We start from the raw sequence: 57671 nt of genomic DNA, 5'->3' as shown, positions 1-57671 counted from the left end.
CATCATTTGATTCCAAGCCCAAATATCTATCCCCAAGAAGAGAGGATCTTGTCTGGCATTTTTATCATTAATTGCATTCATGGCAGCTTGTAAATAATCAATTTGTTTGACACCAGAACTCTGTCCATTCACGGTTTCAAATTCGTGCACCGAGGCTGATGCGGGAACAGCAAATTGATATTTCACATTGTACGTTTGAGCATTTTTCATCATTTTTGTGACTTCAGCGTTGACGTACTTTGTGTAATTTTCAAGTGAATTAGCAACCCCACCGGCATTAGGGCCTAAGTCATATAATGAATCGATAACAAAACCATTCCCATATTTATTGAAAATTGTTGCAAGTGCACTGTTTACGTGACCTGCAGTCGTAAAGACAGAGAATGTACGACCTTGGGGATGTGCTGCGTTTACACAGTGATAAGGATCGGGTTGATCGGGTCCATTATGTTGGCCTGCGAAATTCTTGGCAATTTGCGCGAAGAAAAAAGCTTGCCCTGGTTTGCTAATATCAAATGGCTCCAGATCAAATGATACTCCTGAAACGTTGTCATCTGCACAATAGAGGCTGGCCACATTATCTGCATAAATACTCGCTTCAGCTTCTGTGAGGTTATTGAATGTCGTGAGGTAAGGGCCTCCAACCACCCCATCCAGGACAGGATACATCGACACGGGATTAGAAGTTTCATTTGCAGCATTGAAATAGGCTGTGGTGGTTTCTGGCGAATAAAATGCTTTCATATTGCTCGCCGTACAAGGTGTGCTGGAAGATGCCCCACCAGATCCCTTACAAAACATTTCCATGTCGCCACCGTAGCTAAATATCTGGGTAATTTTGTGGCCTGCACCTGCTATGTTGTTATATTGGTTTATATTTGCTGCAAATAACCCAGGTTTGCTGCCGGTTTTACGACCATTACTATCGTAGGTCGTATCATAAACCCAAGTTCCATTGCCATATTCACTGGATATTTGGCTTTGTGTATATACCACCGAAACTTGTGTGGTTGCCTCAGCTTTTACTTCTGCATTAATGGGGGCAGCTTGATAGCTGTTGGTCCCATTATTCACCGGAGAAGCAGTCACTGTGTATGGACCGGCAGCGAGGTCTGTCAATCGCCAGGATGTTCCCCAATTCACAGTTTGGTTATAGGTCTGTTCCATGCCAGTAACAGTGACTTTAGGATTATTCAATCCTGCTGCAGGCTGGCTTGGCATATTGATGGTTAGGTTGCCTGTCGTTTTGGATGGAACGACTGTATATTTCACCGTCGCTTCAGTGGTTTGTTGTGGAGAAATCGTCACATCAATAGGCGCAGCTTGATAGCTATGTGTTCCATTGTTAACAGTGGACGAAATAATGCTGTAAGTACCCGCAGCAAGATTGTTTAACTGCCACCGGGTACCCCAATTGACGCTTTGATTTAATGTTTGGCCCATACCCTTCACGGTGACTTGTGGGGTGCTTAATCCGGCCTCTGGGGCAGCAGGCATTATGGTTGTTAAATTTCCTGTATCACCTGGAGGCGTCACGCCTGCTGCCAAAAATACAAAGGGTCCTGTTGGGGCGGGAGCGTCCGGAGCGGCATTAAATTGTATGGTTAATGGATTGGCACAGTTAGGATCAGGCTTTAAGGAGTATGGTGCTCCGCCAAGCAGGGCAACTTTAGTCCCTTGTTGGCTGGCAACCCGCCAAGCAGCCCAAGGCTGTCCCCATATGTTGCTTGGCATAGGAATGGAATAATTAAAATTAAATTCAATGTCGTTTAACGGAATAGATTTGGATGAGTTGTTACAAATGGAAATTGTTTCCACCCAATACTGGTTAGATACATTGACTATTACAGGCACAGGGGTTCGTTCTACAACGGTTGTGATTACTGAATTTTGCTTCGAAAACGCGAATGAGGCATCGAAAAAACAGATTAAACTCAATACTAATAGCATCCATGGCTTTTTCATAAATCTCCCTAACTGTTGCAAATTTGTTAATAAATGAATACTGAACTGTGAAAACAAATTAATGCATTAAAACTCAGAATAGATTGCACTACTGAGTTTATTGTCACTCTGGAAAGTGAGTTTAAGATTTCTCTAGACCCCCCTACCAACTGGAGCTGAGAGAATGGCTTTTCAAATGGAGAATCAGATCTCGCTAGGAATAGTATTACTTGAATTGCATCAAATTAAAAGAACTTATTGGCATCCGGCTTGCCATAGTCACCTCTTTAGCATCAACCAGGAGGTCACTTAAGATGGAGCAATTCCCTTTCAATGCCTTGCAGGCTTAGACCAATCATGAGCCCAATGCTTTGTGAAAAAGGACAGGGAATTTTGGAAATGGGCATAGATGACCTGCTTCTTAGTTTGTCATTTCCGTACCAGCTGCAAAATTTTTTGCACGTCCTGTTCCTTGTTTAAATTATCGAAATCACCCCTTAAAATTTTTAGTGAATAGTTTTCCGAATCGATTTCCTCCTGGGTACGAACTTTTAATGCTCTTAGAATGGGCAGAGGAGGGCACCAACCTTGAACTGCATGTATTGCTAAAAGTGGCAATACAAGACCAGGAAGAATAAGCCAATAGGTGCTTACAAAAGCGCCTAGCAAAACACCTGTAAAAGCTAAAATAGAAGCATTTAGCTCCAATACTCTTTCCACATTATATTCTTTGCCAATGTCCTCAATCCTTTGGCTGAGTTTATCCGGACTTGCATTAGTATATGAATGAAGGGTTGATATGATTTCATTATCAATCGCTTGATTGGCCGAATCGGAAGAATTGGCCCTCACGTGGTCTTGTTTCATAATCCCCTCCTTAGGTTTACCAACTTGAAATAACCAGCTATTAATTCTCCGGGTTAGTAAGTCAATGGAGTTTCAGGTTACTCCACAGTGGCCGTCCCAGCAAAATTCCAGCTAACATGACCTGAGGCACTCCTTTTAATTTTAGACGGGTTAGAGCAAAAATAGGATTTTGAAGGGAGAAAACCCGGTTGTTGATCTGTGAACCGGGCTTCATTTGGCTAGGTCTGATTTCTTTTTAGAATTAAATATTGACGTAATGGATGTCTAAGACATCTGCCGCTTACTTGAAAGGGTAAGCCTACTGCTCTAATCCACTTTGGCTAAATGGGAGAGTTGATTTTCACGAACGTCAACACTAATCATGTCATCATCAATACGAACTGGATATATCCTCAAATGTTTAGGTTTACTGATTTTCCCCAATACGGTACCAACGGCTGGAGGCCAAGGGGTCCAGCATTCAGGCTTACCTGACTCAAGGTTAAAGGCACTTTTGTGAAAAGGACAAACAATGGTGTTTTCTTCCGTAACCACGGCTTTGGTTAAAGGCAATTTAAAATGCGGACATTGTGAGGCAACGGCATGGATGGAATTATTATTCCAGATAAATAGAATCTTATGGCCATCAATTGTTGCGCAATGACGCCCTTTTTTTTGGAGTTCGCTCAATGTAACTGCTGGTTTCCAGGAAGACATATTATTATTCCTTCAATTTAAAACATTCATACGGTATTTAAGTCTCTAAATACCACATCTATCACTAACGGTCATACGATAGTTTTTTAATGAATTGAATACAAGGGAAATTATTCAAGCCATACATGGCCAGTTTCAATTGTGGTTGGTCGATGGTTTGCCTTAGGGTGAATATCTTCAGGTTTTTGAGTTTGTACACAGGTTTGGTATTTCGTGACAAACACTTCATTAAAAGTAAAGATCTTATTTAGGTAAACTGATGAACCAATTTAAGTGTTTAGGGCTAATCGTCTGTTTTCAACAAGGGTTTGAAGTTGTCTTGCTGGCAATTGGATAACTTGAAAGGTCCCTAAACTCATTCTTATAAAGGAATACCCCGCCAATTACCGCTGCCGGTAAACAGATAATATTTAGAAAAGGGATAAAGCTTGCCAAGCTTATTCCCGCACCGAATCCCAGGGAAACCATGGTTTTTTGTTTTATTTTATTCCGCATGTTTTCAAAACTAACCAGATTGTTGTCCATTACAAAATCTTGATATTGAATGCTCAAAATCCATGAGTTAAATAAGAACCACAGAACTGGGAAAATAGGGTGGATAAACGGTATAAAAAATAAAACAATCATGCCCACAAACCGCGGGATGAAATAGCGTAAAAATAATCCCTGACGCTTGATGCTGCGAAGGGCGGTTTTAAAAAATGGCATAGAAGGTACATCGCTTTTATAAAATAAACGTTGGGTTTTTTCGGCTAATAAGCCATTGAAAGGAGAGGCCAACAGGTTAAAAATTACTGTAAAGGTTACAAGAAACAAAAAGAAAAAGCTGATGCAAAACAAGACAATCAAAGCCCAGTGTAAAAAACTTAGCCATGAGGGGAGAAAATTGATGTAATACTCGGAATATGAAACAAGGTAGTGATAACTCACATAAAATAAACCAATAAATAACAGTAGATTAAACAATATTGGTAATAATACAAATCGTTTAAGGCCTTTGGTCATTAAATGACGCAAACCTAGTAAAAAATAACTCATGCCGCGAATAAAATCGCTCAAATGAAACTCCGATTTACTTTCTTGCACCATTTAATATAATTCAGGTGCTTGTATGGCCTAAAAATATTCTTAAATAAAGTTCCCCAACTTTACAAGTATTTTTGCTGGTTTCAAATGAAGTATTTTCCATCGCGTAGACAGTTGATTTGAGGTAAACCATCGCAGCAATCCCATAAGGCACAGACTATTCACGGGCATTTTTTGTCTATAATTTACACATCAAACAACCAAGGAGGGTTTATGTACTCGTTTAAAGATGCTCAAATTAATGCTTATGTCACCCAGGCAAGAACGATTGCATTGATTAAAGGAAATTCCTCCATACTCTATCCTTTCTACACTTCCTCTGGCGAAAATAGTAAGAGCAAAGATACCTGGTTTCCCTATATGGGTTATCTGGATTACCCGGATGGGGATTCGAGTAAGGGTGAGGTGTTCATGGTAAAACCAGTCAATCGGACTGTTTCAACGGAATCAGCTGCAATCATAAAGAAATATCTTGCAGAGGAAGAGGCCAAGGCATTTATCAATAGTCCAGATCCAGACGAAGACACTGTCAAAACCATTGAAAAACTTGCCCCTGGCGCCGCCAAGATACTCTATAGTGGTCTGGATCCTGATGAAGAGTTAACTGCTATCATTAAACAACACTTTGAAGGTGTTGCCGAATCTTTTATCAATCGGATGGGTAATGATGAAGCCTTGGCCATTTCTTGTTCATTAGGTGGAGGCGTATGGGAAAAATACCCTGAAATGCGGGATGAAATCATGAGCGCAACTCCAACAGCGAAATTCATTAAGCCCATTGAAAAAATCACCTACACTGAGAGCCCTATCAGGAATATGTCTGCGGAAGAAAAAAAACAACTCGTGGACTTTGAAGGGACTGTTTGTAAGGGGAAAGTTAAAAAAAGTCATGCGGAGATGGCATCGCATATGGAATCGCTCATTCAGAAAGAATCACAACGCTTCGTCTCAAAATATTTTATTCCAGCAAAAAAAGACTTTCCCAGCACGCAGGAGGCCAATCAATTGCTTCAATTGACCCACGCGCAAGAGGTTAGGGATAGATATGCAAATTCTGTCACTCATCTGGTTCAGATGCATCGAAATAAAGAAAAAGCAGAAGAGAAAAAGGCCTCAGCGCCGGTAATCAATCAACCTGATGAAGGTGGTTTGAATCCCTAAATGCGAAGGAATTGTTCCTATTGCTAAACAATATAGGCGCAAATGGGTTAAAAGACGGCAGGGTGATAACCTGCCAGAACTTTATAATAAACACTTCTTCATGATGGAAAATCAACAATTTTGATTTGAAAGGATTGGAGAGATAGTCGGCAAATCGGCTATACAATATCTTTGCCTTCGGCTTTTTGCTGCTCTTTGTACATTTTCCACTCACTGTCATTGTCGAAAATGAACTTGCAGGACTGCTCAATAAAATAATCTTTAACGCTGATGCCTGCCCAGTGACAGTATGCCGCTATTTCCTTATAGATTGATTCGTTCATCCTAATTCTAAATTGAATCTTTTTTTCTGGGCCAGGCTCTCGCGTTATAAGCATTTTTAGATCTCCGGTGTAAATCTGAAAAAATTATAAATTAATAATGGGATTATTTCGATACTCAAACCCGAGATCATCTTTCATTTGAGAGCAAAGCTGTTTATTGATGGTAACTTCCAAAATTTTATGCTTTTTAATGTTATAAATAAATTTAACATCCAAATCATTTTTAATCAGCTGCTGGACGATCTCATCGTGGCATGCAGTTTCTTCAATGTTTCCTTTTTCAATCTCTTTGTACTGGCATGCCGTTTCAGTATCAATATTTTTAATCTCAAAACAGTAAGTTAAGCTGTGCTCCCCTAAAGAAATCCTTTGCAGTTCAGTATTTTCATCCACCATTACTGGCAAATCTTCATTTAGAGCTTCTTCGGAAGAGGCTATAGCTCCTGTAGCAGCCATCATGAGTAAGCTGATTTTTAAACAGTTTGTAATTGATGTCATATATCCCCCTTTTTTGTTGTATTCACATTGGGATTAAATACAGCGAATACTAATTAGATGTTGCTTGGAAGCGTTCTTGAAGCCGGTAGGCTTAATGGATAATTTTTTGATATAAAGGCAATTAACTTTTCACGCATTTCGCAACGCAAATTCCATGCGTCACTTGCTGTCCTTGCGCTGGCTACAACTCGCAATTGCATAGCTTTATCTTGCAAATCCGTTACCTGAATCCCTTGGATTTTCCGATCCCAAAGGGCGCTTTCCGTCAATATGCGCTTTAATTCGTCCCGTAGTTCATCAACAGGCAAGGTGAAATCTGCGTATAAGTACACACTACCAATCATATTATTGGACTGTTCGCGACTCCAGTTTTGAAATGGCTGCTCCAGAAAATACACGGTAGGGACTATCAAACGGCGCCAGTCCCATAATTTGACGACCACATTGCGAAAATTAATTTCTTCAATCACTCCAAATTCGTTATCAATCACCACCGAATCGCCAATTTTAATTGGTTGGGTCAAAGCGATTTCCAGGCCAGCGAATAAACCGGATAAAGTTTTTTGCGCTGTAAAAGTCACTATCAAACCAAAAACCCCTGCAGTGGTTAATACACTCGCGCCCAGAGCTTTTACATTATCAAATAGCATCAGACTCGAGCCTACTACTAAAATAGTCACGATGGCTAAAGCGATGCGCTTTAAAATTAGTACCTGCGTAAACATTTTACGTGCAGTGACATCGCAATTGACCTTCATTTGATAACGGTGCACTGTGAGTGTCTCACCGAGCGATATGACCTTGTAAAGAATCCATCCCATCGAAAAAATAATCAGCACACTGCTTATTTTTTCCAGTAAAAAAGAGAATTCTTCAGGGAGGCCCAAATGCTGGATGAAGGCTGTTGCAATGATAAGGAATGCTACAGCTTTGATGATACTGGAAATGGAAGGCAGTAACAGGTTAATTATAGGATGAGAAAGCGGTAAAGATCCTGATTGGATGTACCGTTTGATGCTGCTGATGACCCGAATGATGATCCAGAAAAAACATAAGCTTAAAGTCAAATAGTAAATAAATGATTCAACCAGGCTGGCCACAGTAGCAGAGTTGCTGTCCAAGTTACTTAAGATATAAAAATTATAAATAAAATTACCAGCGATTGCCGCAAGGGTTACCAATAACGGCATATATATAATTTGACGCAACTTTACCGTGAAGCTCTTTATACCCGGCTGTGAAACAGAAGAAAGCTTTGAGGTCTGAGTCATTGTGTTCTCCTCAGTTTAAGGCTTGGTGAGAAAGCCATCCTTGGCTTTTGAAATCCTTAGTAGTGAATGGTGTACAACACTTTTCCAGGCAAGCGTGTTTTTTCAAGACCTAAATCACTTTGTGAGTTATTGTCATCGTGCTTGCAAATTAAACCTGAGTTTTCGAGAGTAAAGCGAATCTTAACCTCTTTTGTTGGTAGACTGATTGTGTTCAAAATTAACTCTCCTTTCATAGGTATTTTTTCTGCACTGTTTGAGACAGTAAATACTTCTTCCGATTTGCTATTTATTTTTTGAATGCCGCCAGGTTGTAAGTCAGCTCCCTGAAGTTGAATCTTTCTTACGACGAGATCATCAGCCAGGTTATTTTTAACCTTAATTTCAAAGCTGTCGCATGGATTGCCTGCTTTTGCCAGACCAGCAGCCAATAAAAGAGAGCTCACACAAGCCAATTTGAATTTTTTCATATTGATTCTCCTTATTGTTGTTTTAAAAAATTTAATATCAGTTAGAAACCGTGTTTTGTTTTGAATTTATTAACTTCTTCTTCAGCTTCACTTCGGGTTAAACCATAATGTTGCTGCAGTTTTCCGTAAATTACATGCTGTGTCCCTTCAATTTCTTGCCACTCATTATCGGTTAGTTTTCCCCACTGTTTTTGCAGATGACCCTTAATTTCTTCCCACTTGCCTCTAAAAATTAAGCTGTTCATTGTTATTCTCCTTGTCATGTATCGTCACCGTTAACGTGACAATTACAGGTTATTTCAAATAAATTTCGATGTCAACAAAAAAATGCCATTAAATTTTTAATTGCATTGTTATTTGTAGTGACAATAATGTGATTGCAAATATCACATGCATATGGTTAATTCCAATTAACATATAAGAGGAGTTAATTATTTGTATGCTGTGACTTAAAGTTATTTTTTATGTTGACAATCACGTCACAAACATTTAGTTTGGAAATTGGTGATTGAGACAACAATCAGAATTTGGATCAAGTATTGGAGGAGATTTGCATGAATCAATTAAATTCTGCTCAAGTTCAACATCGAAAGTCCAAAGATGAATCTTATTTATCGTCTACTCAAATTTCTTATTTAAAATCAAAACTCCTCATTTGGAGGCAGTCTTTGCTAAACCAGATGAATCAAACGAAAGTGTTTTTGCAATCTGATAACCACAATCATGGAGATTTATTAGATAGGGCAAGTCAGGAGGAAGAGCTCTTTCTAACTCTCGGCAGGAGTCAACGTGAACGTAAATTGATTAAACGAATCGAGGAAATGATACATCGCGTTGATGATAAAAATTTTGGCTACTGCAAAACCTGTGGGTTTGAAATTGGATTTAGCCGACTAAAAGTACGTCCTATTGCAGAGGAATGCGTGGACTGTAAACAGTTTGCTGAAATTAAAGAAAGGCATCAGCGAAAATCTCAGTAACTTATCTGTAGGCCTGTTCCGGTGGTGCAGGCCACTAATTTGAATAGATTTATTATGAATAAATTATCATCCAAAGTTATATATATTTACTCACCATTGTTTGTAATTTTGTACAATTTGGCGGGAAATCTCGCGAATGATATTTACCTTCCTACTTTACCAGTGATAGGTGAGGAATTTCACGTATCCAATTTTTATGTGCAGTTTAGCATTACCATCTGGTTTTTAGGTGTTGCTATTCCCCAAATCTATTTTGGGCTGATTGCGGATCGTTTTGGTTCAAGGCCGTTGATGTTATGGGGTGGTGTTTTATTCTTATTATCGACGGTTTGCTGCTTACAATCCACCTCCATCTATATGCTGCTAAGTGGTCGATTTTTGCAGGGTGTTGCTGTTTCGAGCCTTAATATTGCCACTTTTGCTACCGTTCGCAGCCAGCATTATCAGCAGGCTGCGACTTTAAAATTTATTACATGCATCCACATCGTGGGCTCAATGGCTCCATTATTAGGCCCCATTTTAGGGAGCTATTTGTATGCAGTCTTTGGCTGGCGAAGCACATTTTTATTTGTTCTAATCTTAGGCTTTCTAGCCTTGGCCGGACTTTATTTCTTTTTGATCGAAAGTTCTGATCGTAAGAATCATGAAATCCGCTGGGGTTTGAGCTCTTCCTTGAATTATTATAAAGAAATTTTATCGAATAAAAGACTAATAATTGCTACCGGCATCTACACTTCGCTGCTTGCTGCACTCATTGCCTATCTAACCACGGCGCCTTTGGTCGTGTCGGAACAATTTTACATCCCTTCGGAGTATTTTGGTTTAACGCAAACCTTGCCTTCAATCTCCTTTATATTAGGAGGATTGGTGGTTAATCGAATGGTAAATAAATACTCGCTCAATACCATCATTCAAATTGGGTTAGTGATTGTTGCTGTGAGCAGCTTGCAATTATTAGTGGTTAGCCTGATTCATTCGCTATGTTCGGTCTTCAGCTATTTGCTGGCCATCTCCTGTTTTTTATTCGGCTTTGCCTTTGTAGGCAGTCCTTTAATGTCAGAGGCATTATCCAGTTCCCCCCATAAAGGCGGGGCCGCTGCAATCTTAGGCGTGGCAATGGCCATCATGGCAAGTCTTGGCAGTTTTGCCACGGCCATTTTCTATCACGGCCATATAAGGGTTATCACCATCATTATTACTGTTTTTGTTTCATTGGGAATAATTAGTTACCAAACGGGCAAAGGGGTTTTCCATCATGACAAACAATAAAATTTTTTATTTAACCATTTGTTCCTTTGGAATTGGTATGGCAAGTACCCTGCAAATCGCCAATTTAACAACCATTTTTCAATTTGCTGGGTTTAAGTCGCATGTGATTGGCTATTTGTGGCTCATCGCTCCCTTAGCGGGGCTATTTGGACAACCGGTTATTGGCATTTTGTCCGATAATTTCCAGTCAAAGTACGGACGAAGAAGACCACTGTTCCTACTATCCACGGTATTGGGTTTTGTAGGGCTCTTATTTCTGCCTTTTGTTCATGGTTTTTTCCTGCTCATTTTCATTATGACCCTCATTGATATTGGCTCAAATGGAAATGCACAATTGTCACGTGCTTTAGTGCTTGATCTGACTAGAGGCAATGATCGCGTTCGTGCATTAAGTTGTTCCACAGCCATGGCAGGATTAGGAGCAATGGCAGGGGGCCTTCTCCCTTGTATGATGATGTATTTATTTCAGGAATCGGGACCTAAAACGCAGACTCCTGCTTATCTTAAAACTACCTTTGTCATTGGTGCTTTTGTTTACTTGATAGTTTGTTTAATCACCTTTGCAAAAACCCGTGAAAAAAGGACGAATCATTTCATGAGGACCATTGCATTTAACCAGTCTTTTTCCTGGCAGGACATACTGGCTAAGGTGAAAAAACTTCCAGCGGGCTTTTGGAAACTGAGTTATACGTTGTTTTTTGCCTGGGTTGCGATATTTTCAATTTGGAATTACTTGAATATTGATATTGCGCAAACCATCCTCGGTATGCCTTCCTTTATGACGGACGATTTGGAGCAGGCAGGGGAGTACCTGGCAGAAGCGAATATTTTAACCTCCTTTTACTGCGTTATCTTGCAGCTAGCCAGTATGTTTTTTGCCTTTCTCATCCCGTTTTTTAATAAGTACTGGTCCATTAAGAAAATATTTACCATGGGGCTGACAGTGGGGGGCATCAGCATAATTTTGATGGCTTTTACAACCAATCGCTATCTTATGGTTTTTCTTATGATCTTCTATGGCATCTCCTGGGCAACGCTTACAACCTGTCCCTATGATATTTTTGCAAAATTAATCTCTAAGAAAAACCATGGTTTTTACATGGGAATTATAAATGTCGCAATTGTATTCCCGCAAATTGTAATCGGACTGTTGCTCGGTTTTCTCTATAAACATTGTTTTGCAAGCGAAGCTTACAATATTATTTTAATGGCCGGAATTTTTCTGATTATGAGTGGTTTTTTAAATTATAAATTGCAGTTCATGCGAAAGGAATCAATGCAATGAAGAGGTATTGAATGTTATCGATGCGGGCAGCCCGGCCAGCAGCAGGGCCGGCGCTTACCATTTTTAAGATCATTGCAGGCCCGCTCGATTCGACGCTCTCTGGTTTCCTGTTTTTTGGCAGACTCAATCCAGCAGATCCATTCATTGCGCGCAAGTATTGTTATATCTTCCCAGGAAGCCAAAGCTTTCGCATCAGAAGTTAATACTTGTTGAAAATCAATGGGAAGGTTATGCAGCCATTCATTTACCTTGCTGGTGCTTAAGCTGTGAGTGCGTAATTTATTGCTGTTAGTCATAATACCAGTCCTATTTCTCGCCTTATTCTAAACTAGAAGGGCGTGTTTGTGGATGTTTCGTCCTGGAATTCTTGTGACTAATGCTTTTCTATAGCATATGAATGTATGAGGTAGTCTGTGGCTTTAGGATAGAATAGATAAGTGAATAACGGAATTTTTATGATGGAAATTACAAATAAAAAATTTGGATTTAAGTGGCTAATTTTTTGTGAAACCTAAAATCTCAAGGCCGTTTTCAATATAATTGACGACTTTTGGTTGTGATAACAAGTACTGTCCTATATGTCTTGTTAGCTGATCTTGAGCTATCTCAAAAGCCTCCCTCCATTCGTTTTTTTTAAAATCTCCATGGCCTAAATACATTAAAGCGACCAAAGTTGCTTGTTGATCGGGTGGTAAGGTATTTATTTTATTTAGAACCCTTTGATACCAAGGATCAGATAAAATATAAGGTGTATCCTTTTCACAAGTCAATTTAGGATATTCATCTATTTTTTCCTGGAATCCTTTTATTTGCTTAAGAATACCTCTAATTATGTGGGGTTCTATATTTAGCATATTAATTTCTCGTTCCATAATAGTTAATTATAGCTTATTGGAGTAAGCCAGACTGGAGCGCAACAAGTATATAATCTGTTTATTTGTTTAGTACAATGCGGATATATATTCTTCAGAAACATGGATTTAAAATCTGGTTTATGCAAGTTTACATCTGGTGTTAAAAATGGAAGATTCTATGCTTCCCAAATTCTAGGTTATCGCTGCTGGAAATCTCATATATCACCTTAGCGAGCTTCTAAATAACCCTGATTTCTTAGACTATTATATAAGTGTATAGAATTCAGGAGTACATGATGAAGAAGACTCAGAAAAAAGGCAGTAAAAAAGTACCGCAAAAAGATTTAAAAAATGTCTCAGGTGGAACCGGTAATGAGCTGACGGGTCCACATGTCTTGAGACCTGCAGGCAAAAAATAATACTGCCTTTTTCAAGACAGACACAGAATTGGCCTCAACTCTATTGATTGATCAGTTCTCTGATCTTTTAATCTGAGGCAATCTCGTTTAGGACTAACTGCTCATCTATAACAGCAATGTGGTTTTGCAATTGTCTATCCTATAAGTATAAGTTTAGGGAGGATGGATTATGGAAAAACCAAAATTAATAGGTATTAACCATGTTGCTCTTGAGGTGGGTGATGTAGAAAAGGCATTGGAGTTTTATGCCAGTCTGTTCACTTTTAAACTCCGGGGCAAAGATCACAATCATGCGTTTATTGACTTAGGCGATCAATTTATTGCCATCATGAAAACAGATATTGCACACAAGGACAAAATACGTCATTTTGGACTGGTGGTGGATGACCGAGCTAAAATCAAAGAGCTATTGCAAACAATGCAAGTTGAGTTGATTAAGGATAAATTTTGTGACTTTCTTGATCCCTGGGGAAATTACATCCAAGTGGTTGAATATGCAGATGTTCAATTCACGAAGGCACCTGAGATACTAGCTGGAATGGACATCAAAGCTCATAAAAGTGCAGCAGCATTGCAGGAACTTCAAGCTAAAGGTATGGGACCTAAACTGTAGCATTGTTTCAAATGCAAACGAGTCTTTCCAAAAAATGAGAGTCTTTTAAACTTACCTTTTTCAGCATTCACTGCGCCTCTTTCAAGTATTTATATATTTCTTAGGTTCTTGCTTGTTGTCTCAATGAAATTAAAAATTAAACTGGAAATCGTGATAACCAAATGAGATACTCGTTCAATTAGAACTCAGATCACCCTCTAAAAAATTTAGAGTCAGCTCAGAATGAGTGTTTTATTGGATTAAATAATGAGTAATGCGCGTTTGCCTACTGTTATTACCAGCAGTTTCACACAAGAATTATATGATTTACCTGGTAAACACCATCAATATGAACTCAACCTACTATTGAACACCAAGACATTTGCAAAAAGCTTAAAAAAGAGTCGAGAAGATATTCAAGCCATCCAAAATCGTGGCTATAATTTTCTTTTTGCTCTTGAAGATCTTTTTAATATCATGCAGGGGGTAGAACCAGAATTTTTTAAACCCATTCTTAGGAAAGCGGTTCTGGTTATGCAAGCCCCTACAAAGATAAATCGTGATGAATTGGGTTTGGAATTCAATAGACTCAAAACGCAAGTTAATGAATATAAAAATTCCCACCCTTTTTCAACAGGTCTTGGTTATATACTAATAAATAGCCTAGCTCTCATTTTAGGAATTGCTTTAGTATTAGCAGCTGGTGTATTAGCAGCAGCTCCCTTAGCCCTACCGACAATGGCACTCGCTTTAGGTCTATCTTTAATGAGTTTAACAGGACTTGTTATCGCACTTACATCCTTTAACCAGTTATCGGACAATACAAGTAAGCAGTTTGGTTTTTTTAAAAATAAATATGTTGCATCATCAGAATTATTTTTTAATGATATTGCTTCCGATGACTATGAGACATATCTTGAGGATGCAAAACAGATTAATCCAGTTCCAATTTGAAGTAGAATATTAAAGTTTAAAGTGATATGGGTAAATTAATGAGTTTTTGTGTATTCTCTGACCATTATTTAAATTCAATCACTCTTTATAACAGGTTTTTTCACTACCAATTTACGATATTAACTAGTTGAATTTAAAAAAAAATTGTATATCGACTAAAATACTTTGATTATCTTTGTTTTTCTGAATTCTGATTGAGGAGTTGATACTATTTAACCATAACATAACAATATTTTAATAATTTAAAACATAGAAGAATGTTTTTGAGTTTCCCTTCTCCATATCTGCCCTCGAAAAAAATGACTGTTTTACTCAAGCATGAACTCCTGTTTAAATCATATTATTATGGTTTACAACTTTAAGCTTTTTAATTATCAATTCGTATTTACCATGTTTTCTCTAAGGAAAGGGAGATGGGTTTTATTCAGTTTATAGTTCCTCGGGGAATGCCATGATGAATGAGATCAATAAGGAAATTCAAATTGCACATTATACCCAAACATTATAGTGCCCTGGTGTTTTTGATATGGGTGAGCTTTTCCCAAGCTGCATTTTCAGCAGACTTTAATGCCATCGATTCGCAAATAGCCAAATACATCGACGATAGCTGGACTCTTTTGACTCGAGACAATTGGCTTAAGTGCAGTGTTGATCCCAAGTTGTCAGTGGATGAATTAATTGTTTATTTGCCTAGAACGGAAGCCATTGAGCAGATCAAAAATAAAAATCCCGAATGGGCCAGGCAGGTGAAGTTTGCCTATTTGCCAGAAGATGCCAGGAAAATAGAGAAACATGGTTTGTTGTATTTGCCTCATCCCTATGTTGTACCTGGAGGGCGGTTTAATGAACAATACGCTTGGGACAGTTATTTTATTGTACTGGGTTTACTCGAAAGCAACCGATTAACTCAAGCAAAACAAATGATTGATAATTTAATTTATGAACTAAGGCACTATGGAATTTTGTTGAATGCCAATCGCAGCTATTATTTAGGACGAACCCAGCCACCGCTTTTAACGGAAATGATACTGGCCTATTATCGCAGGGACCCAGACAAGGTTTGGTTAAACTCTACGTTACCAGCCATTAAAACACTCCATCATCATTGGACCACTCCTCCTCGTGCTATTCCTGCAATTGGTTTGTCCAGATATTATTCGGGTGGGGAAGGTCAAACCCCGGAGGAATCTCAGGAATATTATTCGAAAGTGCTGAGTTATTTTAAAACGCATCCAACAGAGGGAGAGGGGAGGGATAATTCCCTTTTTTACGATACAAATGGATTAACAGCGCTTTTTTATATTGCTGACAGGACTATCAGGGAATCTGGCTTTGACATCACCGCTAAATATGGGCCGTTTGGGATCGAAATCCTGGATTTTGCAGCAGTAGATCTGAACGTTTTGCTGTATCAAATGGAACTTGATGGCAAAGAAATCCATGAGATTTTAGGAAATAAAAAAGAAGCTTTGCAGTGGCAAGCTCGTGCCAATCATCGAGCTCACCAAATTAACCAATTTTTATGGGATGAATCTACAGGCTATTATCTCGATTACAACTTCAAACAAAAAAAACGGAAATACTATCCTTATGCAACTACCTTTTATCCTTTGTGGGCTGGAATTGCTTCTAAGAAGCAAGCGGAAGCTCTACTTAAACACATGCCTGAGTTCCTAAGAAATGGCGGTATTGTGACCAGCACCCATAACTCAGGTTTGCAATGGGATTATCCTTTCGGATGGGCACCCATGCAATATTTTGCCGTGTTTGGACTTGAAAGATATGGCTACCATCAATTGGCACTGGAGGTCGCTGCTAAATTCATGAATACTGTAAAAAAAGAATTTGAGAAAGATGGCGCCATTTTTGAAAAATACGACGTCATTTCAGTAAGCAGCCGCACGGAAGATAAAATTAAATACAGTTATTCCACGAATGAAGTTGGGTTTGGCTGGACAAACGGGGTGTATTTGGTTTTTTCTAACTTTTTAAAAACGCATTTGAACTAAATGGCACATTGATAATGCGGGATTCCTCAGGCTGCAAAGGTAGAGTTGCTTCTGTATTGAAAGAGCAAAAAATAAATAATTCATCAGTTTAATTATATCTTAATCTTTATTGTATAAAATAAAGCCAATTTATGGTTTAGGGTGAATTATGCGTAAGGAACAGATCAACTTATTAAGAGAATTTATTGAACGAATTCATGATTATGCCAGTGGTTACCTTAAAAAGGATAAGTACAAAGCTGAAGACAATTGGTCACAAGTTTATGAAGACATCACTCCCTATTTAGCCAAATTGCTGGTGCATTCCTGTAATATCATGTTGGCGGATTTAGACAATAATTCACCACAGCGAGCCTTGCAGGAAGTAGGGCAATTGCTCCAACTGTCCTACCAAGCTTTGGAGCATGGTCCTGAGATCATCGAAACGAATCCAGGGTTTTTACATAATTTTTATTACTCGACCTCTCCGTTGGCGCAATATTATGCAACGGATATGAAAAGTTCCATATTGGAATTGCTTGCTGAGTATAAAGACGTGAAGAACTATTTTTCAAAATTATCCACTTTCAAAACAGAGCCGGCCTACTGGGACAAATTATTGTTGGATATTGAGTTTAATCAATATAGACAAGAGAGCCTAATGATAAGTCCCTGGTTGGGAGGTAAAATTGACTTAAGCGAAATGGACATTGCAGAGTTGTTTTCTGCGATTGCACAGAATAAATTCATTAAGAAAATTGTAGTAAATATGACAAACAGGGATGCTACCGCTCAGATTTTAAAAGCGCTGGTGCAATGTCGAAATCTTAAAGAAGTGGAGTTGACCTCATTAAGTGAAACGTCTAAATCCCTTAATTTTGCGCAAAGCATTCAATGTTTGGCAAACAGTCATTTGACCCATGTTCATATTGATGACAACGAGCTTGATGATCAGTTTGTGAGGTTGCTAGCGGCTAATCCGAATTTAGTTGCTGTGAAATTAGCAGGTTCCAAGCTCTCTGAGCTAGCCTTAATTGCACTTTGCGGTAATCCTTCCATTAAAGAAATAGCACTTGAAGCGAGCCTAATCACCGATGCAGGGGTGATGCAGGCTGCAGAATTTATTAAAAAAAGCAATGTCTCTAAATTAGAGTTACAAAGCCATGCTATTACCGAAGGTGGGTTGAGAACATTAGCAGAGATTGACCAAATAGTTGAATTATCCATTGCCTCTGATCAAATCACCGATAAGGCCATCAATCTGTTTTCACAAAGTGCCGGAATGGCAGGGTTAAAGCTTTTTGGTCGGCAATTGAAATATCCCGGCGTCCAATTGTTCTCAATCTTAGATAATCACCCCAATCGAGCTCATGTAAAGCAGTATTTGTTAGCAATAGGAGATAAGGAATTTCTTCAGTACGCCCGCCGACCTGCTTTTGTGCAATTTGTGATAACTGATCCGGATTTAGCTAATAAGTTGGATTACTTGGCGGTGGATAATACAACACAAACCTATAGCCAATCCTGTGCTGCGCACTCCATGATGCTGCTGTTGAATAAATTCGGCTTGGTTGCTGATCATGAGGTTTCAAGGAGAAAAGAGTTAGAGATTTACTCAGAAATATGGCTCGAATCGGGTGCCAACGCCGATTTAAGTCTTATTCTGAATTATATGGCAAGAAATAACCTTAAATTTGATGTTATTGAAGATGTTGAGCGTACCTCAGCCTTAATGGGCAATCTCCAAATCAAAGAAGCTTACAGCAATGCATTTGCCAGCAAAATTAAACAGGCTGAAGTGAAGCAGGTTATTACCGCTGAATTGCTGCAAAAAATGAGTAACAGCAATCATTATTTTTTCCTGATAACAATTCCAGGAAATAATAATAAAGTAGAAGACATCGGTCACATAGTTCTTTTAGCTTATGAAAACAACCAGTATTGCCTTTTTGACCCAGGAAAAGGTCGAAACATCATCAAAAAATCCGTGGATGAGATACTAAAAGAGATGGATGCTTTAAGTTATGCTGGAATTGCCATTCAAGTGCATTCCCCTGCAGCGACTTTGCTCAAATCACCGGGTCGAGATGGCTTTTTTACAGCACCTCAAAGTGAACGGTTCAAAGAGAATAATGAAGTAAAATGCGTGGTTCAATAAAGGATTAATCCTGCTTTATGGTTGACTGGGAAAATAGCCATTTTATTTGAGGGACCGAGATACACGCTACCGTCTCTCCTGGGATGCAGCAAAGACGGTAGATGTCAGTTTGGGATTATTGCCTTAATAATGGTCCCATTCGACAATTCGCGTTGACTGGATTGTTAAAGGGATCATAGCTGCTGTAATTTGGGCCATAAAATCCTAAATAGCCCGGAACAGTTTTCGTGACCCAATCCGGTTTTGAATTGATGAGCAATTTGTCTTTGTCAAGCACTCGTACATCGTTAAAGACTCCACGTTCAACCATGACTTTTGTTAAATCAATACCGGTTTCGCTAAAGTTTAAAACGATCGGTGTGCTGTCTGCATAGACGTCATAGCCTAACCAATAACTGTTTGAGCCTTGTTTGCGCAAGGAACGACAAGAAGTTACTGGATCATCTTTCTTTTCAACCTGGATGAATGAATTGGTTATCTGACTTTGTGCAGGAACGTATATTTTATTTTCAGTGGCCGATTTAATGGGATCGATAGTCTGGCTATCCCCATTTAATACTCCTATTTTGGCTGAAAATGCATTGCTCGCATTCACTTGTTCGGCCAAGGCATAAGCCCAATTTTCAGCTTTGGCTGTTTCCTCAGTCAATACCAGTGGAGTTTGCGGTAATAAATAATCCTTGCCAGTGTTATCGATCAGACGAAGCTGAATTTTATCACCTGCAGACAACGTGTTGGCTAAAGTAGCCGTTCCAATAATTTTCCATGTGGAAGTCACCGCAGGCGAGTGCTTAAATTGTGTACTCGCACGACTTGTGGCTTCGCCTTGACTCACTTGAAGATTAACCGTTACGTTTTGCTGAGCATTGGTGTTGTTTACGACCAAATGAGCTTTGGCACTTTGGCTGTCTTTCAATTGATAAGGGGTTAAATCCTGAGCGCTGATTGACCAGCTATAGCTTAAACCATCCCCTTGCGATTGTGAGCCATCCAACTCCAACTCAGTTGTGCCAACCACTTCAGAGGGCAAAGGTTTGATTACAGCTTTGATGCTTGGAACCGGATTATCGTTTGAAAAAACCACATCAATGCATGAGTGAAAACGCTCATAAGTATAGCTATTCCGTCCCCATTCTCCATAAATTACGGCTCGGTTATTACGGGCGGGTACCGTACAGGTGGTGATAAACCGATTATTTGCTTTATCAGCGACCACATCGGGATTGCCAGTTGGGTTTTGATCGTTATATTTCAGCTTGCAAAAAGGTGTGGATTCAAAGTCCTCCCAACTTAATTCTTTATTGGGATCAAATTGGAAGTCGGGTTTGGTAATCCAATAGACAAACTCTTCAGTATCACCAAAGTGATTTCCCCAGGAAATATTCCAGGTGAATTTTTGTTGTCCTGAACTTAACAGACTGGTGGGCCAATTGTTGGCTCTATCCCATGGGGTTTTTCCACCGCCCCAGTTTTCAGAACCAAAGCCGCAAACATAGGCGGGCAATTGGTCTATAGGTTTATTAGACCTGCCAATAGTATGGGTTAAAACCGACATGAAGTTATAAACACTGTTATCCATGGAACCATCTGCTTTGGTCATAATTGGACGACATTCTTCATGGGTCATCTTATCTTTAAAAATTTCATCAGGTTTGCTTTCTACACCACAAAATTGTTCTCGGGAAGGTGGGCTTTCAATGACTCCATGTGAGAAAGCGACAGAGGCGGGTAGTAACATCAGCAAAAACCATAGTTTAATGCTGTTTTTTTTCACTTTCATTGTGCTGTTTACTCCTTTAATGGTTATGGGAATCTTTTTTTATATATTAATCTCCCAATATTTTCAAATACTTACTTTAAATTGTACTTCTAATTAAAAAAATCGGTCCTGCAACGCTCACAGTGCTTTTATTTCGTAAACATGACCAAGAATTCATGCATCCAATAAATTGCATCTCCAAGGATTCTCTCATAGAATCTGGCAACATTTATTAAAGGAAATATCATGTTAAGGAAAACATCCGTTGTTGCACTGGCCTGCTTCATTAATTCTCCATGCAATGCAGGCTTTTATCTTGGAGCTGGTGCGGGGCCTGAGGGAGCCGACTTTAGTCAAAAAGCTTATGTCACAAGGCCGGGTACGTTTAGCGTCGTGGATAAAAATCATTTTGCAGGAACAGGAATTTTTGGTTCTCTTTTTGCAGGATATGGCAAAGCATTCAACTCAATTTATCTGGCAGCGGAAGCGAATGCCAATCTCAGCTCAGTAAAATATCAACTGACCAATGATGAATATTTGCATTCTACTTTTTCTAAAACCACTTTCACAATCAAACACAGTGAAGGAATATCCCTATTACCGGGATATTTAATTTCCCCAAACACATTGCTTTATGGGCGGGTTGGTTACGTCAATGGCCAAGTAAAGGTCAGGGACTCCGATCCTACCATCAGAAACTTCAACAAAAACCGAAGTGGAATTCGCTATGGTTTAGGCATACGCCATAGCTTTTATCCGAATTGGTCATTGATGATGGAATACAGCCAAATTGATTACAAAAGCATAGAGGGTAGGGTTTTTGAGCCCTTTGGCGGAGTCACGAAAACCACTAAAATAACTCCACACACGGCTCAAGTGGGCTTTGGTTTGATTTACCACTTTGATGAACCTCGTGAATACATTAAATAAAGGGCTCAAGCCTAAGCGAATCCCTTTAGGTTCACTCATTCTTCAATCTTAAAGGGATTCACGATGGTCTTAGTAAATCGAACGTTTAGAAACAATGGTTCACTATCTGGGTTCATAGGAGTTGAGGGTGCTTTGCTTCTCGTCTGGTTTGAATTGTTCCAGTGAGTTGGCAAACAAAGTGATGAATTGTGCAAATAAATGCTGTCTTTTTCTTTGTTTCTCAACAACTCCATTCTCACTGATTCGCTCGTTCAAATGAGCTTTTTCAGCAGGGCTCAATAATTGGGGGGAAGAGTCTTTGATCATTTTAAGCAGATTGGCGGAATAAAGCAGGAAGTCAACTTTCATAATGCAGCTATCCGGGTTCTGTCGAAAATAGTTTTCCATTACATAGAATCCTAATGCAAAGGATTGTTCACCCCATCCGCAAGCACCTGCACCAATTAGGGGAAAGACTATGGACTCGCATCCTTCTTCGTCAGCCGCGGCCAAGGCATTCAGGTAGCACTCCATCAGTTGCAATTTAAGTTCTTTCTGATCGCCATTGCTTTGATAGGTGGGTGCCGCTGTAAGAACTGCTGCCTTATAATTTGTGAATGAATCAAGAGGAACGGTGAGAGCACCACCAATGGCTAGGCATTTTTTCGATCTATATGCTTCAATGTATTGTCGAAAACCAGCGCCAGCTTGTTTTTGCAATGCATCGAATACCGTTTCACTGGAAAAAAATGGCATCGAGAATTTTGGGCTTAATTTTGGATTAGTTGGAACCACCACCATATCAGCCCTGGAGTGCAGAATATTTCCCAGGGATATTTTGACGGAGACCTCTTTCCCTATAGTAAAGGCCGTTGATTCAATTTTTTGATTCATCAAATTTAAAACAAGATGGATATCACTCTCGATATTAGGATCCGATGGATAACATCCATCGTTTAATAGCTTGTAGAGATGACAAGAAAGATGATCCATGGAAGGGCATCCATAATTAAAATTACTTCGCGGATAAAGCCATGAACCTGCAAGTTTTTGATCCATAATCTTTGCAATTTCCCTAAGATCATCCATATCAAGGTAGCGGGTTAATTGTAAATAAGGAGCAACAATTGCTCGGGCTTTAGGATTAGAAATTTTATCCAGTTCGGTTCGGATAAATTCGTTTAACTCTTTATAGCTTTTCGGTTTTTCTTTTTTGATTAAAAAATCGAACATCATAATCACCACTACGGTTTATCTAAATTTAAAAATTCAATTCATCCACATCGAAATGGCAAATCGCTTAACTGCTAGCCATCCCATTTTCGTTTAAGATTATTGTTGCACATATCTTCTTCACTGTAGGGGATTTCTCCCATAGTAAAGGCATACAGTTTGTCGTACATGCCTGTAGGTGCTTGATAAGAGAAGGGTCCCTGAATGCTTTGTGCATCTTCGAGCAAAGAAACCCCATAAATATTGACCAGTTTTGATTTCAGATCTTGAAAAGAGATTTTATAAATAGGAAGAGGGCTGTTTTTTTCATTGGCATAATTCGGATCCCAAAGATAAACAAAATCGTCTTTCTCCGTTTTTTGTGCCCCTACAATAACCAGTGCATGGGAATCATCGTTATTATTACCCGCCTTTGTTTTGTCAATAAAAATTTGGTAGAACTCTTCATTTGTTTCCTGGTGGCATTGCTCACTCACTAAAGCCACAGCGGGCTGGCTGTATACCACTTGCGGTCCATTTTCCCTAATTATTGCAATAAGATGGCTTATATCCAGGTGAGGATCCCAAGGTGAAGATTCCAGTCCATAGGAGTTGGCTGCCAAATTGATCACCGTTTGATGCCAGAATGCCAGCATACATTCCGGATTGTCCCGGTTTAATTCAAGCATTTCTGCGTAATTACTTTTCGAGTTAATAACGGATTTTTTTGAACAAGTGATATGCCGCTCTAACAGTTGTTCGGGACTTAAACCAGTATATGGCTGTAAAAGCGTTATTGTATTCTTCGCAAGTTCGATGTGTCTAAGATAAATTTTCAGTTGAAGAAAGCTTTCGAAATCATCACCAAACTCATCGATATTGTTTAAAAATTCCTGGCAAAGAGCCAAAGCATTTTCTATTTCACGCCTAAGTTCGTTAGTCTGTGTTAATTGTTCCAAACTTTGGAGATGACCTTTTAAAATCTCTGTATAATCCTGTACTTCTTTGCTGGAGATGACCTGCGTTTTGGAAAGGGCCAGTGACTCAGTGATTTCCTCTAACAGCTCAGCATGTGTTTGGCGGCATCCAATGTCAATCTTATTAAACCCGCGGCAATAATTGGAAAAGGCTTTTTCAATAAAGCGATCTCGAGGATGCTCAATGTCGGCTTGACCGAATCGAAATCGTAATGGATTTAAAGCATACAAGGCACAGGTATTCCCCTTTTGCGCGGACTGGTTAAGGTGCTCCAAAGGTTTGCCTACGTATCGTTTTCCTCTTGCAAGTTTAATCAACACAAAGTCTTTGCTGTTTTTTAAGAATTTGGTCATTAAGTGGTCTTCATGTGCCATAGTTGGTCAATATTACCATGAATTTCTTAAGGAACGATTAAAGAGAGGCAACGTCCTCATTCCCAATTCATCTATGACATTTTTACAATCATTCTAAAGGTTTCAAGGTTTCCAAAGTTGTAGGAATTAATTCAGAAACGGTAGGGTGAATATGAACAGCGTCTCGAATTAATGTATAAGGCATGTCTGCGTACATGACATCAAGAATTGAATGAATGATTTCATCGCCATTCACCCCCAAAATGGCAGCACCAAGAATCTTTTTGCTTTCTGCATGGATAAGGATCTTGATGAATCCCGTTGGCTCCCCTTTAATAACCGCTCGTTTCACTTGCGTCATAGGGCGTTTGGCAACCAGTGCTTTAAAGCCTGCTTGTTTGATTTCAGCCTCAGTCAAACCACAACGGCCTAAGGACGGATCAATATACAATGCGTAGGCTGGAATTCGATCCGTTACTTTCCGATTCGTACTGCACAGTAAATTATCTGCCACTATCTGATAATCGTTATAAGCTGTATGCGTAAATGCCCCTCGACCATTGCATTCCCCTAACGCCCAAACGCTAGCCGCAGTCGTTTCAAGATAATCATTAACCACAATGATTCCTCGCTCATTGACTTTAATATCGGTGTTTTCCAAACCCAAATCTTGGGTGTTGGGTATGCGTCCTATAGCAATCAGCACATGGGTACCCGTTATGGTTGATTGTTCATCCTCACAGCCTAAATGGGCAGCAATTCCATCCTGGGAGGGTGAAAAGGACAGACAAGAAGTATTGAGACGAACATCGATACCGGATTGCTGCATAATTTCCAAAACGGTATCGCATACATCTGGGTCTTCTCGAGCGATAAGCCGAGAGGCTTTCTCAACCACCGTTACTTTTGAGCCAAACCGGCGAAACACTTGGGCAAATTCAAGACCGATATAACTGCCCCCAATGACTATTAAATGCTCAGGCACCCGGTCTAATTCCAGTATGGAAGAGTTAGTAAGGTAGTTAATTTGCTCAAGACCTTTAATTGGGGGAATAAACGCGCGAGCTCCTACATTGATAAAAATTTTATCAGCTTGTAATTGTTCTTTACCATCAACAGAAAGCGTGTTGTTATTTAAAAAAGAAGCATGGCCATGATAGACCCTGATATTGGTGGTGTTTTTCAACCATTGCTCGACTCCCTGACTGGCTTTATTGACAATCCTGTCTTTGCGAGCCTTTACTGCTGCCATATTGGTTTTAACTGTCCCCGTGATCTCAATACCAAAATCACGGGCATGTTGGGCGTGGTGGGCAATTTCGGCGCTGGCCACCAATGTTTTAGTCGGGATGCATCCGGTATTTACGCAGCTGCCGCCAAATTTATTTCTCTCAATAATGGCAACACTCATGCCAGTTTCGGCGAGACGAACCGCTAAAGAGGGCCCTGCTTGCCCTGTTCCAATAATGATTGCATCGTATTTTTTGGCCATATACGCTCCTTGTTTAATCCATTCTTCATCGCAGGGTAATCGTTAGAGGTTTGATTTAAGAAAAGCATAGTTTATTTATAAGGAATTTGCCGACATTATGGAGGAGCGAATCTGGGCAATTGAAGTAAAAGCAGGTATTTGGCACTAACCCGAGAGAGTTTAAAAATCCATCAGGTTAGTGATTGGCACTTCAAATCAAGAAATTACAAGATTTGAGTTAATTGAGAGAAAACATCTCTGCAACAGGCTTATGTTCAGTAATTAAATGGCTGCTGTCTTTTGTAGTCATATTCCCAATAAAGGTATGATCGGAGCCACTGAGCTTTGGCAGCTTTTCCGCGGCAATGATTTGCACCAGTTCTTTATTAAGGGCTTCTTCAGATTCAAGTAATTTCTGTTCTTCTTCATTGGCTGAAAAAGCCGGATCAACTCCGCGAATTTCTAATTCATTGCGCAATTCGCCATAATAATCCAGGCCCATGCCCACAATGAAAGCATCGGAGGGTATTTCAAACCCAACGTATTCAGGGCTGTAATTTGGGGTTCTTTGTTGTACTTTATCCACGAGAACGACTAAAGACACCTGTTTAGCACCCATGTTATTGAATAATTCTCTAATTTTTAAGTAAGTTTTACCGGTCTCGCAGACGTCATCCACCACAAAGACCGTTCGACCGCCCAAATGTACTTTTGGCATGGCCCCTATCTTTAATTCGCCAGAAACCGTGTGGTTTCCATAGCTGCTTGCTTGCATCGTGGTATAAGTATATTGGTAGCCACGCTCATTTAATGCATGTTGTAAGAGATTGGAAAAAGGAAGGGCACCGTCCATTAAGCTGATTAAAACGGGGTTGCTGTTGGGATGTTCTTTGATTAATTGCTCAGCCAAACGCTCGACTCGTGCTTTGATCACATCCTTTGTCAGCGCTTCACCTTTACCATTAAACTTGTCCTTATCAATTTCCCAGACTGGTAGTGAATGTTTCCAAATTCTCTTTGATATTTCACTCTTTAGTTGCTGGATTTTAAGCAATTGCTGAAGAATTAGTTCCTTTCTCACGTAGCACCTCATGTGTTGATTACAAATTGCAGGCGGATTGTCTTTTAGCTAAATTAAAAAAGCAAGCTCAGAATGCATAATTGGCAACAAACGGATTGGACCCATTCAAAGACTGATTCCTGGTCAAACCAAAGCTAATACTATCTTAATCTTTAATCTTTAAAATCAAACGATGTTCATTGAGAATAATTTATATCAATAATGTTGTTTATTTATACCAACGGCCATTATCAGATTTATCATAAAATCCCAAAAAAATTAAAACGGCAGCATCCTGGGTTGGAACTGCTATTTTCTATTCTCCAAAGCATGTCTGATTCACATCGAAGCCGTTATTATTTTAACTCTTGGCAAACCGCGCTTAAGGCTGCCTGGAATCAAGGTATTAAGAAAGATCTGATTGATTATTTTTGCTGTAAATACCATTTACGATATCACAAAAGTGATGCTGTTGAGGGGCGAGACAGGACACTTAGCCAATTTCTCCAACAGCATATTGGAGAACACTTGTGGGCTTCTAACCCGAGGAGCCATCCTGAGTTATTCGTCTCTCGAACCAATGTTCTCAATGACCGTTTATTAAAAAAAGCTAAAAAAGCACAAATATCGCAGTTTTTTCAATACGGTGAAGAGATTAGAAATCATCATGAGCTTTTACATGCTGTATATTGTCCTTTTATGGTTTATTTGTCCTCCCATAGCAATCTGGATGACAAATTTCAAGCTCTCCTGCAAATTCATAGTCACAACTCCGTGATGAATTGCGAGCAGTTTGTTGCCTATACTCTTTGTTCAGTTGGTTTGATAAAGGAAATTGAGTTAAAAATCATCTTTTCTGCCTGTGCCGTTGAACACGGCCTCGATATTTTATATAACGCTTTAGGTTTCGATAATCGACAAGCCATCTCTGCAGAAATCCACTTCGATTCGTTCACGGAAAGTCAAATTTTGTTTGAGTGCAACGCACAAATTACAGTCAGGCAAGAAGAAAATTCATCTTCGAAACGCGAAGTCAGTCATGTGCTGCTCTATGCTCATGCGGATAGATCTATATATGAGCTTTCTTTTGGTGATACGGAAGAGGAGTGGCGGGTTAAGAGAATGTCTGTGGCAGAGTACTGCTTGGACTTCAAAAAACGAAATAAGCAAGTGGCAGCTACGGCTTTATCTAAAATGAACCTTGCTGAAGCACTTGATTACGCGAATACGGTATTGGCTTGCGCCAAAATGGAGACGAGTGCTGAAGAAATGGATTTGGTCTGTGAAAATTATTTATTTTAATAGCTTGATTGCAGTTTAACTTGCAAGTTGTTTACCAGCATCAGCCCTGTAATAAAGCCATCCTGTTCTGTCAGCAAGCATTCGCTGCTCATCTGATAGGCTGCATAGGTCTGGGTGTCTGGGTTACATGCACCCAGACGTTAATGATGTTTAGACTTCGCTGCGGGTTCCTTAGGGCTCAAGGCTTCTTTTAACCACTGCAAAGTTTTTTGGGCTTCAGTCTGAACCCCTTCACGCCTGGCTGAGAAAAAGATATTACGATGTAAGCCCATCAGATCGGCTTTATTTCTGACGTTATAATCTTGCACTTGAGGAGAAGAAGGAATTTCTTCTTCCCAAGTTTCAATCATCTCGACGAGCTCTGCCGCGGTTGTGTTCGGCCTTGCATCTAAAATTCTATCTCTCAAATCGATGAGATGTTTAATTTTTTCTGAAGCATCCCTGAAATACCAATGAGTTTTTGAAAGTCTCGTAATTTCGGAATTTATTCGTTGAGCAACTTGATTTTTTAAAAGTGTTTCTGAAATTGCTGTTTCAATGGCTTGGTTTAATCGCTCGATTTTGTCCATGGGAGCAAACACACAAAAATAGGTTTGGGCCTGATCCTCAGCAACGGTGGCATCCACTTGGCGTAATTGAAAACCTTCAGCCGTTTGCAGTTCTCTTTGAATTACTTTGGCAGCAGCTGATTGTTTGGGAAAGCGAATGGCTAAGGCTTTGTTGTTGTAACTGTCTGAAGCCATGCGAACCACCAAATCATCGATAGCCATTTTTTCCTTAAGCGTGTTTTCATAATCAAATAAAGTTTCCTCGCCTATCAGAGGTGTGGTTTGATAATACTCATCTAAACACATCACCATCCGATATTCTGGCCAAAAATCCGTTTCTTGTTCACTGCGCTCATCGACAATGATATCTCCGCTATCAAAATCTAATGTTTGAGTTTCTAATTGATGGATTGTTCCAGACTCATTACGATAAAAACCGCCGTCTGGGTAATCGGTTATTTGCACGTCAGCTGAGAGCCCCATCATCTTTACAATAATGGGGGGTATAACGCCTGTCACAATGTTTCGCTTTTGATCATCAAGGGGAGCAAGGCGCGAGTTCGTATCGCCCATAATTACTGAAACATCGCTTGATGTTTGGGTGAGCAGCGTTCGATAACGGCGTTCCATATGTTGTGGAAAGGGACTAAAAAGGCCCCAAATATTATGGACATCAACAGTGAGCCCAGAATCATTGTCCTTAAAAGTAAAGGAACGAATTCGTTCACGATGATTCGTAGAGGTTTTCAATGCTGTTAATCGTTTTGTGTTATAGGCACTGATTACCCCATACTCATCTGTGACGATCTCCCAATGTTCACCTAAATAATCTTGCAAGTAAGGGACCATTGATTCATGCGCTTCCTGCAGCAAGATGACATCGACCTCATGTTTTTTCGTACTTTCAGTGAGTCCCTTTGCCATTTTTTGATAACGCATAGCAGTATGTTCAGGAGGAATTTCCATGCCTAAGGGGTCGCTGTCGCGAAATGATTTGCTTACAAAATAATCGATAAATCCTAATTTAACGCATTAACGCCTGGCTAAAATCAGAGTGAACCCATCCATCTCAATCATGCCAATTGCATGCTCATTTTTTCGATAATATTTGCATTATTTGCTGCAATATTATTCACTACATCAACTTTTGGACGTACCTCGCCTGCAAGACAACGAGTAAGCTGCCTTAAATTGAATCCAAATACAGCGGCGTAACCAGCGCTTTTAGTGGTTGCATCAGATTTCATGCGGCTTCTGCCCAATTGGCCGCCCTGTTTCGTGTGACCAATCAAAGGCTCAATACCAGCACGTCGATGATGCAATAACTGCCTGATTGTCCATGGCGTTGTTTCACGAGCCGCATTGAGCGTCCTATCAGGACGGGGTAATTGAATATCAAGGACGCCTTTTTCAATCAATAGTTGTTCGTTGTTCAATGAATAATATCCTTTATCTGTCGCAACCGATGCCAGCAACCCCTTTCCAAAAAGATACTCATGAGTATTGAGCATCATCGGTAAAGACTGGGCATCTGGCATATAAGTAGACGTGCATTCGCCAACAAAAAGAAAATTACCCCCAATACGTCCTAATTGATAAGCGCGACCAAACTGCACTCCTTTATTTAATTTACCTTTGTTAAAACAGCCGACTTCATAAGCATGCAATGAAGAAATCGATGTATTGATAATGCCTTCAAAAAGATAACCATGTACATTCTGTAATAACATAGTCCCGCGCCAGCTCAGCGTCTCGACAGAGCGGCGAAGCGACCAATATTTACCCGATGCCAACTGATTACCAAACAAATAGATATCATTTAAGATAGGCAGTACATCGGCATACGTTTCACGCCATAACCGCTGAAGCACCACGGATAATATACCCTCACCAACATCCTTACGTTTCAAATTAAAATAATACAGTGCGATTTGTTTTAAATTGCTTAGCCCAACATGGTAACGCTTTATGCCACCACAGCACAATTGATTCAGTCCTTTTCCAACCTTTGACGCAAGAACAGCAACCTTGACCAATAAATTGGCAATTGCGGGATAGGCTATATTAGCTTCTTGCACGGTAGAGTCAATATCAAGCACCTGGGGATTAGCGTAATTTAGTTTAACGGCTTGTTGTGTTATCAAATTGGCAAGTCGGCGCTGCGTTTCAGGGCTTAATCGAGAACGAAATGCCTCAATTTTGGTATGGTCTGGCGCATGCCATTTCTTGATGAGGCCATAACCACAAAACAATTGAAAGGCGGCATTATCTCGTACTTGTTGTTCTGTTGCACGGTCAGTGAGATTAAACATCTGTTGTAAAATATAAACACCAAGATGAATGCGTATGCGCAAGGGCCTACCCATCCACCAATGTTTTCTATCCGTACGTTGTAAATCGGGCAATACTAATTTCAGCATCTCCTCCCAGGGAAGTTTCTGGGCCAGCTTCATCAGGCGATGGTCATTGCTGATTGCAATGGTGACGCTGTCACCTGCGACCGGTTCATCGAAGCCATCTACATCTAAACTCATTGTTTACTTATATCCTCTTTATCGTGCCGTTCTTTGTTTAGCCACCAACTTGGCGCATCCGCCACTGAAAAACATCAAATTCCACCACCAAATGGATAAGTGCTTTTTGAGCATGCCTTTTCTTAGGCGATACGTCTGGTAATGACTTAAAATCCCAAGATAAGAGTTGATAGAACATAAAAAGGCCATTTGCTCCTCTTTCGTGGGTTTATGGTCTTTAGCTACTGCATTATGCTTTGTAATGGCGTCATAAAAGTTTCCTTTGATGCGACGACCGGCATAGATGCAGTGTGGTTTGAGAATCACCCCAAGAAAAGGAATGCCTTTGCAATAATGCTGCAGGTATCGCTTGCGCGGATGAAGCTCGAGTTCGAGCTCTTCTTGCAAAAACCGCTCCATTTGAGGTATGAGTGATTTTAAAAACATTTTATCTTCGTGCACCAGAAGAAAATCATCGACGTAACGGCCATAGAAACGCACACCCAAATCGTGTTTGATATAATGGTCAAAAGGATTTAAATAAAAATTGGCAAACACCTGGCTTGTGAGGTTTCCAATCGGCAGTCCGCAGTAGTGTCTGGCATAAAAAAGGCTCTTGTCTTTGGGGAAATCCTGCCAATCACGCCGTTTCCCCTTGATAAAACAGTGGCTTGTTGGCTCATTTTCAACGATTTTTCTGGCTACCTCCAGGATTAATTTCTTATCGGATTGGTTATAATGCCTCTCGATAAAGCAGCGAAGGCCTTCCCAGAGAATACGTCGATTAATGCGGATGAAAAAACTCATGATATCGAGTTTTAGCACGTAGCAGTCTCTTTGGTAATTTAAGGAGCATTTGCGGATAAATTGTGCGGCACGTGCAATCCCCAGATGCGCGCCTCGTCCTTTGCGGCTCGCATAGCTGTCATAAATAAAGGTTTTCTCAAACAGCGGATTCAATTGATTAATTAACCAGTGATGCACCACACGGTCACGAAAGTCTGCTGCAAAGATTTCGCGTTTCACCGGTTTATCAATCACAAAAGCAATGGAGCGTCCAGGATGCCAGGTGCCGGAATTGAGCTCCTCTCGCAAAGCGATGATATTGCTTTCATAATCCGTTTCAAAGCGGAGCGCATTCATGGTATTGCGTTTGTTCTTGCGGCAATCAAAATAGGCCTGGAACAAGGATTCCGGTGTCGCGCCGTGCTCCCTATGGTTATGCTCTTTTTCTCCCATAGCTTATCCCAATAAAGTGGTGTGGGCCTGTTAATGCCCACACCGATTGTGACTTTGCTTTGTTTAAAACCCCGGACACACCTAACCCGAAGATTGTTGTTCTTATTGTCGTCGTTCTGGTTGCCATTGTTGAAGTTCTGGTTCCAGGCGTTATTCGTAGGGTTGCCGGAAAACTCGGTAGAACTCCAGTAGTTGTCATTGGAAAAACCGCCCTAAACAATCAATAAAGGCGTTTTGGTCAGCACAAGGCTCCTTGTACTGACGCGAATCAACTGCCGAGGCAGTCCCTTTATCGCTTTTAAACAAAAGCATGCTCGCTCATGAATGCCATAACACCCATGATTCCGGCTTATCGACTGGCATTACGCCAGCCGGTCACCTGTTTGCCTATGCGTGTCAAGAGTTCACTTAACAGGGCTTGCCTTTTAAGTGATATCAGTTTCATCTCAACACAGAGGCGAATTTCCAGTTTCAATAACTCCAACTCATCTAAAAACGCCTCCAAATGCTCTACTCTGTTTTGATGCTTGTTGGCCCGGTAAATACAACGAAGCAAATGAAGGGCATCGCGCTTCATGTCCTGGCCCAGGGTGTATTTGTATTCCCTTGGGAAATTCTTTGTTTCTTCAAACACCTTTAACACCAGCTGGTAACTGTCCTTGTAAACCGGTAACTCCGTATAGAAAGCCATTCACAAAATCCAACTCATTCATCTTTTAAAAAATCATGAGGCAGCTAAGCTGCCTCAAAAGAAAAGGGATAAAGGGTTTAAGGGGTAAAAGCCCGGACACACCTAACCCGAAGATCGAAGAACTTAACGTCGTCGAGCTGGAAGCCACTGTCGAAGAACTGGTCCCAGGCGAAGAACGTAGGGTTGCCGGAAAACTCGGTAGAACTCCAGTAGCCGACATCGGAAAAACCGCCAATGGCATTTCTGTTAAACCACAAACAGTCTAGCTGGGATGTTGGGTTTGCCGGAATACCAGATACAGCCGGTGATGCTGGCAAAAACCAATCGTCATAGCAGGTGTTTCCTGCCTGACAAGGGGTATTGCCTTGAGAATCCACTTCAAAGTTACTGCAAATTCCCGCAGCGTAAGTGTTGGCATTAATATTCATTGGACAGCCTGCGCCACCTCCAGGCCCTGTTAAGCAGGCAACAATGGCTGCGGTATTACTGGCACCGTCGGTATTGCTTTGCGCCACAGCACCAACAGCCACACCAAATCCTCCCCATTGAATAGCTGTGCTGTTATCGGCAGTGGCGGCAATCAGATTGTTCAATCCCCCGTTCAGGCAAGCAATCGTGCCACCAAAAGCCGACTGTCCGACTGCGGTGGCCATATAAGTATAGCCATTAGCCAGTGTGGCACCACCCGCCGGCGTATTAATCACGACATCGACAGCTCCTGCAACATGGGCAGGCGTGACCCCGGTTACCGTCGTAGAGTCGACGACATTAACACTGGTTGCTGCTACTCCATCAAAGGTGACACTCGTGGCACCTGTTAAACCAGTCCCCGTTAAGGTAAAACCCGTTCCCCCTGATGCCGTTCCTGAGTTTGGGTTGATGGCGGTCAGCGTACTGCCTGATTGAATGGCAATGGCTGCTGCCAGTGCATTGGTATTGGTGCCCTGGATGGTGAAATTCGTTTGCGGTACCACCGTGTTGCCTGGCGTGTAAGTCAGTGTACAACTGCCTCCTGGCGGCACATTCGCACAGGTATTGCCTGTTTCGGTGACATTGCCATCCAACGCTGTCCCTGTGAAATTGGAGGTGATGTTGGTGGCTGCCACCTCAAGGGTCGTGTTGGTAATCGTGAGCTGCCCCATTGGACCATTTACCGTGAGTGTTAAAGGAGACCCTATGACGGTAATCACCGCATCCGTTATCGGTGGCGCCTGGGTGATGCGCAAAATATTGGCGCTACCTGGCCGATAACACTGATTGGGGTTTCCTTGCTGGCAAACCACGGGACCACCCGTAATGGGGCCATTTAACTGACTGCCATTTATCTGTAAAGACAGTACGCAGGAATTCTTGCCTCTGAGCACAAAAGGATTGCCGCACACATTGAGCCCTGTAGTGATTTGCGCAATGCCCCGAATGGGCTGCATGCTTAAGGTGTGTGGCTTGCTGGATTGATTGGTGACTCGATATTGCACCATGGCGGTACCATTGGCAGGCACTGCAATCGTGGTGGCTGTCAGTGGCTCAAAGGTCCACAATGGGGTCCCTGCATAAGCCGTTGTCATCATGAGTCCTAACCACAAGAAAGCCAGTATCCTATTCATTAAAGTATTTTTGATAGTTTTTTGCATGGTTTCTATCCTTAAGCCACATAAGTGAGGTTAAACAATACGCCATTAGTGTAGAGGTGATTGAGCGCTAATCCTGAATTCATGGTCTGCCCAAAAGCACGTCCCAGTTCGCTTTTACCCCAGTCGGCAAACTCATAACCAACCCCCAATTGCCAATGTTCGCTGATGGGTTTTTGCACGCCAGCACCCAGCGTGTAGGTGAAGGCTGTTTTCGTGTGGTCTTCAAAGTTATTATTAGGCAGCGCCTCAAAAATCAAAGGCGTATTCGTAAAATCATGGACACGGTTAAAGCCAACACCTAGGCTTGCGCTCACCCAGGGCATAACCCAATAGCCTTTATCAAGTAACAGCTTGCCTTTTACTGCCACGCGAGAGTTTCGGACTTTGTAAAGGTAGCTGTAATTATCAAATTGAGGGTCGGCATCATCCCATATCACACCCTGCAGTTTGGCATTGCCAGTAGCGGCGGCCGCCAATCCCAATTGCCCTAACCATTGAGAAGTCAATGATTTTTGTATGCCTACAAACAGCTCGCCCGAGGCAATAGCATTGGTGGATTTTCTAGCCGCATACGTCTTTTCAATTTCTGGGGCCAGAAAAAAAGTCTGCGTCTCACCGCCTCTTGCCCAAACGGGCCCCGCGCTCACAGAACCAACCCAGGTCCAGTCCCTGGAAGACATAACAGGCCCCATGGTGCCCGCAAAGGCTGTACTTCCCAACACACTGGCTGTTGCTATAGAAAGAAATAAACGATACTTCATAAGCGCTCCTTGCAAAGTAAAAACGATTTATTATGTGAAAATAGGAAGCAGTCAGCGGCAATCGATTGGCATAACATGGGAGTGAATGCACGAACGCGTAGCATAGGATAAAAACTGAGCAAAGAGATGAGACAAGTCCCTGGGTAAAGGAAAGAAACACAGTAAAATATAATGGAGCAAAATGAAAATAAGGGAAAATCTAGTGCTGATTGCTGATTGCTGATTGCTGATTGCTGGCAATGGTCCAGTCATTTGTAGTAGTTCCAACTTGATCTGACAGTTACCGGTTTTTAAGAAGTGTCTGTCAGGTCAAATTTAGTTTATAAATTTTTCCATCCAGATTTGTTTAGCCTCTATCAAAGTTTGCATTGGAGTACGTCCACAACACATTTTACCCTGATGAGTACGTTGATTATTATAGTAATCCATCCATTCGTCCAGATCTTTTTGCAATTCATCGATTGATTCGTAAATTTTCTTTCGGAATGTTACTTGATAAAACTCCTGTAAAATCGTTTTATGAAAACGTTCACAAATCCCATTTGTTTGGGGTGAATTTGCTTTTGTCTTTGTATGGTCAATGTTATTAATTGCCAAATAAAGCTGATAATCATGCTGTTCTACCTTGCCACAATATTCAGTACCCCTATCTGTTAAAATACGCAGTATAGGTAAATCGTGTTGTTCGAAGAAGGGTAAAACCTTATCGTTCAGTAAATCTGCTGAAGTAATTGGCGTTTTAGTCGTATAAAGCTTGGCAAATGCCACTTTACTATAGGTATCAACAAAAGTTTGCTGATAAATGCGACCGACTCCTTTAAGCGTACCCACATAAAAAGTATCTTGCGAGCCGAGGTAACCAGGATGTGCTGTTTCGATTTCACCACATGCCTCATCATCAAATTTCTTTTTCTCCAAAGCTACGACCTGCGCTTCCGTCAATATAATTCCTTCAGAAGCTACTTTAGCCTCTAATGCTTTTAAGCGGTCTTTAAAATTGGCAAGCTCATATCGCAGCCAAATGCTACGAACTCCACTTGGAGAAACAAAAATACCCCGTTTACGAAGCTCATTGCTCGTACGAAGCTGACCATGGGCTGGAAATGCGATCGCATACTCCCTTACCGAGAGTTCAATTGCTTCTTCTACTCTATTTTTTAGATTAGGTTTTCTTCGGCTTTGATCGAATAAAGCATCAACTCCTCCCGATTCTACTGCCGACTTATAGCGATAAAATGTATCTCTGGATAAGCCCATTACTTTACATGCCTTAGATACATTCCCTAATTCTTCAGCAAGGTTTAATAAGCCAACTTTATGTTTAATAATTTTAACTGTATTATCTATCATGAGAGTTTTCCTTTTGGTTTTGTTTCAAGTTCGCACTTCTATCAAAACCGGAAACTCTCTCTTTTTCAAGTACTTGTGTCAGATTAAGTCGAAACTAATTCAAGTCATTGGACGTTATGAGCAAGTCTTGTTTGATAGCTAACAAATAGTTCATTCCCTGCACCAGCATCCTTTATGTTATTTAATATTGAAAAACCATTTCAAATTATGATACTTTGTTAATGATTGAAAATCAAAAAATTCAGTCGATTTTTATCCATCAAACGCACCCCAAACATTTAGCGACACCGACTAAGGGATGAACGCCTGAGCACCCCTCTCCTCCTAAGATGTTTAATGAGACAATATTTAACGCGCTCTTGCCAGTCAGGGGCACTTGAGTAAGAACAGGTAGATGATCAGAACGAGCCAAATCAGGATTCTTCCTAACTTCTTCATAACTGGGAAAGAGTAAATGTTTTCTAGGCATGGAGGTTCCAACTGATCAATATAGGCATATTATAACTAAGTGGTGATATTGCTGTCTATAAAATGTACATATTGTCTTGAAATATCTTTAAAGGCTGAGTATCAAAACAGGATAAAGTACTTAGGCTGTTGGTCCTAAATCCATAATGCTTAAGCCCCTTGTCAATGACATTACTGAGCTTAAGCATGGACACTTAACTGCGTTGAGCGGTGATGGAGCAATTAGCCATCAATTCAAAAAATACAGTTCCATGAAAGAATCTTCACCGTAATGAATCTTATTGCGTCCATAGTAGGGCGGAACAGCCATGTGTGGGGTAATGAATCCTTCTTGCATGCTCACTGGCACCTGATCGGTGCGGCTGGCAATTTCAAGCAGCAACCGTTCTCCTTGTTTAAATTGAGAAGCCATTGGCGTCAAGCTAAAACGAAGGGTCACTGCTTCATGCGGCTTGAGTGGATTAATGTCAGAGGTGTTGATGGCCACCTCACATTTCGTACTGCTGGATTCATTAATTGTTCGGGTTGCCGGGCGCAAATGCCCCATGGAGAGAGGATGATAATTCCCTTGTTGGTCAATTCGGCCAACGCGCGCCACAATGTAGGAATCTATTTGGTTGCAGCTGTAACGAAGTTGAAGGGTGATTGGGCCTGCGATGGTGGTTTCCTTATCAAAAGGCAGTTCATAACTGAGTTTTTGTGTCTCAAACTGTTCTATGCCTGGCAATGTTTCCATTCCTAAAGGAATTGAAATCCAGGAGTTCTCAGCAAGCATAGGTTGTTCAAACTGCAAATGATGTTTATCCATGTCCCGTGTTTGACCTTTTAAGTAAAGTTTTTCTTTTTTGGCTTCAGGAACAGGAAAATCCGTTGCTGAGTGAAAACGATTTTCTCCTTCAACCCAATATCTGACCCTGGGAAGGTTTTGATAACCGTTATCAACTCCTTTGAGGACATGATCAAAGAAAGCAAGCGCCTCGAGCTGCCAGGAATAGACCGGTAATTCGTATTCAGCAGGTCCAAGAATGAGCCATTTTTTATCCTTGGGAGTACTGGCATGTTCAAATAAGTCATAGCATCCAAATTGATGCAATGAGATATTGCCTAGATTCTGGACAACAACAAAAGGTATATCAATGTTTTGCAAGCGACGAAACGGTCCTTCGCTGATTTTGGTATCTTCTCTTGAGGGGCTGTCGACCATGAGATGGAGGTACCAGCGTAAAGCTTCGGGAGTGGGCTGTAATTGCTTTAACTTAGTAATAATTTTATTTAAATTAGGTTTAACCAGTCGTTTCCAGAGCCATGGATAATTAATGAGATAACTCATGAGTGCTCGTTTCCATGGGGCAATATAACGTTTAACTGTCGCGGGGGGAAAATTGGCGCCCACCCATAAATTCATGAAATCTGCATTGAATATCCCACCGTAATAAAATACGTGACGATAAAAATCGGTGCATATTTCATTGGCGAAAAATGCTTTCAGAGCGGGCGGATTGAGGGAAGCCACGCTCGATTGATTCATGCCGTAATAAGAAGTTCCAAATAGACACACATCACCATTGGACCAGGACTGTTCAGAAGCCCACTGAATGCAATGAAAGTGATCTTGCGTTTCTTGTTCATTCTGCCAAGGTTGAAATTCACCTTGCGAGCGGCCGATGGAACGGGCTGTTACAACCACTTGGACATAGCCGCGATTGGTTATAACGGGGGGCGACCCAATTTCGTTATTTCCGGTTGGCATGCCTGCTGTATGTAAATCGCGATTGTATGAAGAAAATTGCAAAATAACTGGATAGCGTCCACTTTTCTTAGGTAAATAAACGTCTGCTGACAGGCAAATCCCGTCTGGCATTGGAATCATTACGTCTGCTAACAGTTGACAGCCTAATCCTGATTCAGCTTCGGTAGAAGGTTTCCATCCTGCAAGCTGATACTCGTTCAGCCTGGCGCGGGGTAATAGTATGTTATCAAGCCACTTTGACATGTTTACGCCTCTTTTGCTCCTAAGTTTAAATCGCAGGGAGCATACCATTAATAAGAGAGCGTTGCCGTATTTTGCTGAATAAAGGGCTGAAATAAATGGCCTATTTTAATTCTTTAAAGAATTAAATCTAAGATTGCTCCAGAAAATCCGATGGGGCCAATTGGTAGGTATTTTGAAAATCATCTTGCACCACGGTTGCTTGGTTGTTGTTGCTGGATAGCGTTTTGTCCTGTTGCAAAATTCCAGTGCGGAAATGCCAACCCGAAGGCAAAGTGAGTCTACTTTCCAGCTCATTTAAACTGTCGGTGGTCTGGATGGATTTTTGCGTGCTATACGATTGCATCACATAAACCTGGCCTTGGGGATCAATGAGTTCATAAATGGGTTTACCCGCTTTGTATAACCAGGTGGTTTCACGGTTGATGACATGCGCTTGATAAGGCTCGGGTGCTGCGATTTCGACTGAGGGGTCCAGCTGTACCATCGCTGCTTTACGCATGTTTAAGCCAGAAATTGTTTTAGGCACGTTGCTCACTAAAGTAAAATTGTTCATGCTGTCAATTACCCAATACCTTGGACCGTTTAGCTTGACAAAGCGAGCACCGGTTTGTTGCTTTACACTATCCTCGCTGATTTTGTTCCAAATCTTCTCAGGGCAATCGTTTAGGCCGATGCTGCTGTAAATCGCCAAAACTTCAGGCGTTTCGGTAAAAACAATTTCGCAATAGCGTGTTCCTCTTAGATTATCCAGTTGAATTGCTTGGGCGAAGCAAGGTAATAAGGCAAGGCTGACACAGCAGAAAAAATAAAATGCTTGGGAAAAAAGTCGATGGGGAATTGCTTTAAGAATTCCTGATGGCTTAAACATAGCTTCCTCCCAAACAAAATTCTATCCCTGATTTTTTTAATATAGCTCTGATTTCATAAGTCGTGAAGAAGTTCAATTCAGACCATTGCAAATGCAAAGGAGCTGAGAAAGAAACTTTGGCGCTAAGATTGGGAATTTTTCGATTGGTTTTGAAGTTTTGCAGTAATCAAATCTTCGATAGGAGTTGTTCCCTGCCTTTGAAATTGATAATGCACAGGGGGTTCTTTAAAAAACTCCACATATTTTCCTCGCGTATGCACATCAGGAACGAATAATTCTCTGATGTCGTCAATCGATTGAAATTGCGAGAGATGAACATAAAGATCACAATCAGAAGCTGTATCTCTGAAGCTATTACTGTAATCTATCTGCTTCAGACAAAGGGCATTTTCCAGGAATTGCTTTTCTTGTTTCCTTTTTTCAGGATTACTGTCAAAGGTAAACTGCAGGAAATCCTGCAACAGGCTAATACGGATCATCGACATAACTTTAAAAACCACTTAATTGACTAATTATAGACCAATTTGGGTGATGGAAAGTCTGGGTGGCCGTTGAGAATGAGTTAGAAATTAACCCTGTGGCGATGCAAAAAAGCAGATAATCATTGCCGAGCCAGTGGTTGCCTAACCTGATGCCTTGTATGATGGGTTAACCGGCTGTCATGCCCGCAGCAGCAAGTTTATTGACCTAAAGCCGGTTTCACATTCCATTTCCTGAATGGAGCAGGGGGAGTGAACTGCTTAAAACACTGTGAATTTCTGAAAGCACTTCCTGTCTGTCTATGGCAATATTGCAATGTCCAGCAACCACTTTTCCTATGTATAATTGGCCTTTATACCAGGTCCGGCAGGCATACAAGGTACGAATGCCTTGCGCTGCAGGCTCTGCTCCAAGAGCTAACATCTGCGAATTGCCCGTTGCGGGGGCCCAGAATACTTTTGTTTTACCATGGACTGACAAAATTTGATAATCCTTCACTGGGAAAACTCGTCCAGCGTAGGTGATGAGGCAATGATTATCTTTAAAGGCTGCAATTTGGAAACCCTTCCGGTAGACGGCACGACAAATATAAACGGGTTTATGGTTGCTGTAGCCGCCTATGAATGAGTTTGGCGAAGGATCTTTCGTCCAGAAGAAGTGCTCCTGATTTAAGTTTTTATCAATGTTATTTATCGTTTGAACCAGCCAATCCTGATTGTTCCAGTTGACGCTTGAGCTAAAGGGAAGTGAATTGGCTTGCAGGACCGGGCTGGCTTGATAAAGGAGATCCATTTTCGCAGTGAAAGGATGAATTGGATTATTGATGATTAACATTGCCAAGAGAAAGAACAATGCTATGCCTTTGTTTGCAGTAATGAGCCAATATATTTCAGCCTCGTGGGGCAGAAACACCGTAATTGCATAAAAAAAACAGTACAGTAAAGCCGTCAATAAATATAAAACAAAATTCAGCGGGAGAATGTTATGTGTCAGAATTTGATAGCAAAGACTAAGGCAGAGAAGTAATAAGCAAATACGATAAACCTTGATGAGTAATTCCAAGCCATACAAGCGGTAGTCAGGTCTGCTGCCTGTTTGAAAATAAGCATTAAAAAAAATAATCCCAAGAACGACTAAGGAAATTAATAAAGCCTCAGGTGCTAGCCAGTTGTGGCTTATTGGCTTGGCGGAAACCAGATACAAAATAGAATACAACACAGAAATTAAGGCAAGAAGCGGCAATAAAAATTGCATCATTCTTAGCAGCAAATAACGCAAATCATGAAGGGCTTTCTGTTGTTGCCTTACTATACCTAAACCAACAAAAAACAGGGTGCTGTGGATGAGGACATATGACTCAAAACTCTCATAGTAGATGGACCATAAAACATTATTTCCTACGCTTTTAAAGAGAGTGGCATCCAGGATAATCAATAATTTGGCAAACCCGAAAAATACAGTGGCGGCCGCTAATGCAACAAAACTGTCCCAAACGGCCGCGAATAAACTGTTATAGCTTATCTGTAGGCCGTCCCGGTGATAGGAATAATGGAAGCAGTGGCCTATATAGGCCATCACCGGAAAACCAATTAGAAAAGAAACGAGTTGCTCTAAATGGTTGGATAATTGTTGGAGCGTGTAATCCCGATAGGGATCCAAAGCAATAAAGGGGGAGGCTAACAACAAGGCCAGTAAGAGGCTTGAAACAACTAATCGAAGATTATGTTGCCCATTGTAAGTTAAACCGTAGGAGAGGAAAAAAAGCAGGGCAGTTATATAATAGAAGCTGGTTTTGACTTGCAGGACATAGAAAATATCAATAACAAAGCCAAGTAATAAGCCTAAAACGAAAAAAATAACCATCATTTTTTTGCTGTCAACCATTATCATGATGTAAACAGTTGCTTTAGTATGACAATAAATGATTTTAGTGAGGAATGCTAACTGGCAGTTAACCCTATTGATTTTACTTGTTTGCTGAAGAGGCTGGTAAGCACCAGAAAGGCCGCCCAGGATTTCAATTGCATCAGAGTGATAGTAAAGTAATAATTTCATGCGATATGGATGCAAATAGAGTTTGCATGTTTGCAGGCTATTTAAGGGAATAAAATGAAAAAAAATTGGATTATTGGATGCATTTCAACATTACTGTTTGCTTCATCAATCGCCCATGCTGACTTTAATTTGTATGCCAGTGCTGGAAATGCTTGCGATTATATCGCAGGTCATTGGGCGGGAAAGGGCACCGCGTCGAGTTGGCTAATTGGTGACTGTATTTATCATGGGGCTGGCAGCATCAGTGCACCCGATGGCCTTGGCCGCTTTAGCATTGAGCTGTCTGCAGACAAAGAGTCCGGTAATATTATTTGCCCTAATCATGCAAAGAAACAATTAAGAGGTATTTGTGCTAACGGAAAGGTCACGATTACAACTGAATATGGAAATATAAACGGCAATTTCTCGAAAAACTCTGGTTCTGCACAAGGTACGTTAACCGTAGCACCCGGGGTTAGCGCCGATGTAGTCGTACAGTTTCAACGGGTGGGTTGAATGTAAGGTGCATTTGCACCTACATCTAAGCTTTTGTTAATTTGTTAAATTTGGCTTAAAATTTTACATGTTATACAATAGAGGGGTTCTGCTGTTTACTTAAATCAAATCACCTCTACCCATGGCCGCATTAAGTCTCGTAAAACATGGCTTTTTTAATAAATCTCCAAGCAATTTGAAAGAATTTTCTTATAAAGAAGATGATTTTAATTTGAGTAACTTACGTTTGGAGTTTTCTACCCTTTATCAATTATTTCTAGCAAACCAAAGAAATTTATCAGCAGACGGTGAACTAATTGCCTATTTGGATTATCTGTCTGATTTACTAATCCGCTATTACGAATTTGATTTTGTTCGGAAAGATTTGAAGCATTACTTAAAAAAGAAAAAAGAATTAACTCAATTTAACAAAGAAGAAACAGACACTCCGAAAGAACAAAAAGAACAGGCAAAAAGTTCATCCAGTTTGATGGATGAGCTTAAGAAAAAGGCCTCTCATCTGGCATTGGCGTTCACTAGCTCTGCGCAGTTTCGCAAATATCTCTGCAGCGTTATCGCCACCCGCTCCTATTGGAATTACAGCCGGGCATTAGCCACTTATCTAATCCTGTTTGAGCTAAATAGCAACCTGGCGGATTGGGGGAAGGAGATATGCGATTTGACCGGGATTTACTACAGCCCCTATGACTTTATTCAACTTCTGGATAAACCCCAACAGTTTCTTCGTGTTTCTAGCGTCGCGTTGTATTTTTTGCGTTTTATGGGTCATTTCTTAACCATGCTCAAACACTTGATAGAGGCTGTAAACAGTAAGGAGTTATCGATAAAAAAAGTATTGTTCCAGGAGATTGAAAAGCGTATTTACATAATGGCCAATGACATAATCTGGGGTACAGTGAATTTGCTGAGTCACTACAACCAATTTTTTGATATATCCGCACTCGTCATTGCACAAATTAATTTATTTTTTCTAGGGATTGACATCCTCTTGTTTGGACTTCGATGGTTTATTGAAGAAAAAAATCATCGACAGATGTTTAGCGAGTTATCCAGGCGGCAAAATAAACTTGAAGAATCACTTGAATTGCAGGTTATAAACCGTCAATTGAATGTCTTGGCTGATGAATTGGAAGTTCAATATGCCTTCTACAGCTATAATATTGCTGCGGCAATTTTATTACTGGCTGCATTCGGTGCAACATTGATGCTTTCAGGACCCGTGGCTTTAGGCTGTTTGGCTGCTTTAAATATGCTCGGAAATGCTCTTTACAACAGTTGCGAAGAATACAAACAATACAAAAAAGCTTGCGTAGCTTTCAAGCGCGAATCTTTAAACGGCGAGCTCCTTGGAGACGAGCGCCATCAACTCTTACTAAGTCAATTGGAGTATGAACGTAAGCGAACTCAGGGAGTATTTTGGAAAACTCTAATTTTTAATGCCGGGTTTACAGCTTTTCTAATTACAGCTGCAGCCATTTCTTGGCCCGTTGCTTGTGTGTTAACTCTTTCCTATTTGGTTTATCGTGTAAAAACAAATTATGATGATCACCAGAAGCGGAGTTATGAACAGAAAAACCAATCAAGCCATGAAATTTATCGGTTTATGCCTCAAATGCCTTCGCGTCTCAGTGTGGATAATGCTGACAGCCGTACCACCCCTATTATTCTTTGACGCAGAATTCATCGATAAGTCATGAGATTAGCAAGGATTGGATTTGAAACCATTCAGCACCTTTCAAGTAGTGGTTGAATATTGATGCATCCTAAAGAATTTTTCTAATTAAAGCGTCTCTTGGATTACAACAAAGAAGGAGGTTGAATTGAAGTTGGTGCTGAATTTAAAACCAAATTGCTATTCTCAAGTGATTAGAATTTCGCGTATAGTGAAATTCGGTTAATAGAATGGAGTTTAACGATGTTCAAGAATAACTGCTTAGGAACTCTTTTTAATAATGGGCAGCCACAGCAAAATTTGCATCAGCATGGGCAAGGCAACCGTCATCATCCCCATCAGCATGGGCAGCAAAATAATCATCATAGCCATCAGTCAAGCTCTCATGGGCATGTTGCACATGCCTTTGTGAATCACCCCTCTCATAAACATGAGGATGAAAGCCATAATTCGCATAAACCCAATTTTTAATCGGTGATAACCGCATTGAGCAGATGGGTTCAATGCGGTGTATAGGGCGAGGAGTGCTTATTCTTTTTCTTGGCTAATTTTTTTCATCCATTGTTCGAAATCTTTTTCAGGTAAAGGTTCACTGAAGAAAAATCCTTGAGCTTGATTACAGTGATGCTGTTTTAAGAAATCCAATTGTGCCTTTTTCTCAACCCCTTCAGCCAAAACGGACAAATTTAAATTTTTAGCCAATGAAATAATGGTTTCGGCTAATTCTGAGCTGCTTTTATTAACTTCCAAATCACCAATAAAGGAATGGTCAATTTTAATTTTATCAATGGGAAAACGTCGGATGTAACTTAAACTTGAATAACCTGTACCAAAATCGTCTATGGCCAGTGAAACACCTATCTCTTTTAATTGTTTGATTTTTTGCAGTGAGTTTTCTGTATCTTCTATTAAAATGGATTCAGTTAATTCCAGCTCCAAGTGAGATGGGTTTAGGCCGCTTTCTTCCAGCGCGCTTTTAACGGTTTGCACAATATCCCCGTATTTAAATTGATTGCCGGAGATATTTACGGAAACGTAATGAATCGGAAAGTCTTGTTTAAGCCATTCCGCGCAATTTCGGCAGGCCTCTTTAAGTATCCAGGCACCAATGGGAATGATTAGGCCTGTTTCTTCAGCCATGGGGATAAATTGCAGCGGTGGGATAATTCCAAGCCTTGGATGAACCCAGCGTACTAAGGCTTCGGCACCTAATAATTTACCCTTTTGCACATCCATTAAAGGTTGATAATAAATATCAATTTCATGGTTGGTGATGGCATTCCTTAATTCATTTTCCATTTCCAATCTAACCAGGGTTCGCTCATTCATGGCTTTTTCGTAAAATTGGAAAGTATTGCGTCCCATTTCTTTGCTGCGATACATCGCTGCGTCTGCATTTTTAAGGAGGGTTTGCGAATCGGTGCCGTTTTTAGGAAAAAAACTTATGCCGGCGCTGCAGGTAATAGAGAGTTTTCGGTTTTCAATTTTAAAAGGCTTTGCGATTTCCTCAAGGATATTTTTAATAATGGAGACTGCCATTTCCTCTTTGGATAGACTATTTAGCACTATGACAAATTCGTCACCCCCCTGACGTGCTACCGTATCGCTGCCGCGGATTATTTTTTTTAGTCGATTCGAGGCAATTTTTAATAATTCATCGCCTGCCTCATGCCCTAAGCTGTCGTTAATAATTTTAAATCGGTCCAAATCCAGAAAAATAACCGCTACTATAGAATTATTACGTTTGGCCTGAGCTATTCCCTGTTGCAAGCGGTCATGAAGCAGGAGGCGATTGGGTAAACCGGTGAGTGAGTCATAGGTGGCTTGATAACGAATTTTAGCTTCCATTTCTTTTCTGGCGCGAATGTCACGAAATGCACACACCGCACGCATGCTGTCCTGTTCTTTTAATGTAGAAAATGCTAATTCCATTGGAAATTCTTCAGCATTTTTTCTAATGCCTGTGAGCTCGTGAAGTTTTTGATGATTTCCGGGCAGTACGGGATGGCCTAGAACTTCTTTAAGTGCAAATGGATAACATAATTTGCTTATGGGTAATCCTGTGAGCTCCTCCTCACTGTATCCGAAAATAGTGCAAGTGGCGGCATTGACCGTTTGAATAAGGCCTCGGCCATCGATGGTTACTATGCTGTCACTTACTGTATTTAAAATGTTTTTAGTTTTTTGGACATTTTCTTCCAGCGCGCGATTGCTGTGCAGTAACTGTCTCAGCATTTTATTCAGGCTTTTTGCTAAATCACCAAGCTCATCCTTCTCTGGTTGAGTTATTGCCTTTTGTGTCCCTTCTACCATTGCTGCTGCGCCATTTCTAAGATGACGAATTCGAGTAATAAAATGATTGATAAAGAAGAAGCCTATACTTAATGCAAAAACGTACATCAATAGACCGATAATAATTACGGTAATTTTAAACCATTGAATCAACTCAGCGGTTTCTTGTTTCTCTCGTTCCAGGGCGTTCAGTTCGAATTTGAAATTATTATCAAGCAGTTGTTCAAACTCTTCGGTTTGTATATTTATTTTATCAATGGGCCATGACAATTCTTGATTTGCATTATATTGCTCACCATCAATTTTGAATTGATTAAGATAAGTCTGCAGCTGTTCGCGAGAAAAGGGGGGATTCCTATCATCTGACGCCACATGGCTGTAGTATTGCTCTAATAAATCACTGATTTCACTTTTTTGCTTACCCAGTTTGTCAGTCATTTGCTGCAGCAAAGCTTTACGTTGATTCACATCAATTGTGGATGTGTAATCTTGCGAGAAGCTCAAGACAGAAGCTTCGAGCTCAAACAATTTACCTTTCATTAGCAATAAAATAAACTGCCTTGGTGCATCCATTTCAAGGAGGTCATTAAAACGATTTTGAATCCGATTGACGGTGATCAGACTGAACACAATGACTGGAAGGATAAAAGAGCAAAGGATGATAACTTCCAGTGTGAGTTTTGTTTTTAGATTCCAGCGCTTTGCCATAACAATCCTTTGTTTATAATGCTTTATTTAGCAAACATTTGCAGTAAGCGCAAAGTTTGCTTGTCTTTAGCTGTGTCTTATAAAGCGTAATGGCTTGTTTCTCATAGGGGTTTTCTCAAATAATTCAAACTCATAAGTCGCTCTTAATAATATATCGTATTTGTCTGAAGAGCGCGTTAATCCAAAGGAGCTGCCAACAGCCAGTTCTAAGCCGCCTGCCAACTCCCAAACAATCCCAGGTGTTATATAAAGCAGATTTTCATCACCCCGGTGATTCCAGGTATTGGTTATCCAATTTGTTTCAATAACATACCGGGCATTGCCTACAGGTAAAAAATAGCCAAGGTTTAGAAAAAAGAAATGGGCTGCTGGAATGTCCTCAAAAATAACACTCCCAGTTTCAACTGGCTCAGGTGCTGCAGCTTCATTCTCGGCAGGGGCGTCTTCATTATCATCTTGAGCAGCAGGTAGTGGGGCTTGGTTAAGTCGTTTTATTCGTTGAAGGAAAGAAAATCCCGTTTGGCCAAAAAATTGACTGTTGTGGAAGGATGGAAAATCTTTAGCAAATGCAACAGAGGGTTCATAAGCGATAAACCCCTCGGTAAGCCCCTTGTTGATATTGCCAGTCGGTAAATCGACATCAAAGATTAAAGCAGCATGGTAATTTGTATGGGCAATATTCATGAAACTGTATTTCGTGCCGAAGGCCACATCACCCAATCCTGCTCCTCTGGGCCCTTCTTTTGGGCGATTAATTTGATAAAGATCGAGCAAGGCATCAATTTGCCAAAAATCGGTTAATCCATACTCAATCTCAAGGGGGAAAAAAGTGGTCTTGCCTTCACGATTATTGAAATAGGATGGTAAAAATGAAAGCTGTATCTCTCCTTTATCCTGAGGATAGACCACATCACTACGCAGCACCTCTTCTAACATCTGTTGATAGGGCCTGTCGTTTTCAAGTCCATAAACCGAAGAAAGATAAACTAAGCTCATCAACGCCAGGAGTAGCTGTTTGTAAGTGAACCTCAATCGAATTTCCTTTGCCAATTATGTTGCACCATGGATAAATGATCCTTTTTTCAGGCAATACTCAAAATATATATGAAATTGTTTTGTTGAACTAGAGCGCATTTACTTTGGATAAATGAGGTGTTATTTGCGCTTAATCTCTTAGATGAGTTTAAAAAATTGACAAAATCTGCAATTGTTCTACACTTAAAATGTGGGATGTAAATGGAGTTTTAGGCTTCATTTTAGCCCATGGCAAAACCACCTGTGCGGTGGTTTTGTCTATTTTGGACCTTTATTTTTGTTCCTCCTGAGGAAAACTGCCTTTGAAAAGGTGTTTTTTAGAAACTGTACGGTCCATCCTGCCCTGAACGATTTTATCCACGACGCCGAACGGATAATTTTATATCGCTAGAGTTTTTGCTGTATTCATTATTACTCATCTTAAACTTAGCGCTGCTCATGCACAATCATAGGATGGGTACACATTTTATGCGTGGGTTTTGCCTTAAAATTTTACTGCCTTTGATTTTTCTTGATGTTAACATGAAGTAAAGATTGCTAAACGGAGTTAGGATGCAACTTCGCTTTTTAGGTGCAACCCAAACGGTCACGGGCTCTAAGTACCTTCTAAGGATAAATTCAAAAAACATTCTTATCGATTGCGGCCTTTTTCAAGGGTATAAAGAATTAAGGCTGCGAAACTGGGCTCCGTTACCGATTAATCCTGCCCACATTGATGCAGTGCTTCTCACGCATGCACATATTGATCACAGCGGTTATCTCCCTTTGTTAGTCAAACAGGGCTTTAAAGGCAAAATCTATGCTACTCCTGGAACGAAATCCCTGTGTTCTATCCTTTTGCCTGATTCTGGACATTTACAGGAAGAGGAGGCAAGACTAGCGAATAAATATGGGTTTTCCAAACATAAACCTGCTTTGCCTTTATACAGCAAGGAAGAGGCTATAAAGTCTTTAGAACAGTTTGAAAGCATTGAATATAACCAAGCCCACCTTCTTTTCGACGATATTTACTTTGAGTTCCACCCTGCAGGACATATCATTGGTGCTGCAATGGTTCAAATCAAAAATGGAGATCGTTCCCTTTTATTTACCGGCGATATTGGTCGTGCACACGATGCGGTTATGAAAGCACCAAGTCCTCCTGGAGAAGCCGATTATCTTGTCATAGAGTCCACATATGGGGATTGTTTGCATGAACGTCGTGAACCTTTAGAACAGTTGGCTGAAGTTATTAATCGCACGATAAAAAGAGGTGGCTCAATTATAATTCCCGCTTTTGCTGTGGGGAGAGCGCAAAGTCTGCTTTATTTCATTTATAAATTAAAACTTCTAAACCAAATTCCACGCGAACTCCCTGTTTTTTTGGACAGTCCCATGGCCATTGATGCAACCAAGTTGTTGCAGCGCCATAAAGCCAACCATCATTTAACGGAAGAGGAGTGTAGAGGAGTTTGTGCAACTGCAACTTACATTAATACGGCCGATGAATCCAGGCAACTGGACTTGCGGCGAACGCCTCAAATTATTATTGCTGCCAGTGGTATGGCTCAAGGCGGGAGAATTTTGCATCATTTAAAAGTATTTGCCCCCAATCCCAAGCACTGCATTCTATTTACAGGCTACCAAGGGGGAGGCACACGAGGGGCAAGAATATTAAACGGTGAGCGCGAAATTAAAATTCATGGAACTATGGTAGCTGTTAATGCGGAAGTGGCGATGCTTAGCAGTGTGTCTGCTCATGCGGATTATCAAGAAATACTGGATTGGTTAAAGCAAATCAAGCGACCACCTAAAACCATTTTTATTACTCATGGTGAGGCAGGAAGCTCTTTGGCTTTGAAAGCAAAAATCGAAGAACAATTAGGCTTTCATTGCATCATTCCTTCCTATCTTCAAGTGGAAGAATTGGAATGACAAAAGAAAATGTCCGGGAAACCTTGCGCCTTAAACATTTGGGCATCAAAACTTATCACGAAGCCATTATCTACATGCGATATGACTGTCCAGTCTGCCGCTCAGAAGGATTTGAAATTCCCACTCGAATTCAAGTGACGTTAGGGAATCGCAATGTCATTGCGACCCTTAATCTGGTTGAATCGGAACTGCTCAAGCCTGGTGAAGTTAGCCTTTCTAGCTATGCATGGGAATTTTTAGATGCTAAAGAAGGGGATGAGATTCATGTTTCACATCCTAAACCTTTAGAATCTTTAAGTTACATTTTGGCCAAAATTTATGGCAAAGAACTCGATGATTATCAATTGAAAACCATTGTCAATGACGTGCTCACTGGACAGTTATCCGATTTACAAATTTCAGCGTTTTTGGCGGCTAGTGCTGCAGGCCGTTTAACCAATACGGAAATTTGCTATTTGACTCGCGTTATGATTGAAAGTGGTGAGCAATTGCATTGGCCTTCGCCCCTGGTGGTGGACAAGCACTGCGTGGGTGGATTACCTGGAAATCGCACCACTTTAATTGTGGTGCCTATTGTCGCTGCATTTGGCTTAATGATTCCGAAAACTTCATCACGTGCCATCACATCGCCAGCGGGGACTGCTGATACCATGGAAACGCTAGCACCTGTTGGCTTGTCTTCTGCGGCAATGCGGGAGGTGGTTAGTAAAGAAGGAGGTTGCATCGTTTGGGGAGGTGCGATGACCTTAAGTCCCGCAGATGACTTATTAATACGCGTCGAGCGTGCACTTAATCTGGATAGTGAAGGGCAAATGGTTGCTTCCATTCTGTCTAAGAAAGTTGCAACGGGTGCAACCCATGCGGTCATGGATATCCCAATAGGTCCTACCGCAAAAGTCAGAAACATTCATATGGCTCTGTTAATAAAACGCTCGCTGGAAGAGGTTGGACGAAAGTTAGGATTAAGCATTCAAACTGTCTTTACTGATGGCAGTCAACCGGTGGGTTATGGCATTGGGCCCACCCTGGAAGCCCGTGACGTATTAGCGGTGTTAAGAGGGGATCCGTCTGCCCCGCAGGATTTACGGGAGCGGGCTTTGCGTCTGGCTGGTGCTGCATTGCAATTTTCCCCGGAAGTTCAACCTGGCCTTGGTGAATCGATTGCAAGAAAAATTTTGGATAGTGGCCAGGCTTATAAAAAGTTTCAGGCCATTTGTGAAGCACAAGGAGGAATGAGGGAGTTGCAATTGGCCTCTCATATCCACACCGTCGAGGCGCAATACCCTGGCAAAGTACAAACAATCAACAATCGTGTGATTGCTCAAATTGCCAAATTAGCCGGTGCACCAAAATCCAAGTCGGCCGGCGTTGATTTGCATGTAAAAACAGGGGAAACGATTGAAAAAAGGCAGCCTTTGTATAGCATTCACTCAGAATCTTCTGGTGAATTGATTTATGCCTGCAATTATTTACAAGGCAGAAAAGTAATTACTACTGACGGAGAAAGCCCTTGAAGCCAATCCTTATTTCCTTGGAAAAAGATGGCCCATGGATGCCCTCCTTGTTAGCTGCCTTGGATGTGGAGCACGGAGAGGTTATTTTCCGTCGCTTTCCTGATTCTGAATGTTACCTCAGGATTAATTTCGAGTTAAAGAACAGAAAACTGATTGTGGTTGCCAGTTTAAATAATCCGGATGCAAAGATATTGTTCCTCACTTTTTTAGCCCAAGCAGCGAAAGACGGAGGGGCAAAATCAGTGGGATTGATTGCGCCTTACCTTTGCTATTTACGTCAAGATAAACAGTTTCACACCGGCGAAGTTGTTACTTCGCGTTATTTTGCAAAACTGTTGTCGAACAGCTTTGATTGGCTTATGACCGTCGATCCGCATTTACATCGTTATCAATCCTTAAATGAAATCTATACAGTTCCCAGCTTTGTTTTACACGCTGGACCCTGCATCGCAAACTGGATTCAAAAAAATCTTAATCAGGTTTTAATTATTGGCCCAGATGATGAAAGCCAACAATGGGTTTCCGGGATTGCAGATTTAGCCGATTGCTCTTATGTTGTTTTAAAAAAGAATCGTTCTGGAGATAAAGAAGTTCAGATTTCTATGCCTCCCATAGACTTCAACCAATTTCATTCGGTGGTTTTGATGGATGACATCATTTCAACTGGCAGAACCATGCTTGAAACCATAAAATTGCTTCAAGCTAAGGGAGTTAATCGCATCATTTGTATTGCTGTACATGCGTTATTTAGTGAAGACGCCTATGAATTGCTGGCCGGGAATCCCGCTGTCAGACTTGTTAGCTGCAATACAATAAGGCACGTTAGCAATGCGATTGATATAAATGAAATACTCATCAACGCCTTAATGACTAATCAATTAGCCAAGAAAAAATAAGGAACTTCATACATTTGGATTAACGATGAATATTGCCATGAGAATGAGTTGCTTTTATCGTCGTTCAGCTAAAGGGAATTACAATTGAAAAAATTATTTATCATCCTTTTGTTTGGCTTGGCTATAAATTTTCCTATTGTTTCCTTTTCCACTCCAGTGAAAACACAGATTATTGATTTAACTGTGGGCTATAAGGAAGTTCAGTTCACGGGGCAACGTCGTCTAGCCGTGGCTGTAAATAATCAAATTCCGGGACCGACCTTGCACTTTAAAGAAGGGGAGAGGGTACAAATTAATGTCCATAATCATTTAAACAAAGGAACGACGATTCATTGGCATGGGCTTTTAGTACCATGGCAAATGGATGGCGTCGAACATGTTACGCAACAAGCCATCCCTCCAGGAGGAGTATTCCATTATGAGTTTACGCCTCTTCAGGCCGGCACTTATTGGTATCACGCACATTCTGATGCTCAAGAGCAAGATGGACTGTATGGTGCGATTATTATCGATCCGCTTTCCAAGCCAGATTATCGATACAACAAAGATTTTGTTATTGTCCTTTCTGACTGGAGCAACGGTGGAGGTGAGCAGGTGTTTGCCAATTTAAAAAAAGATGGCGATTACTATGCACCTCGTTTTGCTCTGCAGCCCTCTCTCATGAAGTTTCTTCATGATTACCGTCAGGCTTCCCGCGAAGAACGAAAGTTGCTGATTGCTGATTATCGCTCAATGCAGCAAATGCGTATGAGTATTTATGATATAAGCGATGTCGCCTACGATGCTTATCTTTTAAATGGAAAGACGTCTGCAGATCCCTGGCAAGCGTCTGTTACAGTAGGGGATGTAATCAGGCTCAGATTCATTGGTGCTGGCGGCAGCACCATTTATCGCGTCAAAATCCCGGGTGCCAAAATGCAGGTAGTCCATGTGCAGGGCAATGATGTTACTCCCCATAACGTTGATGATTTCAGCATTGCTCCAGGGGAAACTGAAGACGTATTGGTCAAAGTTAAAGATCATCGTCCTTATATAATATACGCCGAATCCATCGATACCATCGGGAAAGCGATGGGCGCATTAACAACCAAACCGAAGCAATTCGTGAATTACCAGGACATAATACCTTTTCCTGAGCCGAAACCCGTTACCCGGGACATGATGGCCAATATGATGGCATCCATGTCTCATGGTGATTCAATGGGTTCAAAGCCAAGGGCAACAATTCATTCTAATCCTTCTATGCTCAGGACAGCTGACCATTCTCATCACAAGGGGGATTCGGCCAAGTCTCATCAGAGCGCGGGGGCTTCCCAATCTGTAAAACATTCTACGCCATCAATGACAGGGCAAAAAACTCATCACAATATGAACATGCATAGTGCTCATCCAGATAAAATCAAAGCAGGGATAAACGTATCCAAGTCCATGGGCAATCAATCCATGCCGATGCATAGCATGACCATGCCGACAGAGCCCACCCTCGTTGGTGATAGATTTACAGGTTTTAATGCAAAAGCTGCAAAAATAAAAACGATAGGGACCAAATATCAGTCTTTAAAAGCTGCTGTAAAAACAAACAATCCTGCTAAAGCAGTTGACAGCGTCATTCGTATGGAATTGTTTGGGTATATGGATCGTTATCTCTGGATGATTAATGGATTGCCAGAGTATCGTGCAAAACCTATTTTAATTGAGCCGGGTAAGCGGTACCGCATTATATTTACTAATAATTCAATGATGCGCCATCCTATGCATCTTCATGGACACTGGTTTATATTAAGAAATGGTCACGGCAGCCATGACCCATTACTGCATACTATTGAAGTACCTCCAGGAGCCACGGCAGTAGCTGATTTCGACAGTGATGCGAGTGGCCAGTGGTTTTTCCATTGTCATCACCTTTTTCACATGATGGCCGGTATGGCCAGAGTTTTCCAATATGAAACGATCATTGAAGTAGCTGCTGGTCAAATGAAACCCGAGCGGGACATTTCACGCAGCGCTTATGTGAACCGTCCTATTGTTCGCGTGGATGAACAAATTCCCCTGGATAGGAGCTTAATTCCTCATCCCATAGGGCACCCGCAAGGGTTCTTTTTTGCTAATTTTCTCGAAGTGGATGCTGATCCATTTCATAATGTTCAAGAGTTGACCTTTAGGGGGTTATACGGCGGAGACTACCAAAAGCTGGAATTATTCGTGAATGATGCGGAGTTAAACCAAGGCAGTGTCGAAGATGCGGACATAGACATTTTTTATTGGCATCTACTTAGCCAATTTTGGGCGATCAAAGGGGGAGTAAATTATTTTAATCAACCCGCCAGAAGTCCTTATTGGCAACCGGGCATTGGCATCGAAGGACTAATGCCTTACTTCATTGAAACCGATTTAAGGACTTACTATTACAACGGCAGCTTCAAACTGGATCTTGAATTATCGCGAGCTACGCAAATCAGCAATAATTTGTTTATAGAAACGGCTGTGCGCAGCATCTTGGCTACCAAGACCGTTACACGAGCTGAACTGGGGAACGGTTTAAACCAAATGCGTTACACGCTAAGACCCTTTTACCGTGTTATGCCAGGCTTGGGTATCTACACAAAATTGGAATACGACCAATATTACGGTGCCTTTCGTAAGATTTTGAATCATTCGGGAGAATCCTCAAGTGAAACAACGGTTTCTTTTGGGGTGGCTGCTATTTTTTAACGAATTTGGCGAAATGTTTAACTTATGAAACAAAGCAAAAAAGAGAATTGGGACGCATTGCAGGAAAAAGTTAACTTCCTGAAAAAGCCGGTGGCTTATCTTGAAAAATGCACAAGGATTAAAGCCATTGAAACTCATATGTCCTGGGTTTTTCTAACGGAGCATTATGCCTATAAACTAAAAAAACCCGTAACACTGCCTTTTCTGGATTTAAGTTCACTGTCTGCCCGAAAGACAAATTGTTGCAAGGAATGCCGCATCAATCAGGAACTCGCTGCCGGGATTTATTTAGAGGTTCTACCTCTAATGAAAAATGAGCGGCAAGAATTCTTGACGGTTGGCTCGCAAACCCAAGGTGAGGTGGTGGATTATTTATTAAAAATGAAACGAATACCACTTCATTTAACCTTAGATAGAGTTCTTACCGACCAAGCCCAATTCTCTGTGGCTAAGCTAAAGGAAGCAGCAAATGTATTGCTGCAATTTTATCAAAAAGCACAACCTATTAAATTAAATTCAAATGATTTTCTGCAGAGACTTAAAAATTTTATTCAGGCAAACATGGATGTGCTTGGCAACTCACATTACGGTTTGCAACCAATAGCTGTTAAGCGGTTACATGAATGGCAGCTGTGCGAACTGCAGGCTTTAATCCCATTAATATCTCAAAGAGTAGATAACGGACAAATCAGGGACTGTCATGGTGATCTGCGACCTGAACACATTTGCTTAAGTGATCCTCCGGTTATTATTGATCGCCTGGATTTCAATGATGATTTGAGAATCATCGATCCTTGCGATGAGTTGGCTTATTTAACCCTGGAGTGTGAATTCCTGGGGAGAGCGGATGCTGGGCAGCTGTTTATAACTGTTTATGAGCAAAAAACTCAAGATTATTTGTCCCCTCGTTTAATTGCTTTTTATAAAAGTTTCCGCGCTTGTCTGCGTGCCCGAATTTGTCTTTGGCATTTGGATGATCCGAGAATTAGCAAACCTGCCGCATGGCTTAAAAAAGCTAAGATGTATGTTAATCTAGCCTTACAAGCATTGGATCAAGAAGCAAAATCAAAAGGGTAGCGCTCCATCAATTCAACCACAGAGCCATTTTCATAAATCCGTTTAATGGCTTCTGCAAATAACATAGTGGCATCCAGCAACTCGATTTTTTTCAGTAGCGATTCATGCAAACGAAAAGGAGGCAAAGTATCCGTGATAATTATTTTTTCAAGATAATCCGTGGCTAAAAGTTGGTTTGCATGGCCTACAAAAAGCCCGTGGGTCGCGCAAGCGAGGATTGTTTTGGCCCCCTGCTTATGCAAGGCTTCAACTGCTAGTCTCATCGTGGTACCTGAGCTGATGATGTCATCAATAATGATTGCTACGCGGTTTTTTACCTCACCTACGATGTATTCACTGGTTTCTACCAGGCCAGAACTTCTCTTTTTATCAAGAAAAGCTTTGGCTACTTCTCGCTGCAAAAGTTGAGAGAGCGTCTCTTGCAGTTGTTCAGCCCTTTTGGTGCCACCAGCGTCTGGAGAAACTACCACTAAGTCTTCATTGTTTAGCCGTTTTGCTAAATAACTGGCAAAAATAACCCGGGCTTCGAGATTTTCAGTGGGTACACGAAAGGCATTCTGAAACGCGGCTAAATTATGTACATCCATGCTTACGATTCGATCAGTACCCACGGCTTCAAACAATTGCGCCATGTATCTCATCGTAACGGGATCTCGAGCTTTAGTTCGCCTATCTTTCCGAGCATAAGCAAAATAGGGCAGAAGTACTGTAATCTTAGCGGCTGAAGCATCGCGCAAAGATGCAATGAAAAATAGAAGTCGACACAGTTTGTCATTTACCGTGAGCTTTCCATCACTGATAAGGGTTTGCAAGATGAAAACCTGTTGGCCTCTGACGTTGTCTAGAGAGCGTATTTTATGTTCGCCATCCTCAAAATCCGTTTCTTCATGGCTCGCCAGTTCA

The 57671-nt window shown here is 40.9% G+C and carries 50 protein-coding genes and 1 pseudogene (2 of these 51 running past the window's edge); 19 read left to right on the top strand and 32 right to left on the bottom strand.

Translation table 11 applies throughout. The features are described 5' to 3' along the window. From EL203_RS08785 to cysZ, 4 genes are all read right to left on the bottom strand, one after another. On the bottom strand, positions 1–1965 hold the 5' portion of the coding sequence (locus tag EL203_RS08785) for a hypothetical protein (protein ID WP_058469653.1). It extends 75 nt beyond the left edge of the window; only the first 1965 of its 2040 coding nucleotides appear in the window; it begins with the start codon at positions 1963–1965; its stop codon lies beyond the left edge, outside the window. A 408-nt stretch (positions 1966–2373) separates the two neighbouring features. After that, complete coding sequence (locus tag EL203_RS08780; RefSeq protein WP_058469654.1) at positions 2374–2811, bottom strand: hypothetical protein; 438 nt, start codon at positions 2809–2811, stop codon at positions 2374–2376. A gap of 306 nt (positions 2812–3117) precedes the next feature. Continuing rightward, complete coding sequence (locus tag EL203_RS08775) at positions 3118–3507, bottom strand: Rieske (2Fe-2S) protein (protein WP_058469655.1); 390 nt, start codon at positions 3505–3507, stop codon at positions 3118–3120. Between the two features lie 297 nt (positions 3508–3804). Then, positions 3805–4566, bottom strand: a complete 762-nt coding sequence (gene cysZ / locus EL203_RS08770; RefSeq protein ID WP_058469678.1) for a sulfate transporter CysZ — start codon at positions 4564–4566, stop codon at positions 3805–3807. 240 nt (positions 4567–4806) lie between these two features. On the opposite strand from cysZ, the gene EL203_RS08765 reads away from it, so the two are divergent. Beyond that, a complete protein-coding gene (locus EL203_RS08765) occupies positions 4807–5754 on the top strand; it encodes a hypothetical protein (RefSeq protein ID WP_058469656.1) in 948 nt (315 codons plus the stop codon). 158 nt (positions 5755–5912) lie between these two features. On the opposite strand, the gene EL203_RS08760 is transcribed toward EL203_RS08765, so the two are convergent. The 5 genes from EL203_RS08760 to EL203_RS08740 all read right to left on the bottom strand — a co-directional run bounded on the left by EL203_RS08760 (position 5913) and on the right by EL203_RS08740 (position 8558). Beyond that, on the bottom strand, positions 5913–6077 hold the full coding sequence (locus EL203_RS08760; RefSeq protein ID WP_232003924.1) for a hypothetical protein: 165 nt from the start codon (positions 6075–6077) through the stop codon (positions 5913–5915). 84 nt (positions 6078–6161) lie between these two features. Next, positions 6162–6575, bottom strand: coding sequence for a hypothetical protein (locus EL203_RS08755; RefSeq protein ID WP_058469658.1), 414 nt, complete (start codon positions 6573–6575; stop codon positions 6162–6164). 53 nt (positions 6576–6628) lie between these two features. Beyond that, entirely contained in the window at positions 6629–7846 is a 1218-nt protein-coding gene (locus EL203_RS08750; protein WP_058469659.1) for a mechanosensitive ion channel family protein, read from the bottom strand. Between the two features lie 56 nt (positions 7847–7902). Beyond that, positions 7903–8313, bottom strand: coding sequence for a hypothetical protein (locus tag EL203_RS08745; protein ID WP_058469660.1), 411 nt, complete (start codon positions 8311–8313; stop codon positions 7903–7905). A gap of 41 nt (positions 8314–8354) precedes the next feature. Then, complete coding sequence (locus EL203_RS08740; RefSeq protein WP_058469661.1) at positions 8355–8558, bottom strand: CsbD family protein; 204 nt, start codon at positions 8556–8558, stop codon at positions 8355–8357. A 309-nt stretch (positions 8559–8867) separates the two neighbouring features. On the opposite strand from EL203_RS08740, the gene dksA reads away from it, so the two are divergent. From dksA to EL203_RS08725, 3 genes are read left to right on the top strand one after another with little or no spacing between them, the layout of a single operon-like run. Further along, positions 8868–9293, top strand: coding sequence for an RNA polymerase-binding protein DksA (gene dksA / locus EL203_RS08735; protein WP_058469662.1), 426 nt, complete (start codon positions 8868–8870; stop codon positions 9291–9293). Between the two features lie 54 nt (positions 9294–9347). Next, the gene (locus EL203_RS08730) at positions 9348–10562 is read left to right on the top strand and encodes an MFS transporter (protein WP_058469663.1); all 1215 of its coding nucleotides are present in this window, start codon (positions 9348–9350) and stop codon (positions 10560–10562) included. After that, positions 10549–11847 carry an MFS transporter gene (locus EL203_RS08725; protein ID WP_058469664.1) on the top strand — a complete coding sequence of 433 codons (1299 nt, stop codon included), beginning with the start codon at positions 10549–10551 and terminating at the stop codon, positions 11845–11847. The genes EL203_RS08730 and EL203_RS08725 overlap by 14 nt, the downstream gene beginning before the upstream one ends. A gap of 14 nt (positions 11848–11861) precedes the next feature. Here EL203_RS08725 and EL203_RS08720 read toward each other — a convergent pair whose 3' ends face one another. Together EL203_RS08720 and EL203_RS08715 are read right to left on the bottom strand one after the other, a co-directional pair. Then, the gene (locus EL203_RS08720; protein ID WP_058469665.1) at positions 11862–12143 is read right to left on the bottom strand and encodes a YdeI/OmpD-associated family protein; all 282 of its coding nucleotides are present in this window, start codon (positions 12141–12143) and stop codon (positions 11862–11864) included. Between the two features lie 198 nt (positions 12144–12341). After that, positions 12342–12719: a DUF3775 domain-containing protein gene (locus EL203_RS08715; protein ID WP_232003923.1), complete on the bottom strand. Its 378-nt coding sequence runs from the start codon at positions 12717–12719 to the stop codon at positions 12342–12344. Positions 12720–12994: 275 nt separating this feature from the next. Between EL203_RS08715 and EL203_RS14675 the strand changes: the two genes are divergently transcribed. The 5 genes from EL203_RS14675 (at position 12995) to EL203_RS08695 (ending at position 18812) form a co-directional block, all read left to right on the top strand. Continuing rightward, on the top strand, positions 12995–13120 hold the full coding sequence (locus EL203_RS14675; protein WP_269471741.1) for a hypothetical protein: 126 nt from the start codon (positions 12995–12997) through the stop codon (positions 13118–13120). Between the two features lie 169 nt (positions 13121–13289). Continuing rightward, complete coding sequence (locus EL203_RS08710; RefSeq protein ID WP_058469667.1) at positions 13290–13733, top strand: VOC family protein; 444 nt, start codon at positions 13290–13292, stop codon at positions 13731–13733. 246 nt (positions 13734–13979) lie between these two features. Beyond that, positions 13980–14666 (top strand): hypothetical protein, encoded by a 687-nt coding sequence (locus tag EL203_RS08705; protein ID WP_058469668.1) that lies wholly within the window; start codon positions 13980–13982, stop codon positions 14664–14666. Positions 14667–15148: 482 nt separating this feature from the next. Further along, on the top strand, positions 15149–16675 hold the full coding sequence (locus tag EL203_RS08700) for a trehalase family glycosidase (RefSeq protein WP_232003922.1): 1527 nt from the start codon (positions 15149–15151) through the stop codon (positions 16673–16675). A gap of 148 nt (positions 16676–16823) precedes the next feature. Beyond that, a complete protein-coding gene (locus EL203_RS08695) occupies positions 16824–18812 on the top strand; it encodes a leucine-rich repeat domain-containing protein (RefSeq protein WP_058469670.1) in 1989 nt (662 codons plus the stop codon). Between the two features lie 115 nt (positions 18813–18927). Here EL203_RS08695 and EL203_RS08690 read toward each other — a convergent pair whose 3' ends face one another. Further along, on the bottom strand, positions 18928–20592 hold the full coding sequence (locus EL203_RS08690) for a lytic polysaccharide monooxygenase (protein WP_064108431.1): 1665 nt from the start codon (positions 20590–20592) through the stop codon (positions 18928–18930). A gap of 225 nt (positions 20593–20817) precedes the next feature. Between EL203_RS08690 and EL203_RS08685 the strand changes: the two genes are divergently transcribed. Next, positions 20818–21501 carry an outer membrane protein gene (locus tag EL203_RS08685; protein WP_058469671.1) on the top strand — a complete coding sequence of 228 codons (684 nt, stop codon included), beginning with the start codon at positions 20818–20820 and terminating at the stop codon, positions 21499–21501. 102 nt (positions 21502–21603) lie between these two features. Here EL203_RS08685 and EL203_RS08680 read toward each other — a convergent pair whose 3' ends face one another. The 4 genes from EL203_RS08680 to EL203_RS08665 form a co-directional block, all read right to left on the bottom strand. Beyond that, the gene (locus tag EL203_RS08680; RefSeq protein WP_082647103.1) at positions 21604–22716 is read right to left on the bottom strand and encodes a macro domain-containing protein; all 1113 of its coding nucleotides are present in this window, start codon (positions 22714–22716) and stop codon (positions 21604–21606) included. 71 nt (positions 22717–22787) lie between these two features. Continuing rightward, a complete protein-coding gene (locus tag EL203_RS08675) occupies positions 22788–24023 on the bottom strand; it encodes a hypothetical protein (protein ID WP_126320110.1) in 1236 nt (411 codons plus the stop codon). A 109-nt stretch (positions 24024–24132) separates the two neighbouring features. Then, complete coding sequence (locus EL203_RS08670; protein WP_058469674.1) at positions 24133–25515, bottom strand: FAD-containing oxidoreductase; 1383 nt, start codon at positions 25513–25515, stop codon at positions 24133–24135. 217 nt (positions 25516–25732) lie between these two features. Continuing rightward, the gene (locus EL203_RS08665; RefSeq protein WP_058469675.1) at positions 25733–26575 is read right to left on the bottom strand and encodes a phosphoribosyltransferase; all 843 of its coding nucleotides are present in this window, start codon (positions 26573–26575) and stop codon (positions 25733–25735) included. Between the two features lie 309 nt (positions 26576–26884). Here EL203_RS08665 and EL203_RS08660 point away from each other — a divergent pair, with 309 nt between their 5' ends. Beyond that, positions 26885–27856 carry a hypothetical protein gene (locus EL203_RS08660; protein WP_126320109.1) on the top strand — a complete coding sequence of 324 codons (972 nt, stop codon included), beginning with the start codon at positions 26885–26887 and terminating at the stop codon, positions 27854–27856. Positions 27857–27996: 140 nt separating this feature from the next. Here EL203_RS08660 and EL203_RS08655 read toward each other — a convergent pair whose 3' ends face one another. From EL203_RS08655 to EL203_RS08645, 3 genes are all read right to left on the bottom strand, one after another. Next, positions 27997–29370 carry an endonuclease/exonuclease/phosphatase family protein gene (locus tag EL203_RS08655; protein WP_058469677.1) on the bottom strand — a complete coding sequence of 458 codons (1374 nt, stop codon included), beginning with the start codon at positions 29368–29370 and terminating at the stop codon, positions 27997–27999. Positions 29371–29477: 107 nt separating this feature from the next. Next, complete coding sequence (locus EL203_RS08650) at positions 29478–30938, bottom strand: transposase (protein ID WP_058470753.1); 1461 nt, start codon at positions 30936–30938, stop codon at positions 29478–29480. 18 nt (positions 30939–30956) lie between these two features. Beyond that, positions 30957–32156, bottom strand: coding sequence for a reverse transcriptase domain-containing protein (locus EL203_RS08645; RefSeq protein ID WP_058470752.1), 1200 nt, complete (start codon positions 32154–32156; stop codon positions 30957–30959). A gap of 59 nt (positions 32157–32215) precedes the next feature. On the opposite strand from EL203_RS08645, the gene EL203_RS14410 reads away from it, so the two are divergent. Continuing rightward, positions 32216–32383 (top strand): hypothetical protein, encoded by a 168-nt coding sequence (locus tag EL203_RS14410; protein ID WP_162262735.1) that lies wholly within the window; start codon positions 32216–32218, stop codon positions 32381–32383. 122 nt (positions 32384–32505) lie between these two features. Here EL203_RS14410 and EL203_RS08635 read toward each other — a convergent pair whose 3' ends face one another. The 9 genes and pseudogenes from EL203_RS08635 to EL203_RS08595 all read right to left on the bottom strand — a co-directional run bounded on the left by EL203_RS08635 (position 32506) and on the right by EL203_RS08595 (position 42453). After that, positions 32506–32847 (bottom strand): four helix bundle protein, encoded by a 342-nt coding sequence (locus tag EL203_RS08635; RefSeq protein WP_058470751.1) that lies wholly within the window; start codon positions 32845–32847, stop codon positions 32506–32508. A gap of 77 nt (positions 32848–32924) precedes the next feature. Further along, complete coding sequence (locus EL203_RS08630) at positions 32925–34478, bottom strand: IPT/TIG domain-containing protein (RefSeq protein WP_232003920.1); 1554 nt, start codon at positions 34476–34478, stop codon at positions 32925–32927. Between the two features lie 11 nt (positions 34479–34489). Continuing rightward, a complete protein-coding gene (locus EL203_RS08625; protein ID WP_058470750.1) occupies positions 34490–35239 on the bottom strand; it encodes an outer membrane protein in 750 nt (249 codons plus the stop codon). A gap of 290 nt (positions 35240–35529) precedes the next feature. Further along, a pseudogene (locus tag EL203_RS08620) lies at positions 35530–36589 on the bottom strand (IS481 family transposase). Positions 36590–36848: 259 nt separating this feature from the next. Continuing rightward, a complete protein-coding gene (locus EL203_RS08615) occupies positions 36849–37058 on the bottom strand; it encodes a hypothetical protein (protein ID WP_126320108.1) in 210 nt (69 codons plus the stop codon). Between the two features lie 228 nt (positions 37059–37286). Beyond that, a complete protein-coding gene (locus tag EL203_RS08610; protein WP_058469601.1) occupies positions 37287–39050 on the bottom strand; it encodes a CocE/NonD family hydrolase in 1764 nt (587 codons plus the stop codon). A 127-nt stretch (positions 39051–39177) separates the two neighbouring features. After that, the gene (locus tag EL203_RS08605) at positions 39178–39918 is read right to left on the bottom strand and encodes a hypothetical protein (protein ID WP_232003921.1); all 741 of its coding nucleotides are present in this window, start codon (positions 39916–39918) and stop codon (positions 39178–39180) included. Positions 39919–40040: 122 nt separating this feature from the next. Beyond that, positions 40041–40397: a hypothetical protein gene (locus EL203_RS08600; protein WP_058469602.1), complete on the bottom strand. Its 357-nt coding sequence runs from the start codon at positions 40395–40397 to the stop codon at positions 40041–40043. Between the two features lie 220 nt (positions 40398–40617). Beyond that, entirely contained in the window at positions 40618–42453 is a 1836-nt protein-coding gene (locus EL203_RS08595; protein WP_058469603.1) for a DM9 repeat-containing protein, read from the bottom strand. Between the two features lie 54 nt (positions 42454–42507). Between EL203_RS08595 and EL203_RS08590 the strand changes: the two genes are divergently transcribed. Continuing rightward, a complete protein-coding gene (locus EL203_RS08590) occupies positions 42508–42948 on the top strand; it encodes a hypothetical protein (RefSeq protein ID WP_058469604.1) in 441 nt (146 codons plus the stop codon). 121 nt (positions 42949–43069) lie between these two features. Then, a complete protein-coding gene (locus EL203_RS08585; RefSeq protein WP_058469605.1) occupies positions 43070–44620 on the top strand; it encodes a hypothetical protein in 1551 nt (516 codons plus the stop codon). A 274-nt stretch (positions 44621–44894) separates the two neighbouring features. Here EL203_RS08585 and EL203_RS08580 read toward each other — a convergent pair whose 3' ends face one another. The 3 genes from EL203_RS08580 to EL203_RS08570 form a co-directional block, all read right to left on the bottom strand. After that, the gene (locus tag EL203_RS08580) at positions 44895–45107 is read right to left on the bottom strand and encodes a hypothetical protein (protein WP_058469606.1); all 213 of its coding nucleotides are present in this window, start codon (positions 45105–45107) and stop codon (positions 44895–44897) included. 41 nt (positions 45108–45148) lie between these two features. Continuing rightward, entirely contained in the window at positions 45149–47620 is a 2472-nt protein-coding gene (locus EL203_RS08575; RefSeq protein WP_058469607.1) for an EAL domain-containing protein, read from the bottom strand. Positions 47621–47686: 66 nt separating this feature from the next. Then, a complete protein-coding gene (locus EL203_RS08570; RefSeq protein WP_131753289.1) occupies positions 47687–48670 on the bottom strand; it encodes a hypothetical protein in 984 nt (327 codons plus the stop codon). A 537-nt stretch (positions 48671–49207) separates the two neighbouring features. Here EL203_RS08570 and EL203_RS08565 point away from each other — a divergent pair. From EL203_RS08565 to EL203_RS08545, 5 genes are all read left to right on the top strand, one after another. Continuing rightward, positions 49208–50569 carry an MBL fold metallo-hydrolase RNA specificity domain-containing protein gene (locus EL203_RS08565; protein WP_058469609.1) on the top strand — a complete coding sequence of 454 codons (1362 nt, stop codon included), beginning with the start codon at positions 49208–49210 and terminating at the stop codon, positions 50567–50569. Further along, positions 50566–52083, top strand: coding sequence for a thymidine phosphorylase family protein (locus EL203_RS08560; protein ID WP_058469610.1), 1518 nt, complete (start codon positions 50566–50568; stop codon positions 52081–52083). Before EL203_RS08565 ends, EL203_RS08560 begins: the two co-directional genes overlap by 4 nt. Next, positions 52080–52979: a ribose-phosphate pyrophosphokinase gene (locus tag EL203_RS08555; protein ID WP_058469611.1), complete on the top strand. Its 900-nt coding sequence runs from the start codon at positions 52080–52082 to the stop codon at positions 52977–52979. The genes EL203_RS08560 and EL203_RS08555 overlap by 4 nt, the downstream gene beginning before the upstream one ends. 84 nt (positions 52980–53063) lie before the next feature. Continuing rightward, a complete protein-coding gene (locus tag EL203_RS08550; protein ID WP_058469612.1) occupies positions 53064–55691 on the top strand; it encodes a multicopper oxidase domain-containing protein in 2628 nt (875 codons plus the stop codon). A 24-nt stretch (positions 55692–55715) separates the two neighbouring features. Next, positions 55716–56768 (top strand): hypothetical protein, encoded by a 1053-nt coding sequence (locus EL203_RS08545; RefSeq protein ID WP_058469613.1) that lies wholly within the window; start codon positions 55716–55718, stop codon positions 56766–56768. Here EL203_RS08545 and EL203_RS08540 read toward each other — a convergent pair. Then, positions 56744–57671: the 3' portion of a ribose-phosphate diphosphokinase gene (locus EL203_RS08540; RefSeq protein WP_058469614.1), read on the bottom strand. It continues 71 nt past the right edge of the window; only the last 928 of its 999 coding nucleotides appear in the window; the start codon falls outside the window, past its right edge — the gene reads right to left on this strand; it ends in the stop codon at positions 56744–56746. The genes EL203_RS08545 and EL203_RS08540 overlap by 25 nt on opposite strands.

Source organism: Legionella jordanis (genome assembly GCF_900637635.1).
Lineage (GTDB): Bacteria > Pseudomonadota > Gammaproteobacteria > Legionellales > Legionellaceae > Tatlockia > Tatlockia jordanis.
Note: the sequence above shows the minus strand (reverse complement) of the source record. Positions and strands in the feature narration are given on the sequence as shown.

Coding starts and splice junctions, on each gene's coding strand:
- EL203_RS08615 (WP_126320108.1), bottom strand. CDS start 37,058: ATGCCTAGAAAACATTTACTCTTTCCCAGTTATGAAGAAGTTAGGAAG.
- EL203_RS08575 (WP_058469607.1), bottom strand. CDS start 47,620: ATGGCAAAGCGCTGGAATCTAAAAACAAAACTCACACTGGAAGTTATC.
- EL203_RS08625 (WP_058470750.1), bottom strand. CDS start 35,239: ATGAAGTATCGTTTATTTCTTTCTATAGCAACAGCCAGTGTGTTGGGA.
- EL203_RS08755 (WP_058469658.1), bottom strand. CDS start 6,575: ATGACATCAATTACAAACTGTTTAAAAATCAGCTTACTCATGATGGCT.
- dksA (WP_058469662.1), top strand. CDS start 8,868: ATGAATCAATTAAATTCTGCTCAAGTTCAACATCGAAAGTCCAAAGAT.
- EL203_RS08780 (WP_058469654.1), bottom strand. CDS start 2,811: ATGAAACAAGACCACGTGAGGGCCAATTCTTCCGATTCGGCCAATCAA.
- EL203_RS08645 (WP_058470752.1), bottom strand. CDS start 32,156: ATGGGAGAAAAAGAGCATAACCATAGGGAGCACGGCGCGACACCGGAA.
- EL203_RS08715 (WP_232003923.1), bottom strand. CDS start 12,719: ATGGAACGAGAAATTAATATGCTAAATATAGAACCCCACATAATTAGA.
- EL203_RS14675 (WP_269471741.1), top strand. CDS start 12,995: ATGATGAAGAAGACTCAGAAAAAAGGCAGTAAAAAAGTACCGCAAAAA.
- EL203_RS08720 (WP_058469665.1), bottom strand. CDS start 12,143: ATGACTAACAGCAATAAATTACGCACTCACAGCTTAAGCACCAGCAAG.
- EL203_RS08710 (WP_058469667.1), top strand. CDS start 13,290: ATGGAAAAACCAAAATTAATAGGTATTAACCATGTTGCTCTTGAGGTG.
- EL203_RS08605 (WP_232003921.1), bottom strand. CDS start 39,918: ATGTTTAAGCCATCAGGAATTCTTAAAGCAATTCCCCATCGACTTTTT.
- EL203_RS08580 (WP_058469606.1), bottom strand. CDS start 45,107: ATGCGGTTATCACCGATTAAAAATTGGGTTTATGCGAATTATGGCTTT.
- EL203_RS08670 (WP_058469674.1), bottom strand. CDS start 25,515: ATGGCCAAAAAATACGATGCAATCATTATTGGAACAGGGCAAGCAGGG.
- EL203_RS08630 (WP_232003920.1), bottom strand. CDS start 34,478: ATGCAAAAAACTATCAAAAATACTTTAATGAATAGGATACTGGCTTTC.
- EL203_RS08760 (WP_232003924.1), bottom strand. CDS start 6,077: ATGAACGAATCAATCTATAAGGAAATAGCGGCATACTGTCACTGGGCA.
- EL203_RS08730 (WP_058469663.1), top strand. CDS start 9,348: ATGAATAAATTATCATCCAAAGTTATATATATTTACTCACCATTGTTT.
- EL203_RS08695 (WP_058469670.1), top strand. CDS start 16,824: ATGCGTAAGGAACAGATCAACTTATTAAGAGAATTTATTGAACGAATT.
- EL203_RS08725 (WP_058469664.1), top strand. CDS start 10,549: ATGACAAACAATAAAATTTTTTATTTAACCATTTGTTCCTTTGGAATT.
- EL203_RS08705 (WP_058469668.1), top strand. CDS start 13,980: ATGAGTAATGCGCGTTTGCCTACTGTTATTACCAGCAGTTTCACACAA.
- EL203_RS08650 (WP_058470753.1), bottom strand. CDS start 30,938: ATGAGTTTAGATGTAGATGGCTTCGATGAACCGGTCGCAGGTGACAGC.
- EL203_RS08595 (WP_058469603.1), bottom strand. CDS start 42,453: ATGAAATTATTACTTTACTATCACTCTGATGCAATTGAAATCCTGGGC.
- EL203_RS08545 (WP_058469613.1), top strand. CDS start 55,716: ATGAAACAAAGCAAAAAAGAGAATTGGGACGCATTGCAGGAAAAAGTT.
- EL203_RS08585 (WP_058469605.1), top strand. CDS start 43,070: ATGGCCGCATTAAGTCTCGTAAAACATGGCTTTTTTAATAAATCTCCA.
- EL203_RS08660 (WP_126320109.1), top strand. CDS start 26,885: ATGTCTGATTCACATCGAAGCCGTTATTATTTTAACTCTTGGCAAACC.
- EL203_RS08675 (WP_126320110.1), bottom strand. CDS start 24,023: ATGACCAAATTCTTAAAAAACAGCAAAGACTTTGTGTTGATTAAACTT.
- EL203_RS08765 (WP_058469656.1), top strand. CDS start 4,807: ATGTACTCGTTTAAAGATGCTCAAATTAATGCTTATGTCACCCAGGCA.
- EL203_RS08775 (WP_058469655.1), bottom strand. CDS start 3,507: ATGTCTTCCTGGAAACCAGCAGTTACATTGAGCGAACTCCAAAAAAAA.
- EL203_RS08690 (WP_064108431.1), bottom strand. CDS start 20,592: ATGAAAGTGAAAAAAAACAGCATTAAACTATGGTTTTTGCTGATGTTA.
- EL203_RS08655 (WP_058469677.1), bottom strand. CDS start 29,370: ATGGAAATTCCTCCTGAACATACTGCTATGCGTTATCAAAAAATGGCA.
- EL203_RS08565 (WP_058469609.1), top strand. CDS start 49,208: ATGCAACTTCGCTTTTTAGGTGCAACCCAAACGGTCACGGGCTCTAAG.
- EL203_RS08600 (WP_058469602.1), bottom strand. CDS start 40,397: ATGATCCGTATTAGCCTGTTGCAGGATTTCCTGCAGTTTACCTTTGAC.
- EL203_RS08685 (WP_058469671.1), top strand. CDS start 20,818: ATGTTAAGGAAAACATCCGTTGTTGCACTGGCCTGCTTCATTAATTCT.
- EL203_RS08610 (WP_058469601.1), bottom strand. CDS start 39,050: ATGTCAAAGTGGCTTGATAACATACTATTACCCCGCGCCAGGCTGAAC.
- EL203_RS08745 (WP_058469660.1), bottom strand. CDS start 8,313: ATGAAAAAATTCAAATTGGCTTGTGTGAGCTCTCTTTTATTGGCTGCT.
- EL203_RS08740 (WP_058469661.1), bottom strand. CDS start 8,558: ATGAACAGCTTAATTTTTAGAGGCAAGTGGGAAGAAATTAAGGGTCAT.
- EL203_RS08635 (WP_058470751.1), bottom strand. CDS start 32,847: ATGGCTTTCTATACGGAGTTACCGGTTTACAAGGACAGTTACCAGCTG.
- EL203_RS08590 (WP_058469604.1), top strand. CDS start 42,508: ATGAAAAAAAATTGGATTATTGGATGCATTTCAACATTACTGTTTGCT.
- EL203_RS08680 (WP_082647103.1), bottom strand. CDS start 22,716: ATGATGTTCGATTTTTTAATCAAAAAAGAAAAACCGAAAAGCTATAAA.
- EL203_RS08750 (WP_058469659.1), bottom strand. CDS start 7,846: ATGACTCAGACCTCAAAGCTTTCTTCTGTTTCACAGCCGGGTATAAAG.
- EL203_RS08560 (WP_058469610.1), top strand. CDS start 50,566: ATGACAAAAGAAAATGTCCGGGAAACCTTGCGCCTTAAACATTTGGGC.